The sequence below is a fragment of the Luoshenia tenuis genome (genome assembly GCF_014384745.1).
Taxonomy (GTDB): domain Bacteria; phylum Bacillota; class Clostridia; order Christensenellales.
On record NZ_JACRSO010000002.1, the window covers coordinates 170,882 to 228,552 of the forward strand.

The 57,671-nt window shown below is 56.5% G+C and carries 53 protein-coding genes and 2 tRNA genes (2 of these 55 running past the window's edge); 10 read left to right on the plus strand and 45 right to left on the minus strand.

What is annotated here, in order from left to right:
- The 13 genes from H8699_RS05735 to H8699_RS05795 all read right to left on the minus strand — a co-directional run.
- Positions 1-589: the 5' portion of an aldo/keto reductase gene (locus H8699_RS05735; RefSeq protein WP_249284856.1), read on the minus strand. 329 nt of this gene lie to the left of the window's left edge; only the first 589 of its 918 coding nucleotides appear in the window; it begins with the start codon at positions 587-589; its stop codon lies beyond the left edge, outside the window.
- 131 nt (positions 590-720) lie between these two features.
- Positions 721-951: a YlzJ-like family protein gene (locus H8699_RS05740; protein ID WP_249284857.1), complete on the minus strand. Its 231-nt coding sequence runs from the start codon at positions 949-951 to the stop codon at positions 721-723.
- Positions 951-1,643: a ClpP family protease gene (locus H8699_RS05745; protein ID WP_138295982.1), complete on the minus strand. Its 693-nt coding sequence runs from the start codon at positions 1,641-1,643 to the stop codon at positions 951-953. Before H8699_RS05745 ends, H8699_RS05740 begins: the two co-directional genes overlap by 1 nt.
- Before the next feature lie 130 nt (positions 1,644-1,773).
- Positions 1,774-3,042 (minus strand): lactate racemase domain-containing protein, encoded by a 1,269-nt coding sequence (locus H8699_RS05750; RefSeq protein ID WP_249284858.1) that lies wholly within the window; start codon positions 3,040-3,042, stop codon positions 1,774-1,776.
- 16 nt (positions 3,043-3,058) lie between these two features.
- Positions 3,059-4,498: a gluconokinase gene (locus tag H8699_RS05755; RefSeq protein ID WP_249284859.1), complete on the minus strand. Its 1,440-nt coding sequence runs from the start codon at positions 4,496-4,498 to the stop codon at positions 3,059-3,061.
- An 18-nt stretch (positions 4,499-4,516) separates the two neighbouring features.
- Positions 4,517-5,332 (minus strand): SDR family oxidoreductase, encoded by an 816-nt coding sequence (locus tag H8699_RS05760; protein ID WP_138295985.1) that lies wholly within the window; start codon positions 5,330-5,332, stop codon positions 4,517-4,519.
- Positions 5,333-5,362: 30 nt separating this feature from the next.
- Entirely contained in the window at positions 5,363-6,778 is a 1,416-nt protein-coding gene (gndA, locus tag H8699_RS05765; RefSeq protein WP_249284860.1) for an NADP-dependent phosphogluconate dehydrogenase, read from the minus strand.
- An 84-nt stretch (positions 6,779-6,862) separates the two neighbouring features.
- Positions 6,863-7,408: an NADH peroxidase gene (locus H8699_RS05770; RefSeq protein WP_249284861.1), complete on the minus strand. Its 546-nt coding sequence runs from the start codon at positions 7,406-7,408 to the stop codon at positions 6,863-6,865.
- 78 nt (positions 7,409-7,486) lie between these two features.
- Complete coding sequence (locus H8699_RS05775; RefSeq protein ID WP_147517848.1) at positions 7,487-8,200, minus strand: glycerophosphodiester phosphodiesterase; 714 nt, start codon at positions 8,198-8,200, stop codon at positions 7,487-7,489.
- Positions 8,201-8,311: 111 nt separating this feature from the next.
- Positions 8,312-9,376, minus strand: a complete 1,065-nt coding sequence (gene cobT / locus H8699_RS05780) for a nicotinate-nucleotide--dimethylbenzimidazole phosphoribosyltransferase (RefSeq protein WP_249284862.1) — start codon at positions 9,374-9,376, stop codon at positions 8,312-8,314.
- 17 nt (positions 9,377-9,393) lie between these two features.
- On the minus strand, positions 9,394-9,882 hold the full coding sequence (locus tag H8699_RS05785; protein ID WP_249284863.1) for a DNA-deoxyinosine glycosylase: 489 nt from the start codon (positions 9,880-9,882) through the stop codon (positions 9,394-9,396).
- Positions 9,879-11,111 (minus strand): phosphatase PAP2 family protein, encoded by a 1,233-nt coding sequence (locus tag H8699_RS05790; protein ID WP_249284864.1) that lies wholly within the window; start codon positions 11,109-11,111, stop codon positions 9,879-9,881. Before H8699_RS05790 ends, H8699_RS05785 begins: the two co-directional genes overlap by 4 nt.
- A 38-nt stretch (positions 11,112-11,149) precedes the next feature.
- The gene (locus tag H8699_RS05795; RefSeq protein WP_249284865.1) at positions 11,150-12,379 is read right to left on the minus strand and encodes an MFS transporter; all 1,230 of its coding nucleotides are present in this window, start codon (positions 12,377-12,379) and stop codon (positions 11,150-11,152) included.
- 291 nt (positions 12,380-12,670) lie between these two features.
- Between H8699_RS05795 and metA the strand changes: the two genes are divergently transcribed.
- Positions 12,671-13,588, plus strand: coding sequence for a homoserine O-acetyltransferase MetA (metA, locus tag H8699_RS05800; RefSeq protein WP_249284866.1), 918 nt, complete (start codon positions 12,671-12,673; stop codon positions 13,586-13,588).
- Between the two features lie 53 nt (positions 13,589-13,641).
- Here metA and H8699_RS05805 read toward each other — a convergent pair whose 3' ends face one another.
- The 13 genes from H8699_RS05805 to H8699_RS05865 form a co-directional block, all read right to left on the minus strand.
- On the minus strand, positions 13,642-14,973 hold the full coding sequence (locus H8699_RS05805) for a thymidine phosphorylase (RefSeq protein ID WP_249284867.1): 1,332 nt from the start codon (positions 14,971-14,973) through the stop codon (positions 13,642-13,644).
- Positions 14,974-15,053: 80 nt separating this feature from the next.
- The gene (gene purD, locus H8699_RS05810) at positions 15,054-16,313 is read right to left on the minus strand and encodes a phosphoribosylamine--glycine ligase (protein WP_249284868.1); all 1,260 of its coding nucleotides are present in this window, start codon (positions 16,311-16,313) and stop codon (positions 15,054-15,056) included.
- 15 nt (positions 16,314-16,328) lie between these two features.
- On the minus strand, positions 16,329-17,867 hold the full coding sequence (gene purH, locus H8699_RS05815) for a bifunctional phosphoribosylaminoimidazolecarboxamide formyltransferase/IMP cyclohydrolase (RefSeq protein WP_249284869.1): 1,539 nt from the start codon (positions 17,865-17,867) through the stop codon (positions 16,329-16,331).
- A gap of 17 nt (positions 17,868-17,884) precedes the next feature.
- A complete protein-coding gene (gene purN, locus H8699_RS05820) occupies positions 17,885-18,511 on the minus strand; it encodes a phosphoribosylglycinamide formyltransferase (protein ID WP_249284870.1) in 627 nt (208 codons plus the stop codon).
- On the minus strand, positions 18,502-19,533 hold the full coding sequence (gene purM / locus H8699_RS05825) for a phosphoribosylformylglycinamidine cyclo-ligase (protein ID WP_249284871.1): 1,032 nt from the start codon (positions 19,531-19,533) through the stop codon (positions 18,502-18,504). The genes purN and purM overlap by 10 nt, the downstream gene beginning before the upstream one ends.
- A gap of 11 nt (positions 19,534-19,544) precedes the next feature.
- Entirely contained in the window at positions 19,545-20,981 is a 1,437-nt protein-coding gene (gene purF, locus H8699_RS05830) for an amidophosphoribosyltransferase (protein WP_249284872.1), read from the minus strand.
- A complete protein-coding gene (gene purC / locus H8699_RS05835) occupies positions 20,982-21,701 on the minus strand; it encodes a phosphoribosylaminoimidazolesuccinocarboxamide synthase (protein WP_279230277.1) in 720 nt (239 codons plus the stop codon).
- Positions 21,698-22,195 (minus strand): 5-(carboxyamino)imidazole ribonucleotide mutase, encoded by a 498-nt coding sequence (gene purE, locus H8699_RS05840; RefSeq protein ID WP_138296000.1) that lies wholly within the window; start codon positions 22,193-22,195, stop codon positions 21,698-21,700. The genes purC and purE overlap by 4 nt, the downstream gene beginning before the upstream one ends.
- A gap of 122 nt (positions 22,196-22,317) precedes the next feature.
- The gene (gene larC2 / locus H8699_RS05845; protein ID WP_249284873.1) at positions 22,318-23,487 is read right to left on the minus strand and encodes a nickel pincer cofactor biosynthesis protein LarC2; all 1,170 of its coding nucleotides are present in this window, start codon (positions 23,485-23,487) and stop codon (positions 22,318-22,320) included.
- A gap of 14 nt (positions 23,488-23,501) precedes the next feature.
- Positions 23,502-24,269, minus strand: a complete 768-nt coding sequence (gene larB / locus H8699_RS05850; protein ID WP_249284874.1) for a nickel pincer cofactor biosynthesis protein LarB — start codon at positions 24,267-24,269, stop codon at positions 23,502-23,504.
- A gap of 4 nt (positions 24,270-24,273) precedes the next feature.
- Positions 24,274-25,098 (minus strand): ATP-dependent sacrificial sulfur transferase LarE, encoded by an 825-nt coding sequence (gene larE / locus H8699_RS05855; protein ID WP_249285112.1) that lies wholly within the window; start codon positions 25,096-25,098, stop codon positions 24,274-24,276.
- A gap of 398 nt (positions 25,099-25,496) precedes the next feature.
- Positions 25,497-26,873: a reverse transcriptase domain-containing protein gene (locus tag H8699_RS05860; RefSeq protein WP_249284875.1), complete on the minus strand. Its 1,377-nt coding sequence runs from the start codon at positions 26,871-26,873 to the stop codon at positions 25,497-25,499.
- A gap of 554 nt (positions 26,874-27,427) precedes the next feature.
- Positions 27,428-27,514 (minus strand) — tRNA-Leu (locus tag H8699_RS05865).
- Positions 27,515-27,720: 206 nt separating this feature from the next.
- Between H8699_RS05865 and H8699_RS05870 the strand changes: the two genes are divergently transcribed.
- From H8699_RS05870 to H8699_RS05885, 4 genes are all read left to right on the plus strand, one after another.
- The gene (locus tag H8699_RS05870; protein WP_249284876.1) at positions 27,721-29,097 is read left to right on the plus strand and encodes a sodium-dependent transporter; all 1,377 of its coding nucleotides are present in this window, start codon (positions 27,721-27,723) and stop codon (positions 29,095-29,097) included.
- Positions 29,098-29,183: 86 nt separating this feature from the next.
- Positions 29,184-30,050, plus strand: coding sequence for a methylenetetrahydrofolate reductase [NAD(P)H] (gene metF / locus H8699_RS05875; protein ID WP_249284877.1), 867 nt, complete (start codon positions 29,184-29,186; stop codon positions 30,048-30,050).
- Between the two features lie 10 nt (positions 30,051-30,060).
- On the plus strand, positions 30,061-30,720 hold the full coding sequence (locus tag H8699_RS05880; RefSeq protein WP_249284878.1) for a vitamin B12 dependent-methionine synthase activation domain-containing protein: 660 nt from the start codon (positions 30,061-30,063) through the stop codon (positions 30,718-30,720).
- Positions 30,721-33,111 carry a homocysteine S-methyltransferase family protein gene (locus H8699_RS05885; RefSeq protein ID WP_249284879.1) on the plus strand — a complete coding sequence of 797 codons (2,391 nt, stop codon included), beginning with the start codon at positions 30,721-30,723 and terminating at the stop codon, positions 33,109-33,111.
- 114 nt (positions 33,112-33,225) lie between these two features.
- Here H8699_RS05885 and gyrA read toward each other — a convergent pair whose 3' ends face one another.
- From gyrA to H8699_RS05955, 14 genes are all read right to left on the minus strand, one after another.
- Positions 33,226-35,679 carry a DNA gyrase subunit A gene (gyrA, locus tag H8699_RS05890; RefSeq protein WP_249284880.1) on the minus strand — a complete coding sequence of 818 codons (2,454 nt, stop codon included), beginning with the start codon at positions 35,677-35,679 and terminating at the stop codon, positions 33,226-33,228.
- Positions 35,680-35,682: 3 nt separating this feature from the next.
- Positions 35,683-37,647 (minus strand): DNA gyrase/topoisomerase IV subunit B, encoded by a 1,965-nt coding sequence (locus tag H8699_RS05895; RefSeq protein ID WP_249284881.1) that lies wholly within the window; start codon positions 37,645-37,647, stop codon positions 35,683-35,685.
- Positions 37,648-37,834: 187 nt separating this feature from the next.
- Positions 37,835-39,577 (minus strand): NADH-dependent [FeFe] hydrogenase, group A6, encoded by a 1,743-nt coding sequence (locus H8699_RS05900; RefSeq protein WP_138296029.1) that lies wholly within the window; start codon positions 39,575-39,577, stop codon positions 37,835-37,837.
- Between the two features lie 29 nt (positions 39,578-39,606).
- The gene (gene nuoF / locus H8699_RS05905) at positions 39,607-41,400 is read right to left on the minus strand and encodes an NADH-quinone oxidoreductase subunit NuoF (RefSeq protein WP_249284882.1); all 1,794 of its coding nucleotides are present in this window, start codon (positions 41,398-41,400) and stop codon (positions 39,607-39,609) included.
- Between the two features lie 45 nt (positions 41,401-41,445).
- Positions 41,446-41,820 carry a (2Fe-2S) ferredoxin domain-containing protein gene (locus H8699_RS05910; RefSeq protein ID WP_138296031.1) on the minus strand — a complete coding sequence of 125 codons (375 nt, stop codon included), beginning with the start codon at positions 41,818-41,820 and terminating at the stop codon, positions 41,446-41,448.
- On the minus strand, positions 41,817-42,374 hold the full coding sequence (locus tag H8699_RS05915; RefSeq protein ID WP_249284883.1) for an ATP-binding protein: 558 nt from the start codon (positions 42,372-42,374) through the stop codon (positions 41,817-41,819). Before H8699_RS05915 ends, H8699_RS05910 begins: the two co-directional genes overlap by 4 nt.
- Positions 42,375-42,389: 15 nt before the next feature.
- Entirely contained in the window at positions 42,390-42,869 is a 480-nt protein-coding gene (nuoE, locus tag H8699_RS05920) for an NADH-quinone oxidoreductase subunit NuoE (RefSeq protein WP_138296033.1), read from the minus strand.
- A 159-nt stretch (positions 42,870-43,028) separates the two neighbouring features.
- Positions 43,029-43,742, minus strand: a complete 714-nt coding sequence (locus tag H8699_RS05925) for a hypothetical protein (RefSeq protein ID WP_249284884.1) — start codon at positions 43,740-43,742, stop codon at positions 43,029-43,031.
- Positions 43,743-43,747: 5 nt separating this feature from the next.
- On the minus strand, positions 43,748-44,101 hold the full coding sequence (locus tag H8699_RS05930) for an AraC family transcriptional regulator (RefSeq protein ID WP_249284885.1): 354 nt from the start codon (positions 44,099-44,101) through the stop codon (positions 43,748-43,750).
- 41 nt (positions 44,102-44,142) lie between these two features.
- Complete coding sequence (locus tag H8699_RS05935; RefSeq protein ID WP_249284886.1) at positions 44,143-45,087, minus strand: nucleoside hydrolase; 945 nt, start codon at positions 45,085-45,087, stop codon at positions 44,143-44,145.
- Positions 45,088-45,101: 14 nt separating this feature from the next.
- Positions 45,102-46,418 carry a [Fe-Fe] hydrogenase large subunit C-terminal domain-containing protein gene (locus H8699_RS05940; RefSeq protein WP_249284887.1) on the minus strand — a complete coding sequence of 439 codons (1,317 nt, stop codon included), beginning with the start codon at positions 46,416-46,418 and terminating at the stop codon, positions 45,102-45,104.
- A 48-nt stretch (positions 46,419-46,466) separates the two neighbouring features.
- Positions 46,467-46,871, minus strand: a complete 405-nt coding sequence (locus tag H8699_RS05945) for an ATP-binding protein (protein ID WP_138296181.1) — start codon at positions 46,869-46,871, stop codon at positions 46,467-46,469.
- A 35-nt stretch (positions 46,872-46,906) separates the two neighbouring features.
- Complete coding sequence (locus H8699_RS05950; protein WP_138296038.1) at positions 46,907-47,263, minus strand: DRTGG domain-containing protein; 357 nt, start codon at positions 47,261-47,263, stop codon at positions 46,907-46,909.
- Positions 47,264-47,295: 32 nt separating this feature from the next.
- On the minus strand, positions 47,296-48,243 hold the full coding sequence (locus H8699_RS05955) for an SPOR domain-containing protein (protein ID WP_249284888.1): 948 nt from the start codon (positions 48,241-48,243) through the stop codon (positions 47,296-47,298).
- Positions 48,244-48,378: 135 nt separating this feature from the next.
- Between H8699_RS05955 and H8699_RS05960 the strand changes: the two genes are divergently transcribed.
- Positions 48,379-49,152 (plus strand): DUF6062 family protein, encoded by a 774-nt coding sequence (locus H8699_RS05960; protein WP_249284889.1) that lies wholly within the window; start codon positions 48,379-48,381, stop codon positions 49,150-49,152.
- A 73-nt stretch (positions 49,153-49,225) separates the two neighbouring features.
- Here H8699_RS05960 and H8699_RS05965 read toward each other — a convergent pair whose 3' ends face one another.
- Entirely contained in the window at positions 49,226-49,897 is a 672-nt protein-coding gene (locus H8699_RS05965; RefSeq protein WP_138296041.1) for a deoxycytidylate deaminase, read from the minus strand.
- Positions 49,898-50,240: 343 nt separating this feature from the next.
- Between H8699_RS05965 and H8699_RS05970 the strand changes: the two genes are divergently transcribed.
- Both H8699_RS05970 and groL read left to right on the plus strand, forming a co-directional pair.
- Positions 50,241-50,525, plus strand: coding sequence for a co-chaperone GroES (locus H8699_RS05970; RefSeq protein ID WP_138296042.1), 285 nt, complete (start codon positions 50,241-50,243; stop codon positions 50,523-50,525).
- 36 nt (positions 50,526-50,561) lie between these two features.
- Positions 50,562-52,193 (plus strand): chaperonin GroEL, encoded by a 1,632-nt coding sequence (groL, locus tag H8699_RS05975; protein WP_249284890.1) that lies wholly within the window; start codon positions 50,562-50,564, stop codon positions 52,191-52,193.
- A 132-nt stretch (positions 52,194-52,325) separates the two neighbouring features.
- Here the strand turns inward: groL and H8699_RS05980 are convergent, their stop codons facing one another.
- Positions 52,326-53,726, minus strand: a complete 1,401-nt coding sequence (locus tag H8699_RS05980; RefSeq protein ID WP_249284891.1) for an alanine/glycine:cation symporter family protein — start codon at positions 53,724-53,726, stop codon at positions 52,326-52,328.
- 194 nt (positions 53,727-53,920) lie between these two features.
- Complete coding sequence (locus H8699_RS05985) at positions 53,921-54,403, minus strand: amidase domain-containing protein (RefSeq protein WP_249284892.1); 483 nt, start codon at positions 54,401-54,403, stop codon at positions 53,921-53,923.
- A gap of 145 nt (positions 54,404-54,548) precedes the next feature.
- On the opposite strand from H8699_RS05985, the gene H8699_RS05990 reads away from it, so the two are divergent.
- A tRNA-Pro gene (locus H8699_RS05990) sits at positions 54,549-54,625 on the plus strand.
- Between the two features lie 157 nt (positions 54,626-54,782).
- Here H8699_RS05990 and H8699_RS05995 read toward each other — a convergent pair.
- Complete coding sequence (locus tag H8699_RS05995) at positions 54,783-56,231, minus strand: hypothetical protein (protein ID WP_249284893.1); 1,449 nt, start codon at positions 56,229-56,231, stop codon at positions 54,783-54,785.
- A 254-nt stretch (positions 56,232-56,485) separates the two neighbouring features.
- Here H8699_RS05995 and H8699_RS06000 point away from each other — a divergent pair, with 254 nt between their 5' ends.
- Entirely contained in the window at positions 56,486-56,881 is a 396-nt protein-coding gene (locus tag H8699_RS06000; RefSeq protein WP_249284894.1) for a hypothetical protein, read from the plus strand.
- Between the two features lie 101 nt (positions 56,882-56,982).
- On the opposite strand, the gene H8699_RS06005 is transcribed toward H8699_RS06000, so the two are convergent.
- Positions 56,983-57,671: the 3' portion of an SDR family NAD(P)-dependent oxidoreductase gene (locus H8699_RS06005; protein WP_249284895.1), read on the minus strand. 121 nt of this gene lie beyond the right edge of the window; only the last 689 of its 810 coding nucleotides appear in the window; its start codon lies beyond the right edge, outside the window; its stop codon occupies positions 56,983-56,985.

Sequence of the window (57,671 nt, forward strand, 5' to 3'; positions counted from 1 at the left end):
CCCGGTCAATAGCGCCGTCGATCTTCATATTCACATCCATGCCAGAATCGATCATCCCCGTGTGCATAACGCTAAATTGCAGCTGGTTAAAGAAGATCTCGTCCTTGAGATACTTTTTCAGCAGCTCGATCTGCATGGGCTTTTCATTGCTGACGCCGAAATAGCGCACCTTGCCCGATTCCCTGAGGCTGGTAAAGGCCTCGGCCACCTCTTCAGGCTCCATCAGCGCATCCGGACGGTGCAGCAGCAGCACATCCAAATAATCCGTTTTGAGCCGCTTTAAAATGCCCTCTACCGAGGAGAGGATATATTCCTTGGAAAAATCATAAAATCCCTTGCGAATACCGCATTTGCTCTGCACAATCAGGCTTTGCCGCTTAGAGGGCGTCCAATCGATCGCCTCGGCAAACACTTCTTCCGATGCGCCGCCGCCATAAATATCGGCATGGTCGATAAAGTTGATCCCCGCATCAAAAGCAGCCGCCAAAACTTCCTTGGCCTTGGCGGGCTCCAGCGCGCTCATCCGCATGCAGCCCAGCGCTACGGCAGAGGCCTTCAGGGCGCCGCCAGCCACCATAATCTGTTTCATCGGTTTCCCTTCCCTTCGTCTTTGGTTTACCCCATCCGCCTATTTCAGAGGGTTTATAAACAGGGTTACCTCTATTATGCGGCTTTTAATCTTCCCCGTCAAGGTAGCAGCTTTGACGTTTTGGGGCGAAATTAACGCCGCTTAAGCTCTGAAAGCATCACTTCGCATCCCGGCTGCAGGCTGGGGTCAAGGTAATCCTGCGCATTTCCGCTGGCGATGCGCACCAGCACCGCCCTGCCCTCCTGCCCGGGCGCCACCTGCACCAGCTGTCCCTTAAAATCCGCCCAAAAATAATCGGAAAAGGTGTCGTCTGCCTGCGGTGGAAAAACCTGCTCAGGCGGCAGGGCCGTATAAAGCACCATCAAGCATCACTCCCACTCATAAGCTCATTTAGCTTCTCAATGGCATCTGTTACCCCACCTACCGCGTCCATTAGGCCCTTATCCACGGCTTCTTTTCCCACCAGCACGGTGCCGATATCGCTGGTCAGCTCGCCCCGGTTCAGCATCAGTTCTTTAAAATCCTCCTCGCTGATGTGGCTATGCTCGGTAATAAAGCGCACGACGCGCTGCTGCATCTTCTCAAAGTATTCATAGGTCTCCGGCGCGCTGATGATCAGCCCATTGGTGCGGATGGGATGGATCATCATCGTCGCGCTGGAGGCGATGATCGAATAATCCGCCGATACCGCCATCGGCACGCCGATGCTGTGGCCGCCGCCCAGCACCAAGGCGACCGAGGGCTTTTTCATCGTGGCGATCATCTCGGCAATCGCCAATCCCGCTTCTACATCACCGCCAACGGTATTCATGATCAAAAGCAGCCCCTTGATCTTGCTGCTCTGCTCAATGGCCACCAACTGAGGAATCACGTGTTCGTATTTCGTGGTTTTATTCTGCGGCGGCAGCAGCATATGTCCTTCGATCTGACCGATGACCGTCAGACAATAGATATTGCTGGCCTCATCCTCGGGAACCTTAAGGGCGCCAAAATCCTTGATCGTTTCATTTACTGTTGCGGTATTTTGCGTTTCGTTTTGCGTATCGTTTCCCATTTAATCCCTTCCTCCATCCTGATCCATATTCTTCTGGGGTTAGGATTGCCGGGCAAAGGGGTTTGCATACCGTGGAAGTAGAAAAAACGCGCAGGCCCTGCGGACTGCGCGTTTTGACCGGATACGATATTTACTTAAAGTTCTCCTCCAGCGCCCAAAGACCCAAAGCGGGGTTAGAGATATAGTAAATCTCCTCCCCATCGGGCAGGGTATTAAAACCATCCTTGAGCTTTTCGGGGTCGTACCGCTTGGCGTATTCATCATAATCGCCATAGGTAAAGCCAATACTTTCGACCTGATCTTTAGTCAGGTGGCGCACGGCATAGGTCACGTTAAACCGTCCGTCGGGCGAACCGTGGACGATGTGCGCCGCAACAGACAGGTTGGAGGCGATATCCTCTCCGCGGTTGACGGCGGCCAGGATATTATCCCGCCCCGTATAGCCGTATTTGCCGATCAGCCGGTCAACGCCCTCGCTCTCGCCAAACTGACGCACGCCCGGCGCCAAGACGATCAACTCTCCCCCATCGGCGATGGCCATGCGCGTGCGGTAGATCGACTTATTGCCCACCCAGGTGGTGCGGAACTCTTCCGGCTCCATATAGACCACCACTTTTTTAAGCGGCTCCTTTACAAAGTTCAGGTTCAGCTTCTGGCTGACCTTTACAGCCTCCTCAAAGGGCTCTCGTCCACTGCCGATGAACAGGGCGTTCAACGCATCTTCTCCCTCGTACTGGCCGATCACGGTCAGCATAAAGGTCAGCGGCACATCGCTTAAAAAATGCTCCTGCGCGTAATCAAATACCTTTCGTACCGGCGTGCGGTCCCGGCCCATCATGCGCTCCATGCCATATACCGCGCCCAGGAAATGGGTGCCGCTGATCATGCTCTCCCCGCCGCAGCCTACGAAGATATTTTTAGAATAGTTGGCCATGCCTACCACCTCGTGCGGCACGACCTGGCCCACGGAGATGATCTTGTCATACCCCCCGTCGATCAAACGGTGGTTGACCTGCACCTCGATCTCAAAATCCAGCAGGCCTTCGGACACTTCGCGCACAAATTCCCCCGGCACCTTGCCCAGGGTCACACAATCCTTTTGCCAGTTGTGTACGATAAAGCGATCCAGCGGAATGTTCTGGCCGAACATGGCGCGCAGCTCTTCATCCTCCATGGCCATATGCGTGCCCAACGCGGGCATCAGATCCACCTGGCAGGTGGGCGAAAGGTGGCGGTACAAAATGTCGCAGATCGGCCCGGCCATAGAATGGCTGCGGGTGATATCCGGCGGCAGAAGCAATACTTTTTTCCAATCCTGCTGCTGTTCTTCCAGCCAGCCGACCACCAACTGCTCCAGCCGCTGCAGATCAATCCCTTTTTCGTATTCAATGACGCGCATATTCTCTCCCACTTCCTTACATTGATTTGTTATAACAGTCTAGATAGAGGCGGTAGCGCTCCTGCAGCGCTGCATGGCAGGTCATGTCGGGCTCAATCACCGTACCGGCGGGCGCCTCAAATTCCTCCAGGCGTGCGATAGAACCGGCTGCCTTCAGCGCCAGCGCCACGGCGCCCATGGTCGAGGCATGCTCCTGGGTAGAGGTTTCCATGGCCTTGCCAAAAAGATCCGCGGCCAACTGCAGCCATACGGGCGAATGTACGATACCGCCGGTAATGGAGATGCGCTCAGCACGGCTACCCAGCCCGTTTAAGATCTTATAGCATTGGTAGACGTTCATCAGCACGCCCTCCAGCAACGCGTAATACAGCTGTCCTACGCCGTGGCTGCCCTCTACCTGCACAAAACCGCCCTTGCGGGAATCCTCCCCGCCTGGACAACGCTCCCCATACAGAAATGGCAGAAAGATCGGCGCATTTTGTGTATCGCTTTGCGCTATCGCCTGCTCCAGCTCGCTAAAGGATAAACGCCCGCCCAGCAGGTCTTTTACAAACCAGTTGACGCAGTTGCCCGCGCCAGAGGTCGCCGCGCCGGCAATGCGCTTGCCATCGGCGATATAATAGCACCACGTGGCCGGATTTTCCGGCAAAACGGGCGCATCCACCGCCAGGCGTATCGCCCCGCTGGTTCCCACCGAAAAGGTCATCACTCCGGGTTTCATCGCGCCGGAACCTACCTGATTGAGCGCGCCATCCGCCCCGCCCACGCAGACCGGTATGCCGAAAGGCAGGCCCATCTGCGCAGCCGCCTCCTGGGATAAGGGCATGGTATCGCACGCCTCCTTGAGTGGGGGCAGCTGCTCTTTGGTCAGCCCGGCAAATTCTAAAATATCTTCATCCCAATCCAGCGTATGGATATTCATAAAGCTGCTGCCGGACGCCACGCATTTGGAGTAGGCGATATCCCCGGTCAGCCTTTCATAAATATAACTGGCCTGGCAGGAGATATACCGGGCTTTTTGGGTAAGCTCAGGCTGCGTCTGGCATAAGTACAGCCATTGCCATAGCGGATACATGCTATGGACCAGGCAACCCGTTTTGGCATAGCTCCATTTTGCGGTGTGTCCGTCGGTCCGGTAACGGGCCACCAGCGGGCCCGCGGCCGTATTGGCCCAGGTGCTGATGCGTCCAAGGGGCTTTCGCCCTTCATCCAGCAGCAGCAGGCTGTGCCAGATAAAGCTCAAGCCGATGCAGGCGATCTTCTTATCCGGATTGCGCCCGGCAAGCTCGCGCGTGCAGGCGCACAGCGTATCGTAGATCGCCTCGGCATCCTGGGTGATCACATCGCTGGCCTCCGGCGCAAAGGGCAGGCTGACCACATCTTGCACGCCCAGCTTATCGTCGTATAGGATCGCTTTGGCAGACTGCGTGCTGCACTCCAAAGCCAGTACGTTCAAATTATCCCACTCCTTACGTTAGATCGCAAAGTTGCCAAAACCGCCATCAATGCACAGTACCGTGCCGGTAACAAACGAGGCGGCATCGCTGGCCAGGAAAACGATGGCCCCTACCAGCTCTTCCGGCGTACCATAGCGGCCCATCGGGGTCTGGCCGATGATGTGCTTAGCCCGGGGCGTCATCTCGCCCGTCTCCTTGTCCTTAAGCAAGAAGCGGTTCTGCTCGGTCAGCAAAAAGCCCGGGGCGATGGCGTTTACACGGATGTTGGGCGAATAGTTGAGGGCGAAATGCCCGGCCAGCCATGCGGTAAAATTGGACACCGCCGCCTTGGCCGCGGAATAACCCAGTACATTGGTCAGCGGGCGCAGCGCGCTCATGGAGGAAATATTGATGATATTGCCCTCTTTTTTATCGGTAAGCACTTTACCAAACACCTGGCTGGAGAGGATAGCCCCCACCAGGTTCAGGTCGAACACAAAGCGCAGGGCCTCGGGCGGCATGTCAAAAAAGGAGAGGTCCGGGCTGGTGGAGGCGTCCGGGCGGTTGCCGCCTGCGCCGTTGATCAGCACATCGATGGTGCCGAACTTTTCCAGCACCGCGTCCCGCGCTGCGGTCAGGCTGTCCTTATCTAACACGTTCGCCTTCAGCCCCAGGGCGTCACCGCCCTTATCGCAGATCTCCTTTGCCACTTCCTTGGCGCGCTCTTCGTTCAGGTCGAGCACGGCCACCCGCGCGCCCAGCTCGCCCAGCTCCCGCGCCATCTCGCTGCACAGGATGCCGGCGGCGCCGGTAATCACAAACACTTTGCCTTTAACGTCAAAATTCGGTACCATAAATTATTCCCCCTCAGTTTTTGTATTCGCTTAGATATTCAGCCACTCGGTATGGAAGCTGCCGGGCTTGTCCGTACGCTCATAGGTATGCGCGCCAAAGTAATCCCGCTGGGCCTGTAGGAGGTTGGCCGGCAGGCTTTCACGGCGGTACCCGTCAAAATAGCTCAGCGCAGAGGCAAACGACGGGGCCGGGATGCCCATCAGGGCCGCCTGGGCCACCACGCGCCGCCAGCCCGCCTGGGCCTTAAAGAGGATGTCCTCAAAATAAGGATCCATCATCAGGTTCTCCAGATTCGGGTTGCGGTCATATGCCTCTTTAATGCGCTCCAAAAAGCGCGCGCGGATAATGCAGCCGCCCCGCCACATCAGCGCGATCTCGCCCATGTTCAGCGACCAGCCGTAAGCCTTAGAGGCCTCCTTCAGCAGGTCAAAACCCTGGGCGTAAGAGCAGATCTTGCTGGCATAAAGCGCCAGGCGGATATCCTCAACAAAGCTAGCCTTATCCCCCTCAAACTGCAAAGCGCTGCCGCGTATCGCCTTGGAGGCGGCCACGCGTGCATCCTTCTGGGCAGAAAGGCAGCGGGCAAATACAGCCTCCGCGATGGTGGGCGCAGCTACGCCCAGATCCAGCGCCTCCTGACTGGTCCACTTGCCGGTACCCTTCTGGCCGGCGCGGTCCAGAATGATCTCCGCCATGGGCTTGCCGGTCTCGCTGTCGGTCTTGGAGAGGATATCAGCCGTGATCTCGATCAAGTAGGAGTCAAGATCTCCCTGGTTCCACTCGGCAAAGGTCTTTTGCATTTCGGGATAGCTCATGCCCAGCAGTTCTTTGAGCAGGAAGTACGCCTCGCAAATCAGCTGCATATCGCCATACTCAATGCCGTTATGGGTGACCTTGACGTAATGCCCCGAGCCGTTTTCGCCGATATAACCGCAGCAGGGCGTGCCGCCCGCAACCTTGGCAGAGATGTCCACCAGGATCTTCCCAGCCAGCGCCCAGGCCTCTTTCGAGCCGCCCGGCATAATGCTGGGGCCCTTGAGCGCGCCCTCCTCGCCGCCGGAAACGCCGGCACCCAGGAAGTGGATGCCCTTCTCCTCCAAATACTGGCTGCGGCGAATGGTATCTTTAAAGAAGGAGTTGCCCCCGTCGATCACCACATCGCCCGGCTCCAAGAAGGTGAGCAGCTGCTCGATCACCGCATCAACCGCCTTGCCGGCCTGCACCATGATCATCACCTTGCGCGGTTTATCCAGCGCCGCGATGAAGCTCTCCAGTTCATGGGCGGGGATGATGTTTTTCCCCTTGGCTGTGGTAGCCATAAAGTGATCCGTCCGCTCGGGCGAGCGGTTATATACTGCCACCGTATAGCCATGGCTTTCCATATTGAGCACGAGGTTTTGGCCCATAACAGCCAGGCCGATCAAACCGATATCCGCTTTTTTCATACTCTCACCCTTTATCAGATTATTTTATATTCAAGAAAAAAAGGCGCGCCCCAAAAGGGGTAAAGCGCCTTTTTCCATCATCGCTTACTTGAAGTAGCGGTTCAGCAACCCTTCAAAAGCACAGCCGTGGCGCGCTTCGTCCTTGCACATCTCATGCACGGTATCGTGAATCGCATCATAGCCCAGCTCTTTTGCGCGGGTGGCGATATCCTTTTTGCCCTGGGTAGCGCCAAACTCGGCTTCAACGCGCAGCTCCAGGTTCTTTTTGGTATCGGCAAACACCACTTCGCCCAGCAGCTCCGCAAATTTGGCCGCATGCTCTGCCTCTTCAAAGGCAATGCGCTTATAGGCCTCGGCCACCTCGGGGAAGCCTTCGCGGTCAGCCTGGCGGCTCATCGCCAGATACATGCCAACCTCAGTGCACTCACCGGTGAAGTTGTTGCGCAGCCCCTCCAAAACCTCGGGGTCCACATCTTTGGCAACGCCAATGCGGTGCTCATCCGCCCAAGCCCGCGCGCCCTCGGCAGCGGCCTGGAACTTCTCCTTCGGCGCCTTGCACTGGGGGCACTGCGCCGGCGGCTCAATACCTTCGTAAACGTAACCACATACACTGCATACCCATTTCTTCATATTTCGAACCTCCAACGAAATATTTTATTTCATTGCAGCTTGAGGCTGCAAAAAATAATCACCACATAATGTCTTATCTTAACGCATGCGCTCGCGCACTAAATCGGGATAATTCGTAATGATATTGTCCACGCCCGCAAAGAGCATATCGTCAATCACCTTGCAGGTGTTGACCGTCCATACATTGACGGCCACGCCTGCCTCCTGCGCCCTTTGCACCATCCCGGCGTTGACCGAACCGTATTGCGGGTGCAGCGCATCCGCCCCACAGCTTTTGGCGTATTGTTGAGCCTCATATAGATCGCAGCTGTACAGCAGCCCAACCGGGATCTTAGGATCTATCTCCTTGGCCCGGTGCATGGAGCGATGGTTAAAAGAAGAAAGGATGCAACGCTTCTCAAGCCCATAATCATACAGCGCGGCGATCACCTTTTCCTCCATCCCCGCATAGGCGAACACGTTGTTTTTCAGCTCGATATTGACGCCCATATCGTTCTCCGCTGCAATGCGCAGCAGATCCTCCAGCAGCGGCAGGCGCTGCCCCGGATGCCCCTTTAAAAAGCCCGCATCCAGCTTAGAAAGCTCGCTGTAGGTCATCTCGCAGACCAGCCCGTCAAAACCGGTGGTGCGCAGCACGCTTTCGTCGTGGCAGATCACCAGTTTCCCATCTTTTGACAGGTGCACATCCGTTTCAATGGCATCCGCCCCCATCTCAGCCGCTTTTTCAAAGGCTAAAATGGTATTTTCAGGATATAATCCGCTGGCGCCACGATGGGCCATGATCTTGGTCATCTTTTCTCCCCCCCAATATCGGCTTTCTCTAGCCCCATTATATGCCTTTTCAAAGCGCGCAATCAACACCAAATTTCAATCGTTCACACTTCGTTCATATATTCGCCCGGCCTATTCCCGGATATCCACCAAACTGCCCGCATCGATATTGCCTTGGCTAAACGTTCCCATCTCCCGCATGACGGCCATCGCCGCGTCGATCACGGCAAAGGCCAGCGGACAGCCGCTGCCCTCGCCCAGACGCATATCAAGGTGGATCATAGGCCGCAGGCCCAGCGCTTCCACAGCAAGGGCATACCCTGGTTCAAATGAACGGTGGGAAGCGATAAGATAGTCTCTCAGTTCCGGCAATAAGCGGCAGGCCGCAAGGGCGGCTACGATGGAGATATATCCATCCACCACTGCCGGTATCCCATTTACGCCACAGGCGATATAAGCCCCCGCCATGGCGGCAATATCTAACCCGCCGACCTTGGCAAGCACCCCAATAGGGTCCTGCGGATCGGGCTTGTTGACCTCAAGGGCACGTGCAACGCACGCTCTTTTCTTCTGGAAAGCCGCCTCGTCAACACCGGCCCCTTTGCCCACGGCCCGGGTCACCTGCGCACCCGTCAACGCGCAGAGTACCGCCGCCGAAGTGGCGGTATTACAGATTCCCATCTCGCCGATGCCCAGCAGGCGCACGCCGCCCCGGATCAGTTCCTGCGCCTGGTCAAACCCGGTCTGCATCGCTTCTAACGCCTGCTGGCGGGTCATTGCCGGGCCTTGTGCAATACTGGCAGTGCCCTTGCAGACTTTGCGCGCGATTAAAAACGGGTGCAAAATGGGCGCTTTGATGCCCACATCCACCACACGCAGCCCCGCATTGGCCCAGCGGCACAGTACGCTGACGCCTGCCAACCCATTTAAGATATTCAGCGTCTGCGCCGCGGTGACCTCTTGGGGCACCGGGGATATGCCTTCGTCCCAAATGCCGTTATCGGCCGCAAACACCAGTACCGCCCGTTTACTATAATCTCCCTTCACTACGCCAGTGATCCCGGCCAGGCGGACCGCCAGTTCCTCCATCCCGCCCAGCGCGCCGATGGGCTTGACCAGATCGTCCAGGTGCTCCCGCGCCGCATCCATCGCCTGCATGCAAAGCGGCTTGATTTTTATTTTCTCAATATCGAACACAAGATCCTCTCCCTTGCCTAAATCTCTGCCGCATCCCGCACCGCCATCCACGCCTCCAGCTTCACCTCGCGGCGCTGGGTATTGGCCGGGCTGGTAGAGGGCAGCACAGCATAGTCTATATCCTCCCTGCGGCCGATTTTATCGTATAGCCGCTGGGCCGTCTTTCCGTTAAAAAACACGTATTTTATCTTGGGATATGCCGCAAACAGCCCTTCAAAATCATTGGTCTGCACATCCCGTATGGCGCTGTCCAGGCTACCCTGGCGCAGGCAGCTGCCGGCGACATCCCACAAGGCCACATGATGCCGCAGCGCCAGTGCCAGCCTTTGCGGATAATCCTCCGGGCATATTTCGCCAAACACCTGGGCGAGCAGCGGCCAAAACTGATTCTGCGGGTTGCCATAATACTGCGCTTTGGCCAGGGAAGCCGCGCTGGGCATCGTCCCTAAAATCAACACCCTGCAATCTGCGTCGATCACCGGCTCAAATGAGTAAAGCCGGCTCATCTCTTTTTCACCGCTATCCCTTCTACGATCCAGGCCTCGACGGCCAGCTCCGCCCATTTTTCCGGAACCAGTAGATAATCCGTATCGTACGTGGAGAGCGCAAACACCGGAATATGCTGCCGCGCCAAAATCCCCGTGAGCTTGGATAGGATCCCCACCAGCCCGAAATCCAGCACTCCGTCGATCTTGAAAAGCGTAAAATCATGCTCCACAGCCTGCGGCGCCGGGGTAAGCTGCCGCAAAAAATCCTGCCGGCAAACCACGGAGGTCTCCGCCTCTGTATGCGTAACGGAAACAAAGCCAGGCAGCGACTGCAAACCCTCCAAGGCAGTACCCGGCGCGAAACGGGCGACAGCGTATTCCCCTTGCTGCTGCGTCAGCTCTAAGGACATCCGCTTGCTCCCAGATGTCATGCGATGGATCAGGTACGGAATGCCTAAAAACACGCCCGTACCCATGGCCACGTACTGAACAAAAGCGCTAAGCGGCGCATCCGGCAAAACGGCCTTAAGCCCGGCTTTGATCACGAACGCGGCGGCCAGCCCGCAGGCGACGGCTACCAGCCGGCGCAAACCCGCGCCCTGGCAGTTATAATCGATCCATTTCATTTCGATGGGCATGCAGAATGCCAGCGCAAACAGCAGGCCGCCCAGCTGTATGGCCGTGTGTCCGCCGCCAAACAGGGCTAAAGCTCCGCCGGGCAGCATCAGCCACAGCCCGCGCCACCCCTGGTCCAGTTTCGCTTTATCAAACAACCAGGGGCAAAACAGCGCGCACAGGATGCCCAGCGCGGCCCCGCACAGCACATCCTGCAGGGTATGTAGCCCCAGGTACATCCGCGAGATGGCCACCAGCACGATCAATCCCGCCGCGACGATCCAGGCCCAACGCTTTGCGATGCGCCTTGCTAAAAAGGTATAGGCCACCGCCGCGCTTTGGGTATGCCCGCTGGGAAAGGAATACCCTCCCGCCGATTCTGTGTAGATCGACCGGACGCCCGGCGCGCCGATGGGCCGGGGCACCCGGAATATATTTTTCACCGCGGTGTTTAGCCCCGCGCTGATCAACAGCGTAAAGACCAGTTTATAGCCCGTGCGCTTCTCATATCCCCACAGAAAAAATGCAGCCAGTAAAATGACCAGCATTTCCTCTCCCAACTTTGATACGCCGATGAAGATCACATCCAGCGCCGGGTTGATAAACTGCTGTAGCCATAAAACTGCCTGCATGTAAATACCTCGATCAAATTATTGCAGCGCCTCTATTTTCAGGAGGCCAAATGCTGCCCCCCCTTGCGGCGAACCCTGCGCACCAGCAGCACCGCCTGCACCACAATATTCATCATAAGCGTCATGATGGCTAAAATCAAGAAGGTATCGCGCAAACCGATGGTATTGCTGACGCTACCGCCCAGCCAGGACCCCAGCGCATACGCCAGGCCATTGCCGATCATGGCCAGGGCCGTCTGCCCGGTGGAAAGAAACTCCCGCGGTACGGTATTGTTCATAATCGCCACCGCGCTGTAGCTCATGCCGATAAAGCTGATGCCCTGAAGCATCTGGGCGAAGATAAACATGCCCACGCTGTGAGCAAAAAACATCATCAGCATGCGGATCCCCGTCATAAACCCGCAAAACAGCAACAGCTTATACTCGCCAAAGCGGGCGACCAGTTTGTTAAAGAACAGAAATACCGGTATTTCGCTGACGGCTGCCAGCGCACCGATCATGGCGATCATATCGTTGCTGATCAGGTTCTCCTTCATGTAAACCGAGTTAAAGGAGATGAAAAACCCGCTTCCGATATGGGTAATCAGGCAATATCCCAGCAGTAACAGGATCTGTTTGTTTTTGAGCAGCTGCATAACGCCGCCGGACTTTTTGATGCTCTCAGGCTCCTGCACCGGCTCTGAAGGGGTAATCGCCGGCTGTACGCGCTTCATCTTGGGCAGCAGGAAGGTGATCGCCACTCCCAAACCTACGGCGATGGCATAGGTTTGGAAATACCGCTCCAGCCCGGCGCCGACCACGTAGGCGCTAAAGGTACCTACCAGCGCGAACCCCAGCGTACCCATCAAGCGGATCACCGGGAAGTTGGCCCGCGTGGCGTTGCTGTACTCCAGGCACACGCCGTCCAGCATGGATTGGGAGGTGTTGTTGAACGCGGCAAAGGCGATGGTCAGCGGCAGCACATACATATATGCCGTGCTGATGGGATACAGCAGCGTTAAAAGCGCTGTAGCCAGTAACACCAGCCGAAAGATCTTGACCCGGCCGAATTTATCGCTGATATAGCCAAACATAGGCGCGAAGATCAACGTGGCAATGGGGCCGATAGCCTGGAGGATGCCGATCTGCTCCACCGAATAGCCGATCTGCCCGTAGTAAATGCCGATATAGGGATAATAAAAAGCCCGGCCGCCATAATACACGGCCTGAAGGATAAAATAGTAAAACAGGTATCTCTTATTTTGTAAATCAACCGTCGTCCGATCCACGCGCGAAATTCCCCTCTCTTAAACTCACCTGGATTAGTAATGGGCCAATAATAATCAACAAAAAAGTTTGCCGCTCCCCCGCAGTGCAAAACAGGATATGACAGAATCCACCTCATCTATTTTATCCTGTTGCTGCGCACTTGTAAATCGTTAAACACAATTCTTTATTAACACTGCTAAATTTCATAATTCCATCAAATTCTACAAGTCTCGCACCCGTCGCCGCGCTTGCAGAGTTTGGGCATTTATGCTATCCTTTCTTTTATTAGTTCTATTCTCGGGAGGAATAATATGCCGGTCAAAATCGCGGATAATCTACCCGCTGTACAAACGCTGACACAGGAAAATATCTTCGTCATTACGGAAAGCCGCGCTTCCCACCAGGATATACGGCCTTTGCGCATCGGGATCATGAACCTGATGCCGGATAAGATCAGTACGGAAACGCAGCTGCTGCGCGTGATCGGCAATACGCCGTTGCAGGTCGAGGTCGTTTTGTTGCAGCCGGCCAGCCATACTTCGCGCCATACGCCTTTTGAGCATCTCTCCGCTTTTTACCGCACCTTTGAAGAGGTCAAAGACGAAAAGTTTGACGGGCTGGTCATCACCGGCGCGCCGGTCGAAGAGATGAATTTTGAGCAGACCGATTACTGGACGGAGCTGCAGACGGTGATGGACTGGGCGGATCACCACGTCTTTTCTATCCTGTACATCTGCTGGGCCGCGCAAGCCGGGCTTTATCACCACTTTGGCATACCCAAGTATTCGCTGCCGGAAAAGATGTTCGGGGTATTTCCCCATACGGTTTCCAAGCCCAACGTGCCCCTGCTGCGCGGGTTTGACGATATCTTCTGGGCCCCCCACTCCCGGCATACCGAGGTGCGCCGCGAGGACATCGAAAAGGTGGAAGATCTCACGATCCTGGCCGAAAGCCAGGAAGCCGGGGTCTACATCGTCGCCTCCAACAATGGCCGGCATATCTTTGTGACCGGGCATGCGGAATACGACCCCGATACGCTAAAAAACGAGTACCTCCGGGATCTAGACAAGGGGCTTTGCATGCATCCGCCTAAGAACTACTTTATCGATAACGACCCGGAAAAGCCGCCGCTGGTCACCTGGCGCAGCCACGCTAACCTGCTCTATAACAACTGGCTGAACTATTACGTCTATCAGGAAACACCCTTTGATCTGGCGCAAATCGACTAAAAACTTTAATATAGTAAATAAAAGGAGAGGTTTTCCCTCTCCTTTTTTTTGCCCTATTTTGTGGGATGGAAGCCTGACTCGTCCACCCAGCCATAACACAGCGGCGGCACTTGCGCCGGGCTTTCACGCAGCGTTACGGCGGATAATAACGCCGCCTGCGCGGGTGCCAAAAGCGCCTCATCCGATGCAAACAGCGTGGCCAGCGTTTCCCCGGGGGCGAGCTTTTGCCCCAGGCGCGCGCGCATCAAAAGCCCGGCCATGGGATCGATGGCGTCCTCCTTTTTTCTTCTGCCCGCGCCCAGCAGCAGGGCCGCGTGTCCGATGCGTTGGGTATCGATGGCGCTGACATACCCTCCGGATGCGCTCTTTACATCCAACCGGCAGGCCCCCTGCCCCAAGCGCTCGGGACGCTGGATGACCCGCGCGTCGCCGCCCTGGGCTGCGATCATCTCGCCCAGCTTTTCCAGCGCCCGCCCGGAGGCCAGCGCCTCATCGAGCGCGCGTTTACAGCTTTGCGCATCTGGATAAACCCCCGCGGCCAGCAGCATGTTCTCCGCCAGCATCAGGCTGACCTTGCGCAGGTCGCTCTCGGCGTGCTTACCTTGCAAAACCTCAATGCCTTCCGCCACCTCGATGGCGTTGCCCACCGCGCGGCCAAGGGGCTGATCCATATTGGTCAGCAGCGCCCGTGTGCTGCGCCCGTGGCCCTGGCCGATCTTGACCATGGCCTGCGCCAGCGCGATGGCATCATCCAGCTCCTTCATAAATGCGCCGCTGCCCACCTTAACATCCAGCACGATAGCCTTGGCCCCTGAAGCCAGCTTTTTAGACATGATGCTGGACGCGATCAGGCCCAGGCTATCGGTAGTAGCCGTCACATCCCGCAGCGCGTACAATATCTTATCGGCAGGGGCCAGCTGTGCGCTCTGCCCGGCCACCGCCAGACCGATCCGGCTGACCTGGGCGATGAATTGATCGATGGTAAGGCCGGTGCGCATGCCTGGAATGGCCTCCAGCTTATCGATAGTGCCGCCGGTATGCCCCAAGCCCCGCCCGGACATTTTGACCACGCGCCCCCCGCAAGCTGCCACCAGCGGCCCTGCGATCAGCGTCGTCGTATCCCCGACCCCGCCGGTGGAGTGCTTATCTACCGGTATGCCGGGTACCATGGATAGATCGACCTGATCGCCCGACGCGGCCATCTCCCCCGTCAGATCTGTGATCTCCTCCATATCCAGTCCGCGGAAATAGATCGCCATCAGCAGCGCGCTGGTCTGGTAATCCGGCACACCGCCATCCATCACGCCCTCTATCCAAAAGGCCAATTCTTCCCGGGTCAGCCGTCCGCCGTTCCGCTTTTTTTCGATGATCTCTACGATATTCATATATGCCCCCCATTAACATTGCTTGTTTAACCTTAGTATAACAAAAACGGGCCGCAATTCGCGGCCCGCCTGCAAAATAACTATTTCTTTCTGCCGATGTCCCTGCGGTAGTGCATGTTTTCAAAATGCACCCCTTCCACCGCCTCATACGCTTTGGCGATGGCTTCATCCATGGTATCGCCCAGGCAAGTGATGCCCAATACGCGGCCGCCCGCCGTTACCAGCTGGCCTGCCTCGTTGCGCGCGGTACCCGCGTGGAAGGCAATCGCACCGTTTTTCAGGTTCTCAAGGCCGGTAATCACTTTGCCGGAGGCGTACTTGACCGGATAGCCGCCGGAGGCCAGCACCACGCAGACTGCCGCCTGGTCGCTCCAGCCCAAGGTAACCCCGTCCAGTTTGCCGTCCAAAATGGCCTCGATCACTTCCAGCAGGTCCCCCTGCATCCGGGGCAGTACCACCTGCGCCTCAGGGTCGCCAAAGCGCGCATTATATTCCAGCGTTTTGGGTCCATCCTCCGTCAGCATCAACCCAAAGAACAGCACGCCCTTAAAGGGGCAGCCCTCCGCAGCCATGGCGTCTACCGTGGGCTGAAAGATCTCTTTCTGGCAGTAATCCGCCACCTCTTTCGTATACTTGGGCGTGGGCGAAAAAGTGCCCATGCCGCCGGTATTGAGGCCCTCGTCGTGATCCAGCGCCCGTTTATGATCCTGCGCGCTGGCCATGGGTACGACGGTCTTACCATCGGTAAAGGCCAGCACCGATACCTCCGGCCCGGTCATAAACTCCTCGATGACCACGCGGTTGCCGGCCTCGCCAAACTTTTTGTCCAGCATCATTTCCCGCACCGCCGCACAGGCTTCTTCATAATCCTGCGCGATGATAACGCCTTTGCCCAGCGCCAGCCCATCCGCCTTCACTACAATGGGGAAACGCTGCCCCTTAAGGTAGGCAATGGCCGCGTCGGCGTCCTCAAATACCGCATACCCCGCAGTTGGGATATGGTATTTACGCATCAGCTCTTTGGCAAATACTTTGCTGCCCTCGATGCGCGCCGCCGCTTTGTTGGGGCCAAAGACGCGCAGGCCCGCCGCCTCAAAGGCGTCTACCATGCCTAGCGCCAGGGGATCATCCGGCGCAACAAAGGTCAGGTCGATCTGCTCCTCCCTGGCAAAGCGCACCATGCCCTCGATATCCGTAGCCTTGATGGGCACGCACGTGGCGATCTGGGCGATGCCCGCATTACCCGGGGCGCAATACAGTTCCGTTACGCGGGGCGATTGGCGCAGCTTCCAGCAAATCGCATGCTCCCGGCCGCCGCCGCCTACCACTAATACCTTCATCTTCTGCCTCCAGGTTTAATGTTTAAAATGGCGCATGCCGGTAAAGACCATGGCGATGCCCGCCTCGTCGCAGGCCTTGATGGAATCCTCATCCCGAATCGACCCGCCCGGCTGGATGATCGCAGTGATGCCAGCGGCCGCCGCGGCTTTAACGCAATCGTCAAAGGGGAAGAAAGCATCCGAGGCCAGCGCCGCGCCCTTAACGGCTTCGCCGCTGCGCTCAATGGACTGCTCCACCGCCCAAATACGGTTGACCTGACCGGGGCCGATGCCCAAGGAATGGCCATCCTTGGCGATAGCGATGCCGTTGGACTTGGTGTGCTTGACCAGCTTCCAAGCAAAGATCATATCCTGCATTTCCTTTTCGGTGGGCTGGCGCTTGGTGACCACCTTCAGCTCATCCCCCAGCAGTTTCAGATCCATCTCCTGGACCAGCAGGCCGCCGGCAACCTTTTTCATATCCCATGCGGGCTGCGCCAGCGGCTGGTTGATAGAGGCCAGCTCCAGCAGGCGGATATTCTTTTTCTTGGTCAGCACGGCCAGCGCCTCCGGCGTAAAGGAGGGCGCCACAATGATCTCCAGGAATATCTTGGCCATCTCTTTAGCCGTATCCTCATCCACCTGCGCATTGGTCACCACGATACCGCCGAAGATGGAGACCGGGTCGGCCTCATAGGCCGCCTTATAGGCCTCATATACGGTATCCGCGCTGGCCACGCCGCAGGGGTTGGCGTGTTTGACCGCCACCACCGTCGTATCGCTGAACTCGCGCAGCAGATCCAGCGCGCCGTTGGTGTCGTTGATATTGTTGTAGGAAAGCTCCTTGCCGTGCAGCTGTTTGGCGTCCGCCAAGGTGCCCGGGCGCTTGCCGATCTCTTTATAAAATACCGCGTTCTGGTGCGGGTTCTCACCATAGCGCATATCCTGGGCCTTTTCAAAGGTCAGCGACAGCGTCTCGGGGAAGGTGATGCCCACCTGCTCGCGCAAATAGGTGGAGATCAGCGTATCGTAAGAGGCGGTATGCTCAAACACCTTATAGCAAAGGCGCAGCTTGGTCTCAAGGCATACCTCGCCATTTTGCCGGATCTCATCGAGCACGCCGGCATAGTCCGCCGGGTCCACCATGACGGCCACGTCCTGCCAGTTTTTCGCCGCGGCGCGGATCATCGTGGGGCCGCCGATGTCGATATTCTCGATGGCCTCTTCCCGGGTCACACCCGGTTTCTGGATGGTCTGCTTGAAGGGATACAGATTGATGGCGACCAGGTCGATGGGCTCGATGCCCAGCTCCTCGATCTGGCGCATATGCTCAGGATTGCCGCGCATGGCAAGCAGCCCCGCATGGATGCTAGGGTGCAGGGTCTTGACCCGCCCGTCCAGGCACTCGGGGAAGCCCGTTACATCCGAAACATTGGTCACAGGGATCCCAGCCTCGGCAATCGTCTTGGCCGTGCCGCCGGTGGAGAGGATCTCGATCCCCAGATCGTGCAGCGATTTTGCCAGCTCCACGATCCCCGTCTTATCCGAAACGCTGATTAACGCACGCTTGACCATTTTTAAATTTAGCCTCCTTATTCCTCGATCCATACCCTGCGCCCTTGGACGCGGAGCTTATCCTCTAAAAACAGCTTGGCCGCCAGCGGAAAGATGCGGTGCTCTACCTGCAGCACGCGCGCCGCCAGCGCGTCGGCATCATCTCCCTGCAAAACCGGTACGGTATCCTGTAAGATGATCGGCCCGGTATCCACGCCCTCCTCCACAAAGTGCACCGTAGCGCCGGAAACCTTGGCGCCATAGGCCAACACCGCCTCGTGCACATGGTGGCCATACATCCCCTTGCCGCAAAACGAGGGGATGAGCGCCGGATGGATGTTGATGATCCGTCCCCGGTATTTTTCCACCGTCTGCCTGGGGACAATGCCCAGGTAGCCCGCCAGCAGGATCAGGTCGGGCTTTGCCTCGTCGATGGCGCGGTGACGCGCCTGGTCACAGGCGGCGTCGCTATCAAAATACCGCTTGGGCAAGGCGATGGCCTCAATGCCGTTTGCCCGTGCGCGCTCCAGCGCATAGGCCTTGGCTGCCGAGGAGATGACCCGGACGATCTGCCCCGGGATCTCCCCTGCGGATATCCCATCCATCACCGCCTGCATGTTGCTGCCCCCGCCGGATACCATCACCACGATTCGCTTTAGCGGCACAGCTCTACACCTTCCTGTCCGGGCGCTACAACGCCGATGCGGTAGGCCTCGATGCCCAGCTCGTCTTTAGCGAGGGTCAAAATCTCGTCGGCGTGAGAGGAAGGCACCGCCAGCACCATGCCGATGCCCATATTAAAGGTATTGTAGATGGAACGCTCCGGAATATCCCCTAGCTTTTGCAAAAGGTTAAAGACCGGCAATACCGGCCAGGAACCCAAGGTGATATCCGCATGGGTAGACTTGGGCAGGATGCGCGGAATATTCTCGATAAATCCACCGCCGGTGATATGCGCAATGCCGTGGATATCCGCCTTTTCGATCAGCGCAAGGATCTCCTTGACGTAGATCTTGGTGGGACGCAGCACCTCTTCGCCCCAGGTGCAGCCCAGCTCCTCATTATACTCGTCGAGCTTGGCCCTATCCTCTCCCACCAGCTTGCGCACCAGCGAGTAGCCGTTGGAATGGATACCGGAAGACGGCAGGCCGATCAGCACATCGCCCACCTGTACCCGTGCGCCGCTGATCGCCTTTTCCTTATCCACGATGCCTACGGCAAAGCCGGCAATATCATACTCATCGCCATTATAAAAGCCGGGCATTTCCGCCGTTTCACCGCCGATGATCGCCGCGCCGGACTGCCTGCAGCCCTCAGCAATGCCCTTGACAATATCCGCTACCTTCTGCGGTTGGGTCTTGCTGCTGGCCATGTAGTCCAAAAAGAACAGGGGCCGCGCGCCCTGGCAAACGATATCGTTCACGCACATCGCCACCGCATCAATGCCGATGGTATCGTGCTTGTCCATAATAAAGGCATATTTGAGCTTGGTGCCCACGCCGTCCGTCCCCGCGACCAGCACGGGCTCCTTCATCGTCTCTTTGGCCAGAGAATAAAAACCGCCAAAAGAACCCAGTCCGCCCAGCACGTTCTCGTTGAGCGTCCCGGCCACATGCTGCTTCATCAGGCGTACGGCCTCGTAACCGGCCTCTACGCTGACGCCCGCATCTTCATACGTTATTGCCATGAAAGGGCCTCCTATTTTTTACTTTTGCAAACACACTCGCAGGTTTCTTTTACATCCATGGGATATTCGCCGGTAAAGCAGCCCATGCAAAAGCCGCAGTTGCCGTATTCTACCGTGCGCTGCAACCCGTCGATATCCAGATAGGCCAGCGAATCCACGCCGATCATCTTGGCGATTTCCTCCACCGAGTGGTTGGCGCCGATGAGCTGATCCTTATCCGGTGTATCAATGCCGAAATAGCAGGGGCTGACCACCGGCGGCGAACTGATGCGCATATGCACTTGCCGCGCGCCAGCCATGCGCAGCATCTCAACGATCTGCAAACTGGTGGTGCCGCGCACGATAGAATCATCCACCAGCACGATGCGCTTGCCATGTACGTTGCGCCGCAGGGCAGCCAGTTTCATGCGCACGCCCTGCTCGCGCATGGACTGCTCCGGCTGGATAAAGGTACGGCCGATGTAGCGGTTTTTCACCAGTCCATCGCCATAGGGAATGCCGGAGGCCTTGGCGTAGCCCATGGCCGCGGGCAGCGCGGAATCCGGCACGCCCACCACCAGGTCCGCCTCGACCGGAGCGATCTGGGCCAGCAGGCGCCCTGCCTCATAGCGCGCATTGTATACGCCGATACCGTCCATGGTGGAATCGGTCCGCGCAAAATAGACGAACTCGAATACGCAAAGGGCGCTCTTATCCGCCGCCTTGGTCTGGATGGAATGGATGCCGCCATCGTCGATCATGATGATCTCGCCCGGGCGGATATCCCGGATGTATTCGCCCCCAAGCACCTCGATAGCGCAGCTCTCAGAGGCCAAAATATAAGAATTGCCCTTGCGGCCCAGGCAGAGCGGACGGATGCCGAACGGATCGCGCACGCCCACCAGCTGCTTTTCATTCATGGCCACCAGCGCATAAGAGCCGCGCACCCGGGCCATCATCTCGGGGATGGCTTCGGCCAGCGCCCCTTTAGTAGAGCGGGCGATCAGGTTGGCCATCACCTCGGAATCCACCGCCGTCTGGAAAATAGTGCCATCCTCCTCCAGCTCCCGGCGCAGGGTCACAGCGTTGATCAGATTGCCGTTGTGCGCCAGCGCCAGCTGCCCCTTGCGGGAGCGCACCACCAGCGGCTGGGCGTTGATCGCCAAATTCTCCGCCTGAGTGGAATAGCGCACGTGCCCAATGGCCACGCGGCCGTTGCCGATATTCTCCAGCGCTTCCTCGGTCATCACATCGGTGACCAGGCCCATATCCTTATGGTAGCGGATCCCGCCCTGCTCCCCGGCGATGGCCATGCCGCAGCTCTCCTCGCCGCGGTGCTGCACCGAGTGCAGCGCATAATACATGCTGCCCGGGATCGGTAGGTCGCCCGCGTTATAAATGCCGACCACGCCGCACTCTTCCGGCATCCGGTCGGTATAGGGTTTCAATAAGCGAAAATCGTTTGTCATTTATTTCTCTCCACCCATTAAACGATGTAAGATCTCCTGATAAGCCTCTTCTACATTGCCCAGGTCCCTGCGGAAGCGGTCCTTATCCAGCTTTTCGCCCGTGCGGGTATCCCAGAAGCGGCAGGTATCCGGAGAGATTTCGTCCGCCAGAATAATATCGCCCTTAAAACGGCCAAACTCCAGCTTAAAGTCGATCAGTTCGATATTCATGGTCTTGAGATACTCGCCCAGGTACTGGTTGACCTTAAAGGACATATCCGCGATCTTGCCCAGCTCCTCGGGGGTGGCCAGCTCCATCGCATAGGCATGATACTCGTTGATCATCGGGTCGCCCAGCTCGTCATCCTTATAGCAATATTCAAGCACAGTGTGGGCCAGGTGCGTCCCCTCCGGGATGCCCAGGCGCTTAGACAGGCTGCCCGCCGCGATGTTGCGCACGATCACCTCGATCGGAACGATCTTTACGCTTTTAACAATGGTCTCCCGCTCGCTGATCTCCTCGACAAAATGAGTGGGGATGCCCTTGCCCTCCAGCATCTTAAAAAGGTGGTTGGAAACGCGGTTGTTCACCACGCCCTTGCCCACGATGGTGCCCTTTTTCAAGCCGTTAAAGGCCGTGGCGTCGTCTTTATAATCGACGATGACGTAATCCTCGTTGTCCGTGGCAAAGACCTTTTTGGCCTTTCCCTCATAGAGTTGCTCGCCTTTTTTCAAATTCATAATAACTCTACCTCCTTTTGTACCGTCATTTCACCCTGATCCACAGCTTTAGACATCTTGGCCCGATAGTTGCGCAGCATCGGCACCAGTTCATCATAGCGGAGCGAGAGGATCTGCGCCGCCAGAATCGCAGCGTTTTCGCTGCCGTTAACGCCCACCGTCGCCACGGGGATGCCGTTGGGCATCTGAACGATGGACAGCAGCGAGTCCAGCCCGTCCATAAAGCTGGATTTGATGGGCACGCCGATCACCGGTAAATTGGTGTACGCAGCGATAACGCCCGGCAGATGCGCGGCCTTGCCCGCCGCAGCGATGATGACCTCGATCCCGCTGGTGCGCGCGGACAGCGCATACTCCTGCACCCGGGCGGGCGTGCGGTGCGCGCTCATCACATGCACATCCACATCGATCTTAAACTCGTGCAGCAGCCGGATCATATTCTCCAGCGCCGTAAAATCGTTGCTGCTTCCCATAATAACGCCAACTTTGGGCATCGTTCGCTCCTCCTTTTTAATTCCAAATCCACAGGAATGATACCAACATCTTAACACACGGCCCTGAGCGCCGCAATCAATTCACCAACAATGTTCGCCTTTTTTTGCAAAACGTTCGTCTTTTATTCGCCCCGTTCCAATGCCGCCCGCGCTTCCAGCGAGGCTTGCAGGATCACGGCCTGCAAGGGAACGCCGTTTTGCCGCGCCGCCTGGGCGCAGTCCTCAAATTCTGGTTTGAATTTGACCGCCTGCCCTTCGCCCGCCACCTTGACCCCGATGGGCCCGAAGGAGGTTTGCGCCTTGATCATCCGCCGGTTCAAAATCTGACGCTCCAAATCCTGGCGCCGCACCCCCAGGGTGGTGGTCTCGCGCAGCATCAGCGCCGATAATGCTTTTGCCCGCGCGGCCTTGCAGATGACCGAGAGCATGGTCGCCGGCCGGCTCTTTTTCATATAGATCGGCGTGTAGTATACATCCAGCGCGCCCGCCTGCAGCAGTTGCTCCATCACATACCCCATCGCCTCGCCGGTCATATCGTCCAGGTTACATTCTAAAAGACAGATGCGATCCAACCCTTCGCCGCTTTGCGCCTCACCCAAAACGGCGCGCAGCACGCGCAGGGCGCCGCCTTTTTCTTCTGGATAGAGCCCATAGCCCACGGCTTCCATCTTCATTTCCGGCATCGGCCCATAATCGTCACAGGCCTGCGTAGCCAACGCGGCCGCAAGCGGGGTGACGCCCTCGCCATTCATGGCACCAGCGCACACTGGGATCCCCTTTAACAGCGCCAGCGTCAGCGGCCGTGGAACCGGCAGGGTGCATCCCTCATCGCTGTAAACTCCCGTCCCCAGCGGTAGGGGCGATAAGAGGATCCGCTCTACCCCGCTCTGACGCAAACGGCAAATCTGCTGGGCGCAAACGGCCAGCAAATAAGCCTGTTTCGGGCTAGCGACCTTTATCTCCTTTTCCTCTATGCCCTCCAGCCTGGCACGCACCTGCGCCAAGCGCTCAAGGATATCCAGCGCCAAACGCCTGGCTTCCTGGGTAATCTTACAGATATCAAGCTGCCTTTTCACCGTGCCAAGATCCCAGGTTTGCGTGCCCTCCGGCCCCGGCGCATACAACGCCTGCACACACCGGCCCGCCACGTCCGCGCAGCGCTTGGTCTCCATTTGCAGCGCGGCTCCGGGGAAGCCGATATCTAGCGGCTCGGAATTTTCCAGATCGGCCAGCGCGCCGCAAAGCATTTCCAAGTTTAGCCCCGCCCCAGCATCCAGGTAAAGTACCCGCATCTTCTGATATCCTCCTAACGTTGCATGGGCATGCGGTTGATCATCGAGGCCAGATAGCCCGCGCCAAACCCATTGTCGATATTGACCACGGAAATGCCGCTGGCGCAGCTGTTGATCATGGTCAGCAGTGCGGAAAGTCCGCCGAAATTGGCCCCATAACCTACGCTGGTAGGTACGGCGATCACGGGCTTATCCACCAACCCGCCCAGTACGCTGGGTAGCGCCCCTTCCATTCCCGCCACGGCGATCACCACATTGGCGGACATGATCCTATCCGTATAGCTCAGCAACCGGTGGATGCCGGCCACCCCTACGTCATAGATCCGCTCCACCTTGTTGCCGAAGGTCTCCGCCGTAATGGCGGCCTCCTCCGCTACCGGCATATCCGAAGTGCCCGCGGTAGCCACCAGAATATGCGTTTCCGGCATCTCCACCGCCTCCCGCTTGACCACCAGTACGCGGGAGAGCGGGTCGTACTGCAGCGGGCACCCCTCAAGCTCCGGGGCGATCTTCTCAAAAGCCTCCTGAGATAAACGCGTACCCAAAATGTTGCGCGTACCCCGCGCCAGCATGTTGCGCAGGATCCCTACGATCTGCTCGGGCGTTTTGCCCGCACAATAGATCACTTCTGGATAGCCCGTGCGCACCGCCCTGTGATGATCCACCTTGGCATAGCCCAGGTCCTCAAAGGGCAGACGGCGCAGCTGTTCCATGGCATCTTCCAAACTTACGCTGCCGGCCTGTACGCTTTCCAGCAGCGTCCTTAACTCCTGTGTTTCCATCCTGTTATTCCCCCTTAGGTTTAAGGCCCTCGTTCATGCTTCCTGTTCTAAAGCCCTGCAAATCCAGCGCCACATAGCGGAAGCCTACCTCTTTAAAATAGTCTGTGACTGCCTCGCGCAGCTCCGCGTCCAAAAAGCGGCCGATCTCCGCTTGCGGCACCTCGATGCGGGCCACCTCTCCATGATGGCGCACGCGCATCTGCACAAAGCCCCTGTCCATTAAAAAATTCTCCGCCCGTTCTACCTGCAAAAGCGCCTCCGCGGTGATGGGCGTGCCATAGGGAATGCGGGAAGCCAGGCAGGCATAGGAGGGTTTTTCAGCGGTAGATAGTCCGTATTGCCTGGATAGCTCCCGAATGTCCGCCTTGGTCAGCCCCGCCTCCAGCAATGGGCTTACAATGCCCAGTTCCTTGACCGCGCGCATCCCCGGGCGGTAATCACCCAGGTCGTCGGCGTTGGCCCCGTCCGCCAGCAGTTGAAAGCCCTGCTCCGCGGCGGTTTCGACGATCTTTCCAAACAGGGCGCGCTTGCAGTGATAGCAGCGCTCCTGGGTGTTTTCTCGAAAGCCCTCGATGGCCAGCGGATCGATGGGGATCTCCATCTGGCGCACATCCATCTTTGCGGCCAGCGCACGCGCCTGCTCCCGCTCCCACTGCGGGCACATGATACCCGCGGCGGTGATTGCCAACACCCGCTCTTTTCCCAGCGCCTCCCGGGCCGCGCGCAGCAAAAGCGTAGAATCCACACCGCCCGAAAAACCGACCGCCAGGTTGGGGTATCCCCCCAATATCGCCATCAGCTTGTCCCTTTTATAGGCCAATTCCTGCATCATGTTAACTCCCTTCTCCAACTTATTTCAGCATATCACACCTGGCGCAAATTTGGAATATTCACGTCGAAGGCGCCCGCTTATCAGCACAGAAAATATCGCCCATCTTACACAGGATGAGTGATGTGCGGTGCCGCCGTTGTTCGTTCTTATTAACATATGGAAAGGCTTTCGAGAGAGCATAAAAATATCGTTACCCACAAGAAACTGGTAACGATATTGGGGGCAACATTGCGCTGCCGGAAATATTGACCAAAAATATACCACGCGCCAAGGTGCTGACCGAAAAAGTTAGTAACAAGGCGAATCGTCGCAGACACGCCTTCAAGCGGACAGTGCGGGCGCAGCGTGATTTTTTATGAAAAAGAAGGCAAAGAACAACAGGCGACGGATTTTTATTACTTATGGATGCCTCCGAGTCGTTTCCGTATCTTTTGCATATGTCTTTTTGTTGCTATATCGATGGGCTCCCCTTCAAATTTCTTTTGTGACCTGAATACATAATCCAGAAAATTTCCGTGCATTTCATCTTTTATAAGCGGGATTCCTGTTCTTTTAGACTTTTCCTTCAGATAGTATAGACTGCCCTTATATGAATATTTTCGATAGAGATTTTTGCCGCTAATGCGACGATTATTATGTGCTATACTTTGATTCTTAACAATAGTACGGAGTTTCCGGTACAACCTGTTATAGTATTTGCTGATAGTCTTATCTCGAATGCGAATACTCTTTCCATCAAAAGCAAATCCTAAAAACTCGATAATGTTTTTGCCGTCGGCCCCATTACTAATAAAGCTATTCGTGCAATTTTTGACAGACATATTGTCAAAATAAAACACCTTTGTTTTTGAATCCTTAAGTTCCAGATGAGGAACAGAATCCAAAATATTTTTGATGGTCTTATAATGTACAGAAAAATCTATGTCACTTTGAGGAATGATGACAATAAAGTCATCGCTATAACGCATATAGAAACCATCAAATGAAGAAACATATTTCTGTAAATTCCTATCTGCCGTAAGCATATATACATTGGCAAAAACTGCACTAATCGGGCAGCCTTGAGGCACTCCATGCTTCGGGTGAGGGGAAGTGTGAACCAGATTCTTATTTTGCCTAAACTGTTCTGGAGACAATGCTCTTTCGTTCGAACGGTCGTTAAATTCCCTTCGACCTTTACGTGTATCCTCAAGCCCATTAAGCATCAATAAATCCTGCAATTCAACATAAGAAAAACGCGTAACGTTCTTATATACTGCATAGACATCAGCTGATAATTTTTTAACTGATAACAAATCACACAACTGTTTTTTCAAATATATATGATCTAAATTATCAAAAAAGTCAGTGAAATCACCAATTATCACATAACATGAGGTTGTAGCTCGAATATGCTGAAACGCCTCTTTTGCAAAATCAATATTGCTTTTTCCCAAGTTCGTTCGATATGCTACTGCAACAGAATCGATTCCATCTTCCTTTACCCTCCGATTATAAGCTTCATTTACGAGATATGCATAATAACGATAAATCCATCCATCTATGTGAGCTGAATAATAAATCTGACGTTTCTTGGGCTCATCTTTTTTGCCATCTTTAACTTTTCGACTTTTTATCGTGTAGTGAATAAAAGGATAAAATCCATGATGAGCAACTTTTTCAGGAGATGTTATATATCCAAAACACTTATCAAGAGATACTCTTCGATCAAAATGAGTGTATTGGGGAGACTCTTTCTGAGATTGTTTCTCTTTCCATTCACACAGATTCATAAAATCCCCTATATAGCGCAATACCCGTCGGCACGGAGGATAGCATTCCTTAGCTGACGGGTATACTTTTTAACTTGGTATTCTACTTAGCCTTTTGCCTTGTTGTGCATCAATACCAGCTATCCTTCAATTCGCCCAATCTTCAATCATGGTATAATTGAAAGGGAGGACTGTATCAACATGACTCTGTGCATCATTGTCCTTGCGGTAGCCGATCGGCTGGCTCGGATTCATGACCAGCAGCTCCATCGTGGATTTCTGGAAGAAATCTGCTCCGGACTGTTGACAACAATCTCCTTCCTCTAAACCTTGAGTTTAGAGCATGTATAGTATATTACACATTTACTATTTTGTCAATTTTCCCTTTGATAGAATAAGTTCATAGGCAAAATGCTTTAACCTTGTTGTACTTATGTAGTTCGTTTCTTTTTCCGGGGGCCTCTGGGTCTACGCCTCCACTCCGGTGCGGAAATGGGTAGTTTCGTGGCTGACAAAAAAACAAATAATCCGAACCCATCTTCCTCGGGGAAGAAGCGATTCGGATTATATTGATTTGGTGCCGGAGGCCGGACTCGAACCGGCACGGTGTCGCCACCGGTGGATTTTGAGTCCACTACGTCTGCCAATTCCATCACTCCGGCATGTTGCGCCTTATCTGGCGACGAAAATCATCTTATCATAACCGCCGGTATTTTTCAAGTATTTTTCCCTTTGTCCTTGCAGGTTTTCGCCACTTTTGCGGCAAAAACCCTGAAAAGTGCAAAAGCCTGTTTTAACTGCAACCCATTTTTGGTAAACTATTTTCAGCAACGCTAAACGTGCGTACATTTTTAGAGGGGGGATTGTTTTGCAGCAGCGGGAAAGGTTTGGATCGCGCCTGGGCTTTATCCTGATATCCGCCGGATGCGCCATTGGGCTGGGGAACGTGTGGCGCTTTCCCTACATCGTAGGGCAAAATGGCGGCGCCGCCTTTGTACTGATCTATCTGTTCTTTCTGGTGGTTTTAGGCCTGCCGATCATGGTGATGGAGTTCTCCGTCGGGCGGGCTAGTCAAAAGAGCGTTGCCAGCTCTTTTCGCGCTCTGGAACCTAAAGGCAGCAAGTGGCACTGGTTCGGCTATTTTGCCATGGCGGGCAATTACCTGCTGATGATGTTTTATACCACCATCGCCGGGTGGATGCTCGCTTACCTTTTTAAAATGGCCCGGGGCGAGTTTAACGGTCTAAGCGCCGGCCAGGTTCAGGCCGCCTTTCAAGGCCTGCAGGCCGATCCCGCCGCACAGATCCTCTGGATGTTGCTGGTGGTTCTGCTGGGCTTTGGCATTTGTTCGCTGGGGCTGCGCAACGGCGTTGAAAAGATCACCAAAGTAATGATGACCTGCCTGCTGGCCATTTTGGGCATATTGGCCGTCCACTCCATCCTGCTGCCCGGCGCGAGCGAAGGGCTGCGCTTTTACCTCATGCCGGATTTTGGCAAAATGGCGCAAAGCGGCGCGGGCAACGTGGTATTTGCCGCCATGGGACAAGCCTTTTTTACCCTCAGCATCGGCATCGGTTCCATGGCGATCTTCGGCACCTATATCGATAAAGAGCGCAGCCTGATGGGCGAATCCCTGAATATCATGATACTGGATACCTGCGTGGCCTTTGTGGCGGGGCTGATCATCTTCCCCGCCTGCTCGGCCTTTAATGTGCAGCCGGACAGCGGCCCCAACCTGATTTTTATCACCCTGCCCAACGTCTTTAACGGCATGGAGGGCGGCGCGCTTTGGGGCAGTCTGTTTTTCATTTTTATGTCCTTTGCCGCGCTTTCCACCGTCGTGGCCGTCTTTGAAAACATCCTTTCCTTTGCAATGGATTTATGGGGCTGGTCTCGCCGTAAAGCCGCGCTTATCAATATCCTACTGGTCGCGGTGCTCTCGGTCCCCTGCGCGTTGGGTCCCAATCTGCTGGGCGGCTTTACCCCCTTCGGGCCGGGCAGCAGCGTACTGGACCTGGAGGACTTCATCGTCAGCAACAACCTGCTGCCCCTGGGCGCTTTGGTCTATCTGTTCTTCTGCGTGAGCCGCTACGGCTGGGGCTGGGACCAGTTCATCGCCGAGGCGGATGCGGGCCGCGGGCTGAAATTCCCCCGCTGGGCCCGCAAATACGTGACCTATGTGCTCCCCATTATCGTGCTGTATATCCTGATCCAGGGATACCTGGATAAGTTCCTTTTTCATTAGGCTTTTCAGGATAAGATGCGCTTTTACCCTCACTTTTTTTGTGGTATGATGAGGAAAAAGAAAATCTGGCAGAAAGGATATTTGCCATGAAGATCAGCGAACTTTTAAAAGAGGATAAGGTCACCCTTTCCTGTGAGATCTTTCCGCCTAAAACCGGGGCGGCTTTGGAGAAGATCGACGCGGTGGTGCGGGATATCGCCGCGCTGCGCCCCGCCTTCATTTCCGTTACCTATGGCGCGGGCGGTTCCACCTCCAAGCGGACGGCGGAGATCTCCACTAAAATACAAAACCAGTACGGCATCCCCGCTTTGGCGCATTTGACCTGCGTCTCCTCTACCCGTGAGGAGATCGCCGGGATGCTCGCGCGCTTTCGCGCGGAAGGGATCGAAAATATTCTGGCTCTGCGGGGCGATATCCCTCAGGAGAGCAACTTTCCCTCTCCTGAGCATTACCACTATGCCAGCGAATTGGTGGAGGATATCCGCCGCCAGGGGGATTTCTGCATCGGCGGCGCCTGCTATCCGGAGGGGCATATCGAGTGCGCGCACAAAGAGGACGATATCGACTTTCTCAAGCGCAAGGTGGACTGTGGATGCGACTTTCTCACCACGCAGATGTTTTTCGACAATAACGTATTTTATAATTTTCTCTACCGCGCGCTGGCTAAGGATATCCGCGTGCCCATCGTCCCCGGGGTCATGCCGGTGATCAACGCCAAGCAAATTCGCCGCTCCTGCGAGCTTTCGGGTACGGTGCTTCCGCCCCGCTTCAAGGCCATCACCGATAAATTTGCGGATAATCCGCGGGCGATGAAGCAGGCTGGCATCGCCTATGCCACCGAGCAGATCATCGACCTGATCGCCAACGGCGTCAAGCATATTCACTTATACACCATGAACCGGCCCGAGATCGCGTCCAAAATCATGGACAACCTCTCTGACATCTTAGGCTAGAGGCCCCGATATGATTGAGGTCTGTACCCGCGAGGTATTGCGCTATCTGGGCTATAAAAAACGGAATACCGCAACGCCAGAGGTGCTGGCGGATGTGGATTCCTGCCTGCAGGAGTTGCGTCAGGCCGCCGCGCCCCGGGATATTTACCGTATCTTCCCCTGCCAGGTGGATACGCAGGCCGTCAGCGTCATGCTGCCCTGCGCTACCTTTAAGAGCCGTAATCTCGCCCGGCACCTTGCAGGCTGCCAGGAGGCGGTGCTTTTTGCGGCAACGCTGGGCAGCGGCGTGGATATCCTCATCCACCGCTACAGTCAGCTTCAGATCAGCCGGGCGGTGATCCTGCAGGCCTGCGCCGCCGCCATGGTCGAGGCCTTTTGCGATGCGCGCCAGGCTGAGATACTAAGCGCCCTGCCGCAGCGGCGCTACGCTCGGCCGCGCTTTAGCCCGGGTTACGGCGATTTCGCCCTGGAAAACCAAAAGACATTTACAGCCATTTTAGAAACGTCCAAGCGCATCGGTCTGACGTTGACCGAAGGGGATCTGATGGCGCCTACCAAATCGGTCACCGCCATCATCGGTCTGGATGAAAACCCGACGCGAGCCGGCGGCAACCCCTGTGTCGAATGCTCGCTGGCACACTGTGCGTATCGCAGACTGGAGGAACGATAGATGAAACCCATCTTAACTGAACTGGGCCGCCGGATGCTGTTTTTCGACGGCGCCATGGGCACATTGTTACAGGCCAGCGGCCTTAAGGCAGGGCAGCTGCCCGAGTTGTGGAATCTGGAACGGCCGGAGTTGATCTGCGATATCCACCGGCAATACCTTGAGGTGGGCTGCGACATCCTTTCAGCCAATACCTTTGGAGCCAATGCCCTAAAGCTCTCCGATACCGGCCATACGGTGGACGAAGTGGTAACGGCCGCGGTATCCTTGGCGCGTCAGGCTATCCATACCTCCGGCAAGGACGGATATGTGGCGCTGGATATCGGCCCGACCGGTAAACTTCTGGCGCCTTTGGGGGACCTGCACTTTGAACAGGCCTACGATCTTTTTAAAGAGATGATGCTGCCCGGCGCCCGGGCGGGCGCCGATCTCGTCTTGATCGAAACCATGGGCGACACCTATGAAATCAAGGCCGCCGTACTGGCCGCCAAGGAAAATACCGATCTTCCGGTATTTGTCACCATGATCTTTGATGAAAAAGGGCATTTGTTGACCGGCGGCGATATTGCAAGCGCCGTCGCCATGCTGGAGGGGCTGGGCGTAGACGCGATCGGGCTCAACTGCGGTCTGGGCCCGGTGCAGATGCTGCCCCTGTTTGAGCAGCTCCATTCCCTGACCTCCCTGCCGATCATCGTCAACCCCAATGCCGGGCTGCCCCAGGTGGTGGATGGAAAGACCACCTACGACATTACGCCAGACGAATTTGCGCGCGCCGTACACGCCATCGCCGCCAAGGGCGCGTGGCTGGTGGGCGGCTGCTGCGGCACTACGCCCGGACACCTGGCCACCGTGGTAGCGCAGTGCAAGGATCTGGCGCCGCTGCCCATCGTCCCCAAGGGGCGCACGGTCATCTCCTCTTATACGCACGCGGTCAGTTTTGGCGCCGACCCCATCCTCATTGGCGAGCGGATCAACCCCACCGGCAAGGCCAAGCTCAAAAAAGCGCTGCGTGAGGGCGATATGGAATATCTGCTGCGCGAGGGCATTGCCCAGCAGCGCAGCGGCGCGCACGTGCTGGACGTCAACGTCGGTCTGCCGGATATCGACGAAGTAGCCCTAATGCCCCAGGCTGTGCGGGCGCTGCAGGGCGTGCTGGACCTGCCTTTGCAGATCGACACCACCAACCTCGCGGCTATGGAGAGCGCCCTGCGCATTTATAACGGTAAGGCGCTGATCAACTCGGTCAACGGCAAGGAAGAGAGCATGCACGCTATCTTTCCGCTGGTCAAAAAGTACGGCGGCTGCGTTATCGCACTTACGCTGGACGAGAGCGGCATTCCGGAAACGGCTCAGGGCCGGGTGGCCATTGCCCGCAAAATTTTAACCGTTGCGCGCAGCTACGGCATTGGTAAGGAGGACATTATTTTTGACGCGCTGGCGCTGACCATCAGCGCAGATCAGCAGGCCGCGCAGGTCACGCTGCAGACCCTTGCCGCGATCCGCCGGGAGCTGGGCGCGTACACTTCGCTTGGGGTCTCCAATATTTCCTTTGGCCTGCCCCAGCGCGAAAATATCAACGCGGCATTCTTTACCATGGCGCTGCAAAGCGGGCTGAACGCCGCCATCATCAACCCCAACAACGCGGCAATGATGAAGGCGTATGACGCCTACCGCGCCCTGGCGGGGCTGGACGACCAATGCATGGACTATATTGCCCACTACTCGGCTGAAAGCCCGGCGCCCAGCACAGCCCCCTCCGTGCAGGCCCTTTCCCTGCGCGAGGCGGTGCTGCGCGGCCTGCAGGAGAGCGCCGCCCAGGCCGCGGGCGAAATGCTGGCCTCTACCCCGCCGCTTGAGATCATCCACGACAGCCTGATCCCGGCGCTGGATCAGGTGGGCCAGGCCTTTGAGAAGGGCACGCTCTTTCTTCCTCAGCTTCTCATGAGCGCGGAGGCGGCCAAGGCCGCCTTTGAGGTGATCCGCGTCCAGCTGGAGGCCCAGGGCGGCAGTGCGCAAGCCAAAAAGGAGAAGATCATTCTGGCCACGGTCAAAGGCGATATTCATGACATCGGGAAAAATATCGTCAAAGTTCTGCTGGAAAACTACGGTTACGATGTGATCGATCTGGGCAAGGATGTGGACCCAGAGCGCATCGTGGCGGCCGCGCAGAAACAGGATGTGCGTCTGGTTGGGCTAAGCGCTTTGATGACCACCACCGTCGTCAATATGGAAGAGGCGATCAGCCGCCTGCACGCTGCGCTGCCAAAGTGCAAGGTGATGGTGGGCGGCGCGGTACTCACCCAGCGCTATGCGGATATGATCCACGCGGATCACTATTCCGGCGACGCCATGGGCGCCGTACGGTACGCTGAAACGGTGTTTGGGAAAAACTAATTATTAGCATAAAGCCGCGTCTGATCAAGCAGGCGTGGCTTAAATTTTGATAAAATGCAACTAATAAGCGCGGCAAAGGAATCATTTCCTTTACCGCGCTTTTGGTCTTAACAGTTAAAACACGATGGGATAAGCCTGCTCCACCAGGTCGTCCAGTACCACCATGGCCAACGGCCGCCCTTTTGAGAAACGGTTTTCGATCAAGATCATCTCGGTGGGCACGTTAGTGGTCATCCCGCTTTTCTGCACCAGCACCAGTTCCTCCGGCTCCTGCACATAATGGACGAATACCAGCGCCTGACCATTGACCCCGTTCTTTTTAAAGTCGATGGTCTTAACGCCCTTACCGCCCCGGCCCTGGGGCTCGTAATCCACTGCCAGGCTGCGCTTGCCGTAGCCCTTGTCGGAGATCACCACGATTTCGCCCTCCTCGCCCACCTGGCGGACAAAGATCACCTGATCCCCATGGCTTAGGGCGATGGCCTTTACGCCGCTGGCCGTGCGCCCCATGGCGGAAACCTGATCCTGTCCAAAGCAGATGCTCATGCCGTTTTTCGTGATCAACAGGCAGTTTCCATCCGGCCGGGCGAACTCCACCGCTACCACCTGGTCGTTATTTTTCAACCCACAAGCCTGAAAAGCCTTTTTCCGAATATTATATTGCTCGTACAGGGATTTTTTGACCATTCCATCCCGGGTGAAAAAGAGCAGTTCCTGACTAAAATCCACCGCGGGCAGCAGCGCAACGACCGTTTCATTCTTCTTTAGCTCCGGTATGAAGTTGGCGATGGGCACGCCCCTGTCCCGCCACTTGCCATCGGGCAAGTCCTCCACATTGATGAACCCGGCGTTTCCAAGGTTGGTAAAGGCCAGCATGCGCTCGTTGGTTTTCATGGGCAGGATCTGCACCACATGATCCCCTACCACAGCGCCGCTCTCCTGCGCGCGGTTGGCTTTTTGGTACAGCCGGTCCGCCACGCGCTTGATCGCGCCGTTGGCCGTGCGCACCACGACGGTATCCTCGACGATCACCTCATCGCCCTGGGCCGGCTCCACCTCGTCCTCGGTATTGAGGAACTGGGTCAGCCGCGGGGTAGCGTATTTGTCCCTGATCTCCTTTAGTTCTTTTTTAATAACGCTCATCAACCGCCGTTCGGAGGACAATATGGCCTCCAGTTCCGCGATCAGCGCCAAAATCTTATTGTATTCCTTTTCCAGATTTTCGATCTCCAGCGCCGTCAGCCGCTGCAACCGCATATCCAAGATAGCCTGAGCCTGCACCTCGCTTAAAGCGAAGCGCTCGATCAGCCGCGCCTTGGCCTCCTTGGGATTCTGGCTGGAGCGGATAATGCGGATCACCTCGTCGATATTGCGCACGGCGATCATCAATCCCGCCAAAATATGCTCCCGCGCCTTGGCCTGTTCCAGGTCGTGCCGGGTGCGTCGGGTCACCACGTCCTTTTGGTGGGCGATGTAGATGCGGTTGATCTCCAGCAGCCCCAGCTGCTGGGGCCGGCCACCGGCAATGGCCACCATGTTGATGCCAAAGGTCACCTGCAACTGGGAGTACTTGTACAGGTAGGCCAGCACCTTTTCCTCGTCCGTATCCCGCCGCAGCTCGATCACCGCGCGCATGCCCTCCCGGTCGGATTCGTCCCTTATATCCGTGATGGCGGAGAGCAAGCCCTTTTTATCCTCCCGCAGCTTGAGGATCTTTTCCAGCAAAGCCGCCTTGTTGACCTGATAGGGCAGCTCGGTGATGACGATGTTTTTCTTGCCGTTTTTAAGCTGCTCTACAAACAACCGCGCGCGCAGCTTGATGCGGCCCCGCCCGGTGGCATAGGCCTGCTCCAGCTCGCCGCCCTCCAGGATATATCCTCCCGTGGGGAAATCCGGCCCCTTTATGATGGCCATCATCTCTTGCAGGGTGATCTTGGGCTTGTCGATCTGGGCGATCACCCCATCGATGGCCTCGCCCATGTTGTGCGGCGGGATATTGGTGGCCAGGCCTACCGCGATGCCGGAGGCGCCGTTGACCAGCAGGTTGGGGAAACGCCCGGGCAGCATGTCCGGCTCTTTTAGGGTATCATCAAAGTTCAGGCTCCAGCGCACCGTGTCCTTATCGATATCTCGCAGCAGTTCCAGCGCCGGCGGCGCCATGCGCGCCTCGGTATACCGCATGGCCGCGGCCGAGTCGCCATCCACTGAACCAAAGTTGCCATGTCCGTCCACCAGCGGCGCGCGCATGTTAAAGCCCTGGGCCATGCGCACCAGCGCATCGTACACCGAGGTATCGCCATGGGGGTGGTATTTGCCCAGGCAATCGCCCACGATGCGGGCGCATTTGCGGTAAGGCTTATCCGGGGTCATCCCCAGCTCGTACATGGTGTAGAGGATGCGCCGCTGTACGGGCTTTAAGCCATCCTCCACCCGGGGCAGCGCCCGGTCCAGTATGACGTATTCCGCATAGGGTATCATGGAGGCGTGCATCACTTCCTCCATGGATTGATAAAAGATGTTTTCATCCTTTTGCTGAGGTATGGGCTCTACCCTTCTCTTTTTTGCCATGCTCTATCGCGCCTCCCGCTGGGCAAACGTATCGACCTTATTAAAGTCTGCGTGCTCGCTAATGTATATTTTGCGTTTTTCCACCTTTTCGCCCATCAGGGTGGTGACCAGCCAGTCGGCCTCGGCCGCATCGTCAATAGTCACCCGCACCATGGTGCGCTGCTCGGGGTTCAGGGTGGTGTCCCACAGCTGCTCGGGGTTCATCTCCCCCAGGCCTTTATACCGCTGCAGGGTGTAGCCCTTGCCCACCTTGCGGATCGCGGCGTTGAGCTCCTTATCGCTGTAGGCGTAGATCGTGGTCTTGCCCCGCGCTACCTTGTAAAGCGGCGGCATGCCGATATACACGTGCCCCTGCGAGATCAGCTCGCGCATATAGCGGAAAAAGAAGGTCAGCAGGATCGCGCGGATATGCGCGCCGTCCTGATCCGCATCCGACAAAATGATGACCTTGTCGTACTTCAGCGCACTGATATCAAAGTCCTCATCGATACCGGTACCCAGGGCGGTAATAATGGTGCGGCACTCGTCGTTGGCCAGCACCTCATCCAGCCGCTTTTTCTCCGCGTTAAGGGGCTTGCCCCGCAGCGGTAAGATGGCCTGAAAGCGCCGGTCGCGCCCCTGCTTGGCCGAGCCGCCGGCCGAATCGCCCTCTACGATAAACAATTCGTTGACCGTTGGGTCCTTGCCAATACAGCTGGCCAGCTTGCCTACCAGCGGCGCGCCCTCCAAACTATTCTTCTTGCGGGCGATATCCTTGGCTTTCCGGGCCGCCTCCCGCACCCGAGCCGCCTGCACCGCTTTTTCCAGCACCGTGCTCGCCGCGGCCTGGTTGCGGATATCCTCTAAATACAGGGTCAGCTGCTCGGCGATCACGCCCTCCACGGCCGGGCGCGCCTCAGTGTTGCCCAGCTTGGTCTTGGTCTGGCCCTCAAACTGAATGTTCTGCATTTTGACTGAGAGCACCGCCGTCATGCCCTCGCGGAAGTCGTCCCCAGTCAGGTTATTGTCTTTTTCCTTTAAAATGCCGTTTTTGCGGGCAAACTCGTTAAACACCCGTGTAATGGCTGCTTTAAAGCCGGTCTCATGGGTGCCGCCCTCGGTGGTGGGGATGTTATTGACGTAGGAGAACAGGTTGTCCGAATAGGCGTCCGTATATTGAATGGCCGCCTCCACATATATATTATCCCGCTTGCCGGTCAGAAAGATGGGCGGCTGGTAAAGCGGCGTGCGATCCTGGTTGAGATAGGTCACAAAGTCCGACAGGCCGCCTTTAAAGTGATACTCCCGCCGCTTATAAGCTCCATCCTCCCGCTCGCGCTCATCGGTTAAGCGGATACACAGGTTGTTATTCAAAAAAGCCAGGTCGCGCAGGCGGCGACTGATGGTCTCAAAGCTATAGTGAGTGGATTCAAAGACCCTGGGGTCTGGCTTATAAGTGATGACCGAGCCGCGCTTGCGGGTATTACCCACCTTTTGCAGCGGGCCTTTGGGCACGCCGGAAGAAACCTTACCGGTCTTCTCGTTATACACGCTGGCAAACTCCTGGCGGTAGATATAGCCATCTTTATAAACTTCACAGGTCAACCACTCGCTAAGGGCATTGACCACCGAGGCGCCCACGCCGTGCAGCCCGCCAGAATAATTATAATTATGCGCATCAAATTTACCGCCCGCATGCAGTTGGGTAAAGACCACCTGCACGCCGGATACCCCAAGCTTTGGATGGATATCCACCGGGATGCCCCGGCCGTTATCCGTCACCGTTACGCTGCCGTCCTTATGCAGGGTCACAGTGACCAGATCGCCAAAGCCATTGGCCACCTCGTCAATGCCGTTGTCCACGATCTCCCAGAGCAGGTGGTGCAGCCCCCGGGAACCCGTGGAGCCGATATACATGCCCGGGCGCATCCGCACCGCGTCCAGGCCCTCCAACACTTGGATATCGCTGGAACCATACTCGCTAGCCATCAATCCGTCTCCTTTTAAGCCAAAATGCCCGCAACACCAGATGCTGTGGGCCTTCCCTTTTTATTCCACAAGATATTATTATAAGCTACCCCGCCGCATTTCGCAACTTCTAACGTTCAAATCCAAAATAGCATAAAAAAAGGAACGGTGAAATTCACCGTTCCTTTTGTATCAACCCTTTTACTGCTTAGATGTATTTCTTACGCGCAGCGTAGTGCGTGTGCAGCAGCTGATGGGCCAGATGGCTGTTGGGCTCGCCCAGGAACTCCTCATACAGCTTTTTGATGGAGGGATTCTCGTGGCTCTTGCGGATGGTCATCGCCTCGTCCTCATCGTAGATTGCCGCGGCGCGCACCTTTTTGGGGTCCACGTCCATCTTCACGCGGGCCGAAACGATGGGCTGGCCGCCGCCGGTCACGCAGCCGCCGGGGCAGCCCATGACCTCGATGAACTGATAATCAGCCTCGCCAGCGCGGACCTTTTCCAGCAGCTTTTTGGCGTTGCCCGTGCCATGTGCAACGGCTACGCGCACCTTCGTGCCGTCCAGATCCACTTCGGCTTCCTTCACGCCCGCGATACCGCGGACATCCTTGAAGTCCACATCCTCCAGTTCTTTACCGGTCACGACCTCGTAAACGGTACGCAGAGCCGCTTCCATGACGCCGCCGGTGGCGCCGAAGATGGCCGCAGCGCCGGTGGAATCGCCCAGCACCTCGTCAAACTGCTCATCCGGCAGGTTCACAAAGTCAATGCCGGCTTCTTTGATCATCCGCGCAAGCTCGCGGGTGGTGATGACGGCATCCACATCCTCGTGGCCCTCCACTTCCATCTCGGGGCGCTGGCGCTCAAACTTCTTGGCCGTGCAGGGCATGACCGAAACGGTGAAGATCTTCGCCGGGTCGATATTGTTCTGCTTGGCATAGTAGCTCTTGATGATGGCGCCCAGCATCTGGTGGGGGCTCTTGCAGCTAGACAGGTTATCCAGGAAGTCCGGGAAGAAGTGCTCGCAGTACTTGATCCATCCCGGGCTGCAAGAGGTAATCATCGGCAGCTTACCGCCGTTCTTCAAACGGTTGATCAGCTCGGTGCCCTCTTCCATAATGGTCAGGTCCGCGCCAAAGTTGGTGTCAAACACCTTATCAAAGCCCAGGCGGCGCAGCGCGGCGGCCATCTTGCCGGTCACGCGGGTGCCCATGGGCATGCCGAACTCCTCGCCCAGCGCAACGCGCACGGCCGGGGCCGGCTGCACGACGACGTGCTTATCCGGGTCGGCAATGGCCTCCCACACGCGGTCGGTGTCGTCCTTCTCACGCAGCGCGCCCACCGGGCAGGCCGCGATACACTGCCCGCAGTTGATGCAGGGCACCTCGCCGATGTTCTTGTTGAAGGCCGGCTCGATGATCGTGCCAAAGCCGCGGTTGGTAGCGCCGATCACGCCGATCTTCTGCACATTGTGGCAGACAGCGGCGCAGCGGCGGCACAAAATGCACTTATTGGCATCCCGCACGATGGACGGAGACGAGAAATCGTCAATGGGATACTCGTTGCGTTTCCCCTCAAAGCGGATTTCCTTTACGCCCATCTCCTCAGCCAGGCGCTGCAGCTCACAGTTCTGGTTGCGCACGCAGGTCAGGCAGTTGCGGTCGTGGTTGGAGAGCAAAAGCTCCAGGTTCATCTTGCGCGCCTCGCGCACCTTGGGCGTATTGGTCTTCACCACCATGCCCTCGGCTACCGGCATCACACAGGCGGCGGACAGTGCACGCGCGCCGGTATCCACCATGCAGATACGGCAAGCGCCGATGGCGTTGACCTCTTTCAAATAGCACAGCGTGGGTATATTGATATTGGCCTGACGGGCGGCATTGAGCACCGTGGTGCCGGCAGGCACCTGGACTTTTACGCCGTCAATAGTCAAATTGATCATATCCATTATTGTCTTTCCCTCCCAAAACAGTTTGATTATTTACGGCTGATCGCCTTGAAGGGGCATTTTTCGATACAAGCGCCGCACTTGATGCACTTGGCCGTATCAATGGTGAACGGCTCCTTCACCTTACCGGTGATGGCGCCCGCCGGGCAGGACTTGGCGCACAGGCTGCAACCGCGGCACTTCTCAGGATCGATCGAGTAGTTCAGCAGTTTGCGGCAATGGCCGGCCGGGCAGCGCTTCTCGCGGATATGCGCCTCGTACTCGTCGCGGAAGTGGCGGATGGTGGACAGCACCGGGTTGGGCGCCGTCTGCCCCAGGCCGCAAAGCGCAGTGGCCTTGATGTTCTCGGCCAGCTGCTCCAGGCGCTCGATGTCGCCTTCCTCGCCCTTACCCTCGACGATGCGCTCCAGGATCTCCAGCATGCGCCGGGTACCGATACGGCAGGGCGTGCACTTACCGCAGGACTCGTCCACCGTGAAGTCCAAGAAGAAGCGCGCGATGTCGACCATGCAGTTATCCTCGTCCATAACGATCAAACCGCCGGAGCCCATCATCGAACCCGCTTCGATCAGGGAATCATAGTCGATCTTGATATCCAGCATGCTGGCAGGGATACAGCCGCCGGAGGGGCCGCCCGTCTGGGCCGCCTTGAATTTCTTGCCATTGGGGATACCGCCGCCGATATCGTAGATGACCTCGCGCAGCGACGTGCCCATGGGGATCTCCACCAGGCCGGTGTTGTTGATCTTGCCGCCCAACGCAAATACCTTGGTGCCCTTGGAGCGCTCCGTCCCCATGGCGGCAAACCAGTCGGCGCCGTTGAGGATGATCTGCGCTACGTTGGCATAGGTCTCAACGTTATTGAGCAGCGTGGGCTTGCCAAACAGACCCTTTACAGCCGGGAACGGCGGACGGGTACGCGGCTCGCCGCGGAAGCCCTCGATAGAAGCCATCAGCGCCGTCTCCTCGCCGCAGACGAACGCGCCGGCGCCCAGACGCACCTCGATATCGAAATTGAAGCCGGTATCAAAGATGTTCTCGCCCAGCAGGCCCATGGCCCGCGCCTGACTGATGGCGATCTCCAAACGCTTAACCGCGATGGGGTACTCCGCGCGGCAGTAGATATAGCCCTGATCCGCCCCGACAGCATAGCCGGCAATGGCCATAGCCTCCAGCACTGCGTGGGGATCGCCCTCCAGCACCGAACGATCCATGAACGCGCCCGGGTCGCCCTCGTCGGCGTTACAGGCTACATACTTCTTATCGCCCACCGCATCGTGGGTAAACTGCCACTTGCGCCCCGTGGGGAAGCCCGCGCCGCCGCGGCCGCGCAGACCGGATTTCAAAATCTCGTCGATAACCTCCTGCTGGGTCATCTCCGTCAAAGCCTTGGCCAGCGCGCGGTAACCGTCAAAGGCGATATACTCTTCGATCTTTTCAGGATCGATCACGCCGCAGTTGCGCAGCGCTACGCGCTTTTGCTTTTTATAGAATTCGATCTCGTTCAGGGACACTTCGACCTGTTCGCCGGCGCTTTCGTGATGCAGCAGGTGCTGCACGATGCGGCCTTTGACCAGGTGCTCCTGCACGATCTCTTCAACATTCTCTTCTTTTACGCGGGCATAAAAAGCCCCTTCAGGATAAACGATAACCACCGGACCCATTTCGCACAGGCCGAAACAACCGGTACGTACAACCTTGATCTCTTTATCCAAGCCGGCCTTGGCGATCTGCTCTTCAAACAGTTCAATCAGGCGCGGGGACCCGGAAGAAGTACACCCCGTACCTCCACAAACCAGAACATGCGCGCGATACAACTCCATGTCTGATAACCTCCTCAAAAATTCCTAACCCCAAGCGGGCGTCGTTTATTTATTTGCCTCGGCATAGCCGATGGTGTACTCTTCCACAACCTGGCCGTTGACGATATGGTCGTTGACCACCTTCGCCACCTTGTCCGGCGTCATGTGCACATAGGTAACTTTCTCGTTGTTGGGCGCATAGACCTCAACGATGGGCTCCAAGCGGCATACGCCGATGCAGCCGGTCTGGGAGACCGTCACATCCTGCAGATGGCGCTTATTGACCTCCTCCATAAACTGGAGCAGCACAGGGCGCGCGCCCGCGGCGATACCGCAGGTGGCCATGCCCACGACGATACGCGTGCCTTCGCGATCCTTACGGATGTTGACCTGTTCCAACGTGCGCTTGCGGATCTCTTCTAATTCCTTAATGGACTTCATTCCAATACACCTCCGTTTAGTGAATCAATACCTTCTTGCAAATATTCCTGCATCCAGGATACGACCTGCGGCGTTTCCAGCGGCACATCGCCGCCCAGCTGCTGGCGAATCTCCCGCGTGTCGAACACGAAAGCATCGCCATCTACCTTATAGGCAAATACAAAGTCGATCAGCGGATTACACATCACAAGCGAAACAACCGTTCCGGCCAGGTCCCCCATCGGCGGCCGGTCGATATTGCTCAGCTGATAAGTCGCCTGGACGACCGTCCCCACGCCGACCTGCGAGCGGATGGAAAAACTTCCGCCGCTGCGCTCGGCTCCAGCCTTAAACAGCGGAATCCCCAGGCCGACCTTGCGAGTCGTCCGCGTCGTGGTAAATGGGCTGGTCACCCGCGCCACCATCGCCTCGTCCATACCCTTGCCGTTATCCTCCACCTCAATGGTCAAAAGATCCTGGGCACGGCTGACGGTAAAGCGGATCTGCACCAGCTTGGCATTGGCCACCACCGAGTTTTGCGCAATATCCAAAATGTGCAGGGATAAATCTTTCATCTTAATCTAACGACCTTATTTCGTGCGGTACTTGGCGATGATGCCGGGGATATCGTCCTCGGTCAACCGGCCGTACACATCGTCATTGATCATCATGACGGGGGCCAGGCCGCAGGCGCCCAAGCAGCGCGTAGCTTCCAAAGTAAACTTGCCATCGGGCGTGGTCTTGCCCACGGGCACATCCAGTTCCTTGCAAAGGGCATCCAGCACCTTTTGCGAGCCCTTAACGTAGCACGCGGTACCCATGCAAACGCCGATGGCGTACTCGCCCTTGGGTTCCAGGCTGAACTGGGCATAGAAAGTGGCGACGCCGTAAACGTCAGACAGCGGAACCTCCAGCCCCTCGGCGATGAAGTTCTGAACTTCGATCGGCAGGTAGCCAAAGAGATCCTGTGCCTTCTGCATGACCGGCATCAGGGGCCCTTCTTTCCCCTTATACTGGTCGATGACGGCTTGGAGCTGTTCATACAGTTCCTTGTTCTCACAGCTTGACATCTCGTTTAACCCTCCTTATTCATATACACCCGCTTGTCCCTGAAGGGGACGTCACGAAAAATTGATAAAAAATTATCAATAATCGACGCATTATATTCTATCATAACCATCGACAAGATGCATCTTTTTTTTCTTTTTTCCGCGAAAAAATCCGCCGAATTAACCAATATTGCCGCTTTTTTCCTTCAACCGGCGGATGACGGCCGCAACCGAGCGCTCCTGCACGCGCAAAAAGTTATCCCGCTCCAATATCGCGCCCAAATCGTGCGCATCCGAAGAGTAAATCGTGCGGTATCCCCCGATCCCCTCGGGCGAGGGAGCCAAGCGGGAGACCTCCAGCGTGGTCACCGGCAGCCCGGGCGGGATAAAGCCCAGGTTGTAAAGCAAACTATTGGCCTGACGGTTGACGTGCGCCGGAACCATAGCCCCGCCCATCTCCAGCACCTTCTGGCAGACCTCGTCGATGGACAGCGTTGTGGATTGGAGCAGCAGCCGCGGCTCGTCCCCCACGCGGCAGTCCTCCTCGTCCATGAGCCACTGCTCGCCAAACAGCTGGGGCATGGCGGGCATATCCGGCAAAAACCGGTAGTGCCAATCGTCAAACTCCTCCAGCAGGTCAAAGTCCGGAAAATAGCAGAGCAGATGCACATCCTCCCGGGACTGGGCCTCCATACCCGGAAGGACCAGAACGCCGTATTCTTCGGCAGCGCGGGCCACGGCGCGCGCGTTCTTGGCCCGGTTATGGTCGGTCACGGCGATCATATCCAGCTGCTTTAACATCGCCATGCCCGCGATGTTGTTGGGCGTCATATCCCGCTCGGCACAGGGCGACAGGCAGGAATGGATGTGCAGGTCTACTGCCAGGCTTTCCATACAGATCAATCCTGCCCGGCGTTTTCGCGCAACTCGGCTTCGTAGAGCAGGCCGCACAGTTCAAAGGCGGTTTTGGGGCTGGAAAGCACGCATACGCCTTCGTCTTTGGCCTTATCTAGGGAAACCTCCTCCACCGCAATCCCTTCGGGCACGATCACGCACCCCAGATCCAGCAGCGTCGCCACCGCGATCACGTTCAGATGGGTCTGCACCGTGACCCAGGCGCCGCCGGCCTTGGCGTGCGCCATCACAAAACTGAGCAGGTCGCACACGTGGCCCGAGGTGATCTCCCGCTCCATGTCCTCCCCGGCCACCAGCACCTGGCTATCCGTCAATTCCACTACATCGCACAACTTCATAACATTTCCACCCTTCGTTTATACAAATTACAATAACATTCTTATACCCGGGTCAGTTTAGCAAACAGGTCCTCAAACACCTTATCCCGCCGCACGTAAAGGGCCTGGCGGATCAGGTGCCGGCGCGGGTCGTAGCCATAGGTATGCTCCGCCGTTACGATGGGGCTGTGGATCAGCGCCGTATCGATCCAGTCCTCATCCCCCACCAGGTAGGCAATGGTCACAATATCCCATATTTCCTTGCTCCAGACCTTGCCCATGCCCTCGAATACCGCCTGGCCGCAGGTGATCTCGTAAAGATAATCCCCTAAGGGGCTCTTGCCTTTGAGGTAGTGCCGCAGCTCCGGCTCCGTGGTCAGCAGGTGGCTGGTCACGCCCCAGGCCGGCAGCTGCACCAAGGGCACGCCGCAATCGAACACCACGCTGACCGAGAGGGTATCCTGCATGCAGTTGAACTCCAGGTTATCCGGCCAGCCCGGCGCATTCCCGCCCAGCCAGACCACTACCATCTTTTTAATAATCTCAGGCGCCATCAAGATGGCCGAGGCCACATTGGTCAACGCGCCGATGGCCACGACATAGAGCACCTCGCCCTCCGGCAGGGCCCCTACCCGGGCGATCAGATCCTTGGCGGCGTCCGAGGGCACAGGGTAGCGCAGGTCTTTTAAATAGGCGCGCGAGCCGCGGTAAGCCCGGGCCTTTAAATCTTCACGGCCCAACAGTTCCAACACGTGCAGGATCTCCGCGTAGCTCTTTTCCATCCCGATATCGGGCGTGGCCGCCTTCAGGTTAGAAAAAGGGGCCGCATACACTGCCTGCAGGTCGATCCTCTCCGGCGAAAGCACCGCGTAGGAGAGGGCGTACTGGTCGTCCACCTCGTTAAAAGTATCGGTATCCAGCACGGCCTTGACCCTGCCGCTGGGCCGTTCCAGCCGCGCCAGGCGCGTAGCCGCATCGATCCTAGGGTAAGTTATCGCTTCTTGCATCGCTGTACGCTCCTTTACAGGTTTTGCATATTGGACAGGTCGATCATCTGCTGCGCCAGCGACTGGACCTTTTCGCGCATCTTAAAGATGCAATCCATCTCCACCGCCTGGCCACGGACGATATCCTCCGCCAGCGCCTGGCAGCTGGGTGCGCCGCAGGAACCGCAATCCAACCCCGGCAGCTCTTTGGCCAGCTTTTCCATCATTTCCATCTTTTTCAGCGCCACAGCCAGGTTATCATCCAGCTGCATCACCGCCTTGGGCTTGATGGGCTTTTCGCTGCGGATATCGTACTCCCGCAGGTATTCCTCCATCAGGCTGGCATCCATCTCCCGGCGTTCCAATCCTTCCGCCAGCTTGCGGATGCGGTTTTTGGCCACGTATCCATTCTCAAAGACCAGCGGGCCGCCCACGCAGCCGCCGTTGCAGGCCAGCGCCTCAAAAAAATCCAGGTCGTTCAAATTCCCGTTCTCGATCTCTTCCAGAACCCGGATCACGTTATCCACGCCGTCAACCGCCAGCGTAGCCTCGCACCCGGAAGCGATGGATTCGCCCCCAGCGTTGGCCCAGCTCACCCCCAGGAAGGAGGCCTTTTGCTGGGGTACCTCGTCATCCGCCTCCGGGCGGCTGAGTTGGCTGGAGAGCAGCCCATACATCTCCAGAATCGAAATCGCCCCATCTACCGCGCTCTTTTCCACGCTCAGCGGCGCGCGGATGCTGGTCATCTTCGCCGCGCAGGGGGTGATGAAGAATACGCCCACATCTTTGGGGTCGGCTCCGGTCTGCTCGCAGTATTGATCCTTGGCGATGCGCGCGGCCACCTCCATGGGCGACTGAATATCGATAATATGCTCCAACAGCTCGGGAAAGCGTACTTGGATCAGCCGCACAACGGCCGGGCAGGCCGAAGAGATCAACGGCTTTTTAAGCTGCTTCCCCTCCGCCATCAGCTTTTTGGTATAATAAGAGACCACATCGGCCCCCAGCGCCACCTCAAACACCGCGTCAAAGCCGATGTTTTTTAAACCCCAGAGGATGCGGTCGATACTGTGTAACTTTTTAAACTGCCCGTACAGCGTGGGCGCGGGCAGCGCAATCCTATGTTTAAAGCGGTTGATCGTGGCCAGCGGATCGGTGCGGGCCACCTTGGCGTGGTAAGGACAAACGCGGATGCACTCCCCGCAATCGATGCACCGCTGCTCGATAATCATCGCTTTACCATCCCGCACGCGGATGGCCTCGGTGGGGCAGCGCTTGATGCAATTGGTGCAACCCTTGCACTTGTCCCGGTCCAGCGTGACGGAATGGCTGTAGTGTTCGAAAGCCGGCATTGACACCTTTCCCCCTTCATCTATCTGTATTGTTAAATTCTTTTGCAACTAGAATAGAAAGCTCATGCTGATCTCCGTCCCCGCGGGGCTGGAGCTGATGCTGAAATGGTCGGCGCAGCGCTTCATATTCGGCAGGCCCATACCGGCGCCAAAGCCCAACTGGCGCACGCTCTCCGGAGCTGTTGAAAAGCCCTCGCTCATGGCCAGGTCCACATTTTCAATGCCCGGGCCCACGTCTTTACTGGTCAGGTGGGCGCCGTGCTCATCCACCGCAAAGACCAGCTCGCCTCCCAGCGAATGGATCACCAGGTTCAGTTCCGCCTCGTAGGCGGCGATGGAGACCTTGCGTACGATCTCTGAATTGATCCCCAACTGCTTAAGGGTACGTTTGATGCGGCTGGAGGCTTCTCCCGCCGTCACAAAATTGCGGGCCTCTACCGGAAAGGCTTCCATAAAGGTGGCCGCTTCATGCTCGTGCTGCACGTATCTCACCCCTTCATCCGTTCGCTGCCCGGCAGGCCGCTTTGATAGAGCAGGCCGCAGGCGACATATAGTGTATCCGGCGTGGTCAGCACCACGATATCCCGTTCCATGGCCATATCCAAAATCTCCTGCGTGGGCAGCTTGCCCCGCACAAAGACGATGACCAACACGTCCAGCATCTCGGCCGTGCGCACCACGTGGGGATTGATCAACCCCGTTAAAAGCACGCTTTTCTCCTTGACATAGGCCAGCACGTCGCTCATCAAATCCGCGCCGCAGGCCGAAAGTACCGTCTGATCTACCAGATGTTCTCCACAAAGCACCCTGGCATCCAACAAATCGACTACGTCCTGAATCGTCAAATCCGCCCACCCCTTTTTCTCGCGTAGAATCGCTACATTGCGCCAATATCCTGTAAATACTGCCGCCAGCTGTATGCGCTTTTGATATAATTATAATGTATTGTCTGGGAAACTGCCATACCCTGCGCAGCATTTTGGGTAGTTATTTCTTCCAGCCCATCGGTAAACTGGGTAAAGACCGAGAGCAGCAGAGAAAAGACCTTTTGAGAGGCCTCCTCGCCCAGCCCGTTTTGCAGCTTTTCCTGCATTTGCAAAAATGCCTCCCGCAGCGCCGGAGCCTGCTCAATGCTGCTTTCGGGCTGAGCAACCCAGGCGCCCATCTTTTCCATGCCGTCCTGCCAGAGGATATACGCCTCCCCGATCAAGTCCAGCTGCGTTTCCTGGGCCGTAATGTTCAGTTTGAGCTTGGGCAGCGCCAGCGTATAGACCACCGCGTCGACACCCTGCTCCCGGCTTTGCGCCATCACCTGCTCTGCGGCCTCTTTGGTAGCATAGGCGCCGATAAATACCCGATGATTCTGCTCGTCGGGAGAGACAAAGCCCGCCCCGCCCTGGTTGCGCAGCTGGTCAGCCAACAGCGTGGCGTTGCCCTCGTCGGCAAATGTGCCGGCCTGCAAAAGGTACAGCGTCATAGCCGGCACCTCTACCGGGCTGGTCTTGCGCCCATCCTCCCCCTCCGGGCTGGGCGTAGCTGCGGCTTGGGTCGGTTGCGCGGGGGTAAGCTGGGCCTGATCCGTCGCATCCGCTTCTGCTCCGCTAAAATGGGCCACGATCGGGGCTACAACGCTTTGCGCCAACCAATTGCCGATGGACCCGGCGCTGACGATGTACACCACGATCAGGATCACTGCAATAATCAGCGGGATCAGGCGTTTGGCCGTGCCCGTACCGCCGCCTGCGTCCCTGGCCCGGTAGGCTGCTGCGGCACGCCCGCGGTATGGCTGCCGCCTGCGGTTTCGGCTGGGTTGATAGCGGCTCATTATTTCCTCATCCTCTCCATCACAATCTTAGGTATTATATGGCCGCGTTATAACCCATATGTTCAGCGCCCGTAAAATGCTTTGCATATTGTCTGCCCGCCCGTTATAATAGGGCTTATTAAGGGGGATGTATATATGAAATATCATATCGATACCATCCCGGTTTGGGATGCCTATAAGGCCGACTGCGAGTGCCCCATGTGTCTGATCCGCCGCAAATGCGAGCTGGATTTTATCGATTCCTTTCTAGGGGGCTCGGTCATGGAGCCGGATACCCGCATCGAAGTCAACACCAAGGGCTTTTGCCAGGAACACCTGCACCAGCTTTACGCACAGAAAAACCGGTTGGGGCTGGCGCTCATGACCCATACCAATATGTTGGAGGCCAACGAAGTCGCCCAGGAAGGCTTTGCAAAGATCGAGGCAGCGCTAAACGGGGCGCCGTCCGGCAAAAAGCTCTTCCGCCCCGCCAAGACCGATGAGAAGACCGCCCAGACTATTGCCCAGGCGGCCCAAACCATCCGCGCGCGCACCCAGAGCTGCATCATCTGCGAGCGGCTGGACAGCCTGATGGATCGCTATTTTTATACGTTGATGTATATGTATGAACACGAGGCGGAATTTCGCAAGGCCTTTGCCCAGTCCAAGGGCATGTGCCGTCCCCATCTGGCCGACGCGCTGGAATACGCGGTCAAGCACCTCAAGCCCGATCTGGCCAAGGCGTTTATCACCGAGCTTTTGGCCGCCCAGCGGGAGAACGACAAGCGGATCGCCGATGAGCTGTATGCCTTTACCACCATGTTCGACTACCGCAATCAGGGCAAAACCTTTGGCAATGCGCGGGACGCCCTGCCGCGCGCCATCAACCGCGTGCGCGGGCTGACCTTCCCCGAGGATAAAAAAGAGTAGCGGTCGAATCGCCTTATAGCAAAACCCCCTTCCCGGCTTTCGTCGGGAAGGGGGTTTCATTCCTTTACAACATTTATTCTACCGGTTTTTCCAGGCGGTAGCGGGCGATGACCTGATGGACGAAGGAGTAATTGGCCCCGCACAGGCGCGCGATCTCGCCCACCGTATAGCCCTGCTCGTACAGATGCTGGAACATCAGGCTCTTGGTCTTAAAGGCAACCGTTTCGCCCGTGGAGGAAAGGATCAGCGATTTACCGCCGGCAAAGCCGTATTCCGGCCGCCCTTCTTCATCGATGTTAACGCCGTACTGCTCCACCAGGATACCGGCCTCCCGCAGGATCTCCGCCGAAAAAGGATCGGGGTAGGGATTTTGGTAGACGATACGCCGGATGCCGGCGTTGATAATCAGCTTAGCGCAGATGGTGCAAGGCTGATGTGTACAGTAGAGCGTGGCCCCATCCACCGCGATGCCCAGCTTAGACGCCTGGATCAGCGCGTTCTGCTCGGCGTGGATGGCATAGCAAAGCTCGTGGCGGGTACCCGAGGCGATCCCCATCTTCCGGCGCAGGCACTCCCCCCGCTCCACACAGGACTTGATGCCCGCAGGCGCGCCGTTATAACCGGTGGTAATGATGCGCCGGTCCCGCACGATGATCGCACCCATCTTCCGATTTTCTTGATAGCAGCTCGACCATTCCGAAATCGGCCCCAAAAGCTTGATAAAGCGATGATCCCACTTATCCAATCTCCGTCCCCCCCAGTCGCAAATTATTTGATTTGTAGCGCCATTTGTATATAGCTTTATCCATCATAAAGTTATTTTACAGCATGCGGTTGCGCCTGTAAAGGTTTTCCCTGAAAAACTTTATTTATCTGAATTTCAAAGCAAAACGGAGAGATTGATGGATTTATTCGATATAACCGCCGATTTTGCCCGAAAATCGAATTTGATTGGTAAATTTAACAAATGTTTCCGGTTGCCTCTTTTCAACGTTTTGGCGATAATAAGAGTTGTGATTAGCACTCAACCAAGATGAGTGCTAACAGGAAAAAACAATAAACGGATTACATTATAAGGAGGAAAGAACATGACTATCAAACCGTTGTTTGACAAAGTTGTTCTCAAGGCTGTGGAAACGGAAGAGACCACGCAGAGCGGCATCGTATTGCCGGGCACCGCGAAGGAAAAGCCCCAGATGGCCGAGGTAGTGGCCGTGGGTCCCGGCGGCGTTGTGGACGGCAAGGACGTCGTTATGCAAGTGAAAGAAGGCCAGAAGGTGATCTACTCCAAGTACGCCGGCAACGATGTGAAGCTGGACGATACGGAGTACGTCATCATCCGTCAGAGCGATATCCTGGCTGTGGTTGAATAAATCAAGAAGGCTTACCGATAAAAGGAGGAACTATCAATGGCGAAACAGATCATTTACGGCGAAGACGCGCGCCGTGCCCTTGAAAAAGGCGTCAATCAGCTGAGCGATACGGTAAAGATCACCCTGGGTCCCAAGGGCCGCAACGTGGTGCTGGATAAAAAGTTCGGCGCTCCCCTCATCACCAATGACGGCGTGACCATCGCCAAGGAGATCGAGCTGGAAGATCCCTTTGAGAATATGGGCGCCCAGCTGGTAAAAGAAGTATCCACCAAGACCAACGACATCGCTGGCGACGGTACCACCACCGCCACTGTGTTGGCTCAGGCCATCATTCATGAGGGCATCAAAAACATCGCCGCGGGCGCCAACCCCATGGTGCTGCAAAAGGGCATCAGCAAGGCCACCCAGGCCGCTGTAGAGGCCATCAAGGCCGTGAGCAAGCCCATCGAGGGCAAGCAGGCCATTGCCCAGGTTGCTACCGTCTCCTCTGCCGATGAGATGATCGGCGAGCTGATCAGCGACGCGATGGAAAAAGTGGGCAACGACGGCGTTATCACCGTTGAAGAGTCCAAGACCATGAAGACCGAGCTGAACATCGTGGAAGGTATGCAGTTCGATCGCGGCTATACCTCCGCTTACATGGTAACGGATACCGACAAGATGGAAGCGAATCTGGATAATCCGCTGATCCTGATCACCGAGAAGAAGATCAGCAATATTCAGGAGATTCTCCCCGTGCTTGAGCAGGTGGTGCAGCAGAGCCGCAAACTGCTGATCATCGCCGAGGATATCGAGGGCGAAGCGCTGGCGACCCTGGTCATGAACAAGCTGCGCGGCACCTTCACCTGCGTTGCGGTCAAGGCCCCCGGCTTTGGCGATCGCCGTAAGGCTATGCTGCAGGATATCGCGATCCTCACCGGCGGTCAGGTCATTTCTGACGAGCTGGGCATGGATCTGAAAGAGACCACCATCGACATGCTGGGCCAGGCCCGTCAGGTCAAGGTGGATAAGGACAACACCACCATCGTAGAGGGCGCTGGCGATCCTTCCGAGATCAAGGCCCGCGTCTCCTCCATCCGCGCGCAGATCGAGGAAACCACCTCGGATTATGACCGCGAGAAGCTCCAGGAGCGTCTGGCGAAGCTGGCCGGCGGCGTAGCCGTGATCCAGGTCGGCGCTGCCACCGAGATTGAGATGAAAGAGCGCAAGCTGCGCATTGAGGACGCACTCAACGCGACCCGCGCTGCCGTGGAAGAGGGTATCGTCCCGGGCGGCGGCACCGTGCTGATCAACGCTATCCCCGCTGTGGCTGCCCTGATCAAGGATGCCTCCGGCGATGAGAAGACCGGCATGCAGATCATCCTGCGCGCGTTGGAAGAGCCCGTACGCCAGATCGCAGCCAACGCCGGCCTGGAAGGCTCTGTCATCGTTGAGAACATCAAGAGCAACGGCGCGGTAGGCTATGGCTACGATGCGGCCCGCGACGAGTATGGCGATATGGTGGCCAAGGGCATTCTGGATCCCACGAAGGTCACCCGTTCTGCCCTGCAGAACGCGGCCAGCGTTGCCGCGATGGTGCTGACCACCGAGTCTCTGGTGGCGGACATCCCCGCTCCCGAACCGGCCGCCCCGGCTGGCGCCGGCGCCGGCATGCCTCCGATGTATTAAGCCGAGCATAAAGCAATCAATAAAAAAGGCTTTGCCCTTAAATGGGCAAAGCCTTTTTCTTATCTTACCATTTGCCATTTACCGCTCTCGTCCGGCTTCTCCTTTTATTCAGCGGTCCTAAAAGGCCCACCACTACTTCCACACCGTATCCTTGATGCCAATATCCTCTCCCCTAAAAGTAAGAGGACGTCCCAGCCGCCTTTGCTGTTCGTAATGATCCAGCGCCTTTAGTGCCACCTTGCCCAGCAAGAAGATCACGATAATATTGACGATCGCCATAAAGCCCATGGTAATATCGGCCAGGTTCCATACCAGGGCAAAATCCGCCTGGGCGCCTAAAAATATCGCCAGCACGCAGGTCAACCTAAAGGCAAATAACAGTTTTTTGTTGTTCTTGATAAACAGAATATTGGACTCTGCATAATAATAATTCCCCACCAGACTGCTGAAAGCAAAGGCAAAAATGGAAAAGGTGATAAAATGGATGCCCCATTCCCCTACATTGGCGCTGATAGCAGCCTGCACGTAAGGGATACCATCCAGCACGCCGCTTACCCCCTCCACACCCGAAACCAGCAACATCATCGCGGTGCTGGAGCAGATCAGCAGCGTATCGATAAATACGGAGATCACCTGAACCAGGCCCTGCTTGACCGGATGGCTGACATCCGCCGACGCAGAAGCGTTGGGCGCGCTGCCCATGCCTGCCTCATTGGAGAACAGGCCTCGCTTGATACCGATGACCACCGCGCTGCCCGCCAAACCGCCCGCGATGGCGTTAAAATCAAAGGCGTTTTGGAGGATGAGCTCTAATACCGCCGGCAATTCGGTAATGTGCAGCGCCATGGTGATCAATCCGATCAGAATGTACGCCGTGGCCATGACCGGCACCAGTACCGAAGTGATAAAGCCGATCCGGTGCACGCCGCCCCAAATCACCAAACCCGTTGCGACTGCCAGGAGCAGCCCCACCACCAGCGGGAAAATCGTCTGCGAGTAGTCAGGGATGTAATAGGCCAGCGCCGAGGACATGTTATAGGACTGCAACCCGTTAAAACCGTAAGCAAAGCACAGGATCAGCAGGATGGAAAACAAAATGCCCAACCACCGCTTGCCCAGCGCCCGCTCCATATAATACGAAGGGCCGCCCCTGAACTGGCCGTTTTCCTTTACTTTATAGATCTGTGCCAGCGTGCTCTCGATAAAAGCCGACGCGCCGCCGATAACAGCCATCAGCCACATCCAGAATACTGCCCCCGGGCCGCCGGCGGCAATCGCCGTGGCGATGCCCGCGATATTCCCCGTGCCCACGCGCGAGGCTGTAGAGATCATCAGCGCCTGGAAGGAGGACACCTTTTTTTCGCCCTTTTCCGGACCGCCGTCCTTCTCCATCAAGGATTTGATCCCGTCTTTTAAAAGCCGGACCTGCGCACCCCTCGTGCGGACCGTAAAATAGACGCCCACTCCTACCAGGAGGATGATCAGCACATAGGTGTACATAAAATCGTTGATCTGCGTTAAAACTTCGTTCATACCCCGTCTCCCGCGCAATATTTTGCCCCGCACGGTCTCTCCTCCGCCCGGGGCTTAAAATATATTATAATCGCTGGACAGGCATCCGTAAAGAACAGAAAGGGGTTATCCTATGATTCTTAGCCTTGAAAGTGTCGGGTCAGCTACGGGAAGTAAATTGTCCTCCGCGCATCTATACAGCAGCCCTTTATCATTTAGTGGCGCACGCCCAGGATATGTAAAAAGCGCGCCTGTGCAAAATTATAACTGCTTAGCGGCCGCATATAGGCGTCATAGGAGTGTGCGGCCACATAAACTTCGCCATCCGCAAGCCCAACGATAACCGGCGAATGATAAAAGTGCCCGCTCTCATCTCCCAGCTGCACGATATCTCCGATCTGCACCTCGTCCCGCTGGGCAAGCTGCGCATAGGGCCCGATCCCCTGATTGCCAATGAGAAAATTATACAGGTACTGCACGCCCGTCCAAGAGGCCGTGCGCTGCCCCGCGCTGTAATAATACCAGCCAAATGTTTTGGTAGGATTCATGACGCCGCTGCCCGCGTACAGACATTGGGAGGCATAGTTGGTACAATCTCCCCCCAGGTTTTCAAAATCAAGATAGGCCGGGTTGCGCTTAAATGCCCATGTTCTGGCGTAGGCCACCGCATCTTGGCGGCGATAGGCTAGTTCTTGCATGGCATCGCCCTCCTTTTCCCTCTATATCTACGGTCCTGCGGTAAAAAAGGTGCATGAGTGGTGGCCTTTTTTCCATTATCCCGTTGACAAATTATGGGCCCGGTGTTATCATAATAGAGCACTCGCCTTGCGGGCGAGAGTATTTCTGGGTGTGGCGCAGTTTGGTAGCGTGCTTGAATGGGGTTCAAGAGGCCGGAGGTTCGAATCCTCTCACCCAGACCAGAGTCGGAGCAAAGTTCGCTTTACTCCGATTTTTCTTTTATTTATAGCGTGCGATTGACTCTTAAAGGATAAAGAGGCCGGAATGCTCATCCGGCCTCTTTTTTGCTTATTACCGATCCTATACGCTGTCTTTGTTTATCCCTACAACGCGCGCCGGTTATCCGCTATGCTCTTCCAGGTAACAATCGATTTGAGCGATCTTTTCTTCCAGGCGATCGATGCTGTTTTGCCTTGTCGCGCTTTTCAACCGAAGTGACTTGGTCTTTGTAGATAGATACTCCCAAAAGCACATGGCCATGTTTTGCTCCTGTATCTCATAGATGGTAAGCGGCAGCTCCCGCTTCATGATCAGAGCGTGCACGTTTTTTTCCACAAATACGGACATGTTCTGCATGCCTACATCCTGCGCCATCACCACCATGTAGCTAGAGTAGCGCTTGAGTAACGACACAATACGCCTTAAGTGCGTCCGATAGGCTTGCGGCGTATAGGGCAGCGCTTCCCCGTCGCCCATATAGGAAAAGGGCATTAAAACCCTTCCCGCTACGATGTCTTCCAATGCCGCGAGATTGATGATATCGACAAACCGGTACTGCTTTGCCAGGCGATTTTCAAAGTAGCTACTTTGCAGCGCGATGATTCGTTCCGTCGTTGACCGGCGTTGATCCCCCGCCGGAATAAATTCTAACAATTCCAACGGCACCGTGACGAAAGACAGATCAGAATTGACCTGCATGCAATCGCTCAGGTCAGTATTATCGTCCCACGGGGCCTTTAATCTCTGTTCGCACCAGGATTCGATCGTATAGGCCTTTGAAAGGGGATGGCAAAGCCGCCAGACCCTTTCAAAATCCTGCTCCATAAAGCTAATTAGCTCCTGATCGGTCATCAAAAAGGTGATGCCAGCCTCTTCCTGCTGGCCAATCGACCCCGAGAATACCGCCGCCTGCCCAGGCACCAGGATCAGTGTGCGTTTATGGAGGTTATCCCGCAGGCGGGGATAGTAATACGTCTCTAACATGCCATACATATAAGCCGGAACCATAAAACTCATAGCAGCTATGGCGCTGTGCATCTCGCCTTGCGCGATGGATACATGCCGGATATCATAGCCATGGTCGGCCAGGGTGCGGGCCATCTCCATGCACTCGTCCAAAAAGCCGGGTTCCTCATAAAACCACTTCAGATTTTCGTCAGAAAAGACGCAGACTGTCCCTCCGTTTTGCTGCATTGCCACCTGCCACAGATGCCGGATGGCCTGGCGTTTGCCTGCGTTGAAAAAGTATGTATCGACCATCTTGCCTTTTGCCTGAACCCCGGGTAGATTTTGCGGAATAGGCCATAGGTCTGCCTCCTCGCTATCGGTTTGTGTGCCAGCACGCTGCGCACGCTCGCCCTGGGCGCCGCCCTGAGCGGTCAGCCACTTGAAAATGACTCCTTCCAGGTCTTTGCCATCCAGCGTCGTCTGGGATATACCCATGGTCTCCGATAAGGCCGCGCGCTGATACTCGCCATAACACTTTTTTGCGAAATAACGCGCCACCGAGCGCATATTCTCTATATTCTTGGGGGCTCCCCGCACGCCATGGCGCAATTTGCTTACCATAGACGGGTCAATTCTGACCCCATGTGCCAGTTGAACATTGGTCGTGCTTGTAATATTAAGTAAGAAAGTAAGTTTGTCAGCAAAAACCATAATATCCCCCTGTTTGTAATATTGCCACGAAAGATGGCAGAATAATGTCCATGACAGAACCATCGATGGGATTGCCACACGTCCATAAAAACATTATCATAAATATAGCACAAATCGGAAAAGATGACGACAACACAATTCTACAATTGAAAAGGGGGACGCACATGAATACTGTTCACGAAGACACACTGGCTGCACAAATCATAAAATTCCACCATCGGACCGAACGCACTCAGGATAATTTCAGCATTGAGATCGATATCTCCGCCTCCTCCCTCAACCGTTTTGAAGAGGAATGCAACGCCGCCTCGCTCGTAACGCCGGAAGGGCAAAAAGATGGCTTCAGCTTCAATATCTTCAGCACAGATGCACCATTAGCTGATGAATCCGCTCTTGCGCACAACCTGGCAACTCATTTATTCACCTGCAACCTCCAGCAGCTGCTCGCACTGCCGGCGCCATACCGCTCGCTGGTCGTGCGCCTGTTCGAATACATGCTGGTCGCCTTATCCCGAGAGGAAGGCTTTACCTACTCGACCAAACCCTTTTTCCCGCGCTAAGACACAGATCTTTTATCATTTATCTTTACCGTATGGCTAAAATTGTGGCGGGATCATGGATCCCGCCCCGTTTGGTCTCCTTTCTCGTTTCTTTTTACACATTAATATTTCGTATCATAAGGCCACGGGCTTCCGCCGCTCAAGCAGCCGCCGTCAATCCGGTACTCAGAGCCGGTGATGTACCCAGAGGCATCGCTGGCTAGCAGCACGCATAACCCAACGATCTCCTCCGGATTGCCCGGGCGGCGCATGGCGATGCGCTCACGCAGGTAGGCTGCGCGCTGCGGGTGCTCCCACGTGACCGTGGTCAGGGGCGTAAGGATATGGCCGGGGCTGATGCAGTTGGCCCGGATATTATACTTAGCCCATTCTACGGACATGCTGCGCGTCAGGGCGACGATGCCGCTCTTGGTCGCCGCGTAGACCGAGCAGCCGCCCAACACGCTGCCGGTATTGTGCGAGCCTATATTGATTATGCTGCCGTTTTTTTGTGCCATCATATAGGGCGCGACGGCGCGGGAAACGCGGAATACGCCCTTAAGATTGATCTCCATGATGCGGTCATAAGTCTCTTCCTCCACATCCAAAAGCCCTTCCCGCTTATTGATGCCCGCACAGTTGACCAGCACGTCGATATGGCCATACTGTTCGCCGATCTGATCCACACAGGCAGAAATACTGTCCTTGTCCGAAACATCCATGATGTGGGATGAGGCGCTGCCGCCCTCGCCGCGGATCTCCTCCTCCAAGGCCGCCAGGCCGTCCCTGCTGATATCGCACAGGGCGACCG

Bases quoted from the DNA above. Each gene is read 5' to 3' on its own strand.
- H8699_RS05790 (WP_249284864.1), bottom strand. From the start codon at position 11,111: ATGCAGGCAGTTTTATGGCTACAGCAGTTTATCAACCCGGCGCTGGAT.
- groL (WP_249284890.1), top strand. From the start codon at position 50,562: ATGGCGAAACAGATCATTTACGGCGAAGACGCGCGCCGTGCCCTTGAA.
- H8699_RS05985 (WP_249284892.1), bottom strand. From the start codon at position 54,403: ATGCAAGAACTAGCCTATCGCCGCCAAGATGCGGTGGCCTACGCCAGA.
- H8699_RS05740 (WP_249284857.1), bottom strand. From the start codon at position 951: ATGGTGCTTTATACGGCCCTGCCGCCTGAGCAGGTTTTTCCACCGCAG.
- larE (WP_249285112.1), bottom strand. From the start codon at position 25,098: ATGCAGGAATTGGCCTATAAAAGGGACAAGCTGATGGCGATATTGGGG.
- nuoE (WP_138296033.1), bottom strand. From the start codon at position 42,869: ATGTCAAGCTGTGAGAACAAGGAACTGTATGAACAGCTCCAAGCCGTC.
- gndA (WP_249284860.1), bottom strand. From the start codon at position 6,778: ATGAAAAAAGCGGATATCGGTTTGATCGGCCTGGCTGTTATGGGCCAA.
- H8699_RS05940 (WP_249284887.1), bottom strand. From the start codon at position 46,418: ATGCCGGCTTTCGAACACTACAGCCATTCCGTCACGCTGGACCGGGAC.
- H8699_RS05935 (WP_249284886.1), bottom strand. From the start codon at position 45,087: ATGCAAGAAGCGATAACTTACCCTAGGATCGATGCGGCTACGCGCCTG.
- H8699_RS05745 (WP_138295982.1), bottom strand. From the start codon at position 1,643: ATGGGAAACGATACGCAAAACGAAACGCAAAATACCGCAACAGTAAAT.
- H8699_RS05945 (WP_138296181.1), bottom strand. From the start codon at position 46,871: ATGGAAGCCTTTCCGGTAGAGGCCCGCAATTTTGTGACGGCGGGAGAA.
- H8699_RS05860 (WP_249284875.1), bottom strand. From the start codon at position 26,873: ATGAATCTGTGTGAATGGAAAGAGAAACAATCTCAGAAAGAGTCTCCC.
- H8699_RS06000 (WP_249284894.1), top strand. From the start codon at position 56,486: ATGAATACTGTTCACGAAGACACACTGGCTGCACAAATCATAAAATTC.
- H8699_RS05900 (WP_138296029.1), bottom strand. From the start codon at position 39,577: ATGGATATGATCAATTTGACTATTGACGGCGTAAAAGTCCAGGTGCCT.
- H8699_RS05980 (WP_249284891.1), bottom strand. From the start codon at position 53,726: ATGAACGAAGTTTTAACGCAGATCAACGATTTTATGTACACCTATGTG.
- larC2 (WP_249284873.1), bottom strand. From the start codon at position 23,487: ATGCGGGTACTTTACCTGGATGCTGGGGCGGGGCTAAACTTGGAAATG.
- purD (WP_249284868.1), bottom strand. From the start codon at position 16,313: ATGAAGGTATTAGTGGTAGGCGGCGGCGGCCGGGAGCATGCGATTTGC.
- H8699_RS05915 (WP_249284883.1), bottom strand. From the start codon at position 42,374: ATGAAAGATTTATCCCTGCACATTTTGGATATTGCGCAAAACTCGGTG.
- gyrA (WP_249284880.1), bottom strand. From the start codon at position 35,679: ATGGCAAAAAAGAGAAGGGTAGAGCCCATACCTCAGCAAAAGGATGAA.
- H8699_RS05885 (WP_249284879.1), top strand. From the start codon at position 30,721: ATGAAACCCATCTTAACTGAACTGGGCCGCCGGATGCTGTTTTTCGAC.
- H8699_RS05895 (WP_249284881.1), bottom strand. From the start codon at position 37,647: ATGGCTAGCGAGTATGGTTCCAGCGATATCCAAGTGTTGGAGGGCCTG.
- nuoF (WP_249284882.1), bottom strand. From the start codon at position 41,400: ATGGAGTTGTATCGCGCGCATGTTCTGGTTTGTGGAGGTACGGGGTGT.
- metF (WP_249284877.1), top strand. From the start codon at position 29,184: ATGAAGATCAGCGAACTTTTAAAAGAGGATAAGGTCACCCTTTCCTGT.
- purC (WP_279230277.1), bottom strand. From the start codon at position 21,701: ATGAATTTGAAAAAAGGCGAGCAACTCTATGAGGGAAAGGCCAAAAAG.
- H8699_RS05880 (WP_249284878.1), top strand. From the start codon at position 30,061: ATGATTGAGGTCTGTACCCGCGAGGTATTGCGCTATCTGGGCTATAAA.
- H8699_RS05775 (WP_147517848.1), bottom strand. From the start codon at position 8,200: ATGACCAAGATCATGGCCCATCGTGGCGCCAGCGGATTATATCCTGAA.
- H8699_RS05925 (WP_249284884.1), bottom strand. From the start codon at position 43,742: ATGGAAAGCCTGGCAGTAGACCTGCACATCCATTCCTGCCTGTCGCCC.
- H8699_RS05785 (WP_249284863.1), bottom strand. From the start codon at position 9,882: ATGAGCCGGCTTTACTCATTTGAGCCGGTGATCGACGCAGATTGCAGG.
- purE (WP_138296000.1), bottom strand. From the start codon at position 22,195: ATGCCCAAAGTTGGCGTTATTATGGGAAGCAGCAACGATTTTACGGCG.
- metA (WP_249284866.1), top strand. From the start codon at position 12,671: ATGCCGGTCAAAATCGCGGATAATCTACCCGCTGTACAAACGCTGACA.
- purM (WP_249284871.1), bottom strand. From the start codon at position 19,533: ATGGCAATAACGTATGAAGATGCGGGCGTCAGCGTAGAGGCCGGTTAC.
- H8699_RS05760 (WP_138295985.1), bottom strand. From the start codon at position 5,332: ATGGTACCGAATTTTGACGTTAAAGGCAAAGTGTTTGTGATTACCGGC.
- H8699_RS05930 (WP_249284885.1), bottom strand. From the start codon at position 44,101: ATGAAGTTGTGCGATGTAGTGGAATTGACGGATAGCCAGGTGCTGGTG.
- purH (WP_249284869.1), bottom strand. From the start codon at position 17,867: ATGGTCAAGCGTGCGTTAATCAGCGTTTCGGATAAGACGGGGATCGTG.
- H8699_RS05970 (WP_138296042.1), top strand. From the start codon at position 50,241: ATGACTATCAAACCGTTGTTTGACAAAGTTGTTCTCAAGGCTGTGGAA.
- H8699_RS05770 (WP_249284861.1), bottom strand. From the start codon at position 7,408: ATGAAGAAATGGGTATGCAGTGTATGTGGTTACGTTTACGAAGGTATT.
- H8699_RS05955 (WP_249284888.1), bottom strand. From the start codon at position 48,243: ATGAGCCGCTATCAACCCAGCCGAAACCGCAGGCGGCAGCCATACCGC.
- H8699_RS05805 (WP_249284867.1), bottom strand. From the start codon at position 14,973: ATGAATATCGTAGAGATCATCGAAAAAAAGCGGAACGGCGGACGGCTG.
- H8699_RS05995 (WP_249284893.1), bottom strand. From the start codon at position 56,231: ATGGTAAGCAAATTGCGCCATGGCGTGCGGGGAGCCCCCAAGAATATA.
- larB (WP_249284874.1), bottom strand. From the start codon at position 24,269: ATGGAAACACAGGAGTTAAGGACGCTGCTGGAAAGCGTACAGGCCGGC.
- purF (WP_249284872.1), bottom strand. From the start codon at position 20,981: ATGACAAACGATTTTCGCTTATTGAAACCCTATACCGACCGGATGCCG.
- H8699_RS05960 (WP_249284889.1), top strand. From the start codon at position 48,379: ATGAAATATCATATCGATACCATCCCGGTTTGGGATGCCTATAAGGCC.
- H8699_RS05910 (WP_138296031.1), bottom strand. From the start codon at position 41,820: ATGAAGTCCATTAAGGAATTAGAAGAGATCCGCAAGCGCACGTTGGAA.
- H8699_RS05750 (WP_249284858.1), bottom strand. From the start codon at position 3,042: ATGCGCGTCATTGAATACGAAAAAGGGATTGATCTGCAGCGGCTGGAG.